Origin of the sequence: Streptomonospora wellingtoniae (assembly GCF_031845375.1) — a bacterium.
In the GTDB taxonomy this organism is placed as follows: Bacteria; Actinomycetota; Actinomycetes; order Streptosporangiales; family Streptosporangiaceae; genus Streptomonospora; species Streptomonospora wellingtoniae.
Genome location: NZ_JAVREK010000029.1, coordinates 1 through 56614, shown reverse-complemented (window position 1 = coordinate 56614; position 56614 = coordinate 1). Strand labels below are relative to the sequence as shown.

At 70.9% G+C, this 56614-nt stretch carries 55 protein-coding genes and 2 rRNA genes; 26 read left to right on the top strand and 31 right to left on the bottom strand.

Annotated elements, in window-relative coordinates; all coding sequences use genetic code 11:
* The first annotated feature begins 460 nt into the window (after window positions 1–460).
* Complete coding sequence (locus RM446_RS22030; RefSeq protein WP_311547306.1) at window positions 461–2647, top strand: (Fe-S)-binding protein; 2187 nt, start codon at window positions 461–463, stop codon at window positions 2645–2647.
* 139 nt (window positions 2648–2786) lie between these two features.
* Here RM446_RS22030 and RM446_RS22025 read toward each other — a convergent pair whose 3' ends face one another.
* The gene (locus RM446_RS22025; RefSeq protein WP_311547305.1) at window positions 2787–2990 is read right to left on the bottom strand and encodes a hypothetical protein; all 204 of its coding nucleotides are present in this window, start codon (window positions 2988–2990) and stop codon (window positions 2787–2789) included.
* A gap of 416 nt (window positions 2991–3406) precedes the next feature.
* Between RM446_RS22025 and RM446_RS22020 the strand changes: the two genes are divergently transcribed.
* Window positions 3407–3826, top strand: coding sequence for a hypothetical protein (locus RM446_RS22020; RefSeq protein WP_311547303.1), 420 nt, complete (start codon window positions 3407–3409; stop codon window positions 3824–3826).
* 145 nt (window positions 3827–3971) lie between these two features.
* Here RM446_RS22020 and RM446_RS22015 read toward each other — a convergent pair whose 3' ends face one another.
* Both RM446_RS22015 and RM446_RS22010 read right to left on the bottom strand, forming a co-directional pair.
* Window positions 3972–5132 carry an aromatic acid exporter family protein gene (locus tag RM446_RS22015; RefSeq protein WP_311547302.1) on the bottom strand — a complete coding sequence of 387 codons (1161 nt, stop codon included), beginning with the start codon at window positions 5130–5132 and terminating at the stop codon, window positions 3972–3974.
* 215 nt (window positions 5133–5347) lie between these two features.
* Window positions 5348–5902, bottom strand: coding sequence for a gamma carbonic anhydrase family protein (locus RM446_RS22010; protein WP_311547301.1), 555 nt, complete (start codon window positions 5900–5902; stop codon window positions 5348–5350).
* A gap of 365 nt (window positions 5903–6267) precedes the next feature.
* Here RM446_RS22010 and RM446_RS22005 point away from each other — a divergent pair, with 365 nt between their 5' ends.
* Window positions 6268–7653, top strand: a complete 1386-nt coding sequence (locus RM446_RS22005) for a prolipoprotein diacylglyceryl transferase (RefSeq protein WP_311547300.1) — start codon at window positions 6268–6270, stop codon at window positions 7651–7653.
* Window positions 7654–7856: 203 nt separating this feature from the next.
* Window positions 7857–8306, top strand: a complete 450-nt coding sequence (locus RM446_RS22000) for a GNAT family N-acetyltransferase (protein WP_311547299.1) — start codon at window positions 7857–7859, stop codon at window positions 8304–8306.
* Window positions 8307–8523: 217 nt separating this feature from the next.
* On the opposite strand, the gene RM446_RS21995 is transcribed toward RM446_RS22000, so the two are convergent.
* A complete protein-coding gene (locus RM446_RS21995) occupies window positions 8524–10116 on the bottom strand; it encodes an MDR family MFS transporter (protein ID WP_398695679.1) in 1593 nt (530 codons plus the stop codon).
* Window positions 10117–10377: 261 nt separating this feature from the next.
* Between RM446_RS21995 and RM446_RS21990 the strand changes: the two genes are divergently transcribed.
* From RM446_RS21990 to RM446_RS21975, 4 genes are all read left to right on the top strand, one after another.
* The gene (locus tag RM446_RS21990; protein ID WP_311547298.1) at window positions 10378–10998 is read left to right on the top strand and encodes a TetR/AcrR family transcriptional regulator; all 621 of its coding nucleotides are present in this window, start codon (window positions 10378–10380) and stop codon (window positions 10996–10998) included.
* Between the two features lie 292 nt (window positions 10999–11290).
* Window positions 11291–11806, top strand: a complete 516-nt coding sequence (locus RM446_RS21985; RefSeq protein WP_311547297.1) for a C40 family peptidase — start codon at window positions 11291–11293, stop codon at window positions 11804–11806.
* A gap of 365 nt (window positions 11807–12171) precedes the next feature.
* Window positions 12172–12933, top strand: coding sequence for a ClpP family protease (locus RM446_RS21980; protein WP_398695677.1), 762 nt, complete (start codon window positions 12172–12174; stop codon window positions 12931–12933).
* On the top strand, window positions 12930–13547 hold the full coding sequence (locus tag RM446_RS21975; protein ID WP_311547296.1) for an ATP-dependent Clp protease proteolytic subunit: 618 nt from the start codon (window positions 12930–12932) through the stop codon (window positions 13545–13547). The genes RM446_RS21980 and RM446_RS21975 overlap by 4 nt, the downstream gene beginning before the upstream one ends.
* 77 nt (window positions 13548–13624) lie before the next feature.
* Here RM446_RS21975 and RM446_RS21970 read toward each other — a convergent pair whose 3' ends face one another.
* The 3 genes from RM446_RS21970 to RM446_RS21960 all read right to left on the bottom strand — a co-directional run bounded on the left by RM446_RS21970 (window position 13625) and on the right by RM446_RS21960 (window position 15040).
* On the bottom strand, window positions 13625–13960 hold the full coding sequence (locus RM446_RS21970; protein ID WP_311547295.1) for a helix-turn-helix domain-containing protein: 336 nt from the start codon (window positions 13958–13960) through the stop codon (window positions 13625–13627).
* 124 nt (window positions 13961–14084) lie between these two features.
* Window positions 14085–14456 (bottom strand): hypothetical protein, encoded by a 372-nt coding sequence (locus RM446_RS21965; protein WP_311547315.1) that lies wholly within the window; start codon window positions 14454–14456, stop codon window positions 14085–14087.
* A gap of 98 nt (window positions 14457–14554) precedes the next feature.
* Window positions 14555–15040: a hypothetical protein gene (locus tag RM446_RS21960; protein ID WP_311547294.1), complete on the bottom strand. Its 486-nt coding sequence runs from the start codon at window positions 15038–15040 to the stop codon at window positions 14555–14557.
* A 950-nt stretch (window positions 15041–15990) separates the two neighbouring features.
* Between RM446_RS21960 and RM446_RS21955 the strand changes: the two genes are divergently transcribed.
* Window positions 15991–16878: an SURF1 family protein gene (locus tag RM446_RS21955; RefSeq protein WP_311547293.1), complete on the top strand. Its 888-nt coding sequence runs from the start codon at window positions 15991–15993 to the stop codon at window positions 16876–16878.
* Here RM446_RS21955 and RM446_RS21950 read toward each other — a convergent pair.
* Both RM446_RS21950 and RM446_RS21945 read right to left on the bottom strand, forming a co-directional pair.
* Window positions 16854–17279, bottom strand: coding sequence for a DUF3817 domain-containing protein (locus tag RM446_RS21950; protein ID WP_311547292.1), 426 nt, complete (start codon window positions 17277–17279; stop codon window positions 16854–16856). The genes RM446_RS21955 and RM446_RS21950 overlap by 25 nt on opposite strands.
* Window positions 17280–17509: 230 nt before the next feature.
* Window positions 17510–19114 (bottom strand): glycosyltransferase, encoded by a 1605-nt coding sequence (locus RM446_RS21945; protein ID WP_311547291.1) that lies wholly within the window; start codon window positions 19112–19114, stop codon window positions 17510–17512.
* Window positions 19115–19488: 374 nt separating this feature from the next.
* Here RM446_RS21945 and RM446_RS21940 point away from each other — a divergent pair, with 374 nt between their 5' ends.
* From RM446_RS21940 to RM446_RS21930, 3 genes are all read left to right on the top strand, one after another.
* Window positions 19489–20208 (top strand): WbqC family protein, encoded by a 720-nt coding sequence (locus tag RM446_RS21940; protein ID WP_311547290.1) that lies wholly within the window; start codon window positions 19489–19491, stop codon window positions 20206–20208.
* Window positions 20209–20402: 194 nt separating this feature from the next.
* Window positions 20403–21116, top strand: coding sequence for a PIG-L deacetylase family protein (locus RM446_RS21935; protein WP_311547314.1), 714 nt, complete (start codon window positions 20403–20405; stop codon window positions 21114–21116).
* Window positions 21117–21190: 74 nt separating this feature from the next.
* On the top strand, window positions 21191–22183 hold the full coding sequence (locus RM446_RS21930) for an NAD-dependent epimerase/dehydratase family protein (RefSeq protein WP_311547289.1): 993 nt from the start codon (window positions 21191–21193) through the stop codon (window positions 22181–22183).
* A gap of 88 nt (window positions 22184–22271) precedes the next feature.
* Here the strand turns inward: RM446_RS21930 and RM446_RS21925 are convergent, their stop codons facing one another.
* Together RM446_RS21925 and RM446_RS21920 are read right to left on the bottom strand one after the other, a co-directional pair.
* Window positions 22272–22685, bottom strand: a complete 414-nt coding sequence (locus tag RM446_RS21925) for a DUF202 domain-containing protein (protein ID WP_311547288.1) — start codon at window positions 22683–22685, stop codon at window positions 22272–22274.
* Window positions 22682–23080, bottom strand: coding sequence for a YidH family protein (locus tag RM446_RS21920; protein WP_311547287.1), 399 nt, complete (start codon window positions 23078–23080; stop codon window positions 22682–22684). The genes RM446_RS21925 and RM446_RS21920 overlap by 4 nt, the downstream gene beginning before the upstream one ends.
* A gap of 357 nt (window positions 23081–23437) precedes the next feature.
* On the opposite strand from RM446_RS21920, the gene trxA reads away from it, so the two are divergent.
* Window positions 23438–23821 carry a thioredoxin gene (gene trxA / locus RM446_RS21915; RefSeq protein ID WP_311547286.1) on the top strand — a complete coding sequence of 128 codons (384 nt, stop codon included), beginning with the start codon at window positions 23438–23440 and terminating at the stop codon, window positions 23819–23821.
* A gap of 58 nt (window positions 23822–23879) precedes the next feature.
* On the opposite strand, the gene RM446_RS21910 is transcribed toward trxA, so the two are convergent.
* The 6 genes from RM446_RS21910 to RM446_RS21885 all read right to left on the bottom strand — a co-directional run bounded on the left by RM446_RS21910 (window position 23880) and on the right by RM446_RS21885 (window position 30012).
* Complete coding sequence (locus tag RM446_RS21910; RefSeq protein WP_311547285.1) at window positions 23880–24617, bottom strand: spermine/spermidine synthase domain-containing protein; 738 nt, start codon at window positions 24615–24617, stop codon at window positions 23880–23882.
* 161 nt (window positions 24618–24778) lie between these two features.
* Window positions 24779–25138: a toxin-antitoxin system YwqK family antitoxin gene (locus RM446_RS21905; RefSeq protein WP_311547284.1), complete on the bottom strand. Its 360-nt coding sequence runs from the start codon at window positions 25136–25138 to the stop codon at window positions 24779–24781.
* Window positions 25125–27371, bottom strand: a complete 2247-nt coding sequence (locus RM446_RS21900; RefSeq protein ID WP_311547283.1) for a YwqJ-related putative deaminase — start codon at window positions 27369–27371, stop codon at window positions 25125–25127. Before RM446_RS21900 ends, RM446_RS21905 begins: the two co-directional genes overlap by 14 nt.
* A gap of 393 nt (window positions 27372–27764) precedes the next feature.
* The gene (hisG, locus tag RM446_RS21895) at window positions 27765–28619 is read right to left on the bottom strand and encodes an ATP phosphoribosyltransferase (RefSeq protein ID WP_311547282.1); all 855 of its coding nucleotides are present in this window, start codon (window positions 28617–28619) and stop codon (window positions 27765–27767) included.
* Window positions 28620–28703: 84 nt separating this feature from the next.
* On the bottom strand, window positions 28704–28967 hold the full coding sequence (locus RM446_RS21890) for a phosphoribosyl-ATP diphosphatase (RefSeq protein ID WP_449657181.1): 264 nt from the start codon (window positions 28965–28967) through the stop codon (window positions 28704–28706).
* 154 nt (window positions 28968–29121) lie between these two features.
* The gene (locus RM446_RS21885; RefSeq protein WP_311547280.1) at window positions 29122–30012 is read right to left on the bottom strand and encodes an SDR family NAD(P)-dependent oxidoreductase; all 891 of its coding nucleotides are present in this window, start codon (window positions 30010–30012) and stop codon (window positions 29122–29124) included.
* A 301-nt stretch (window positions 30013–30313) separates the two neighbouring features.
* Here RM446_RS21885 and RM446_RS21880 point away from each other — a divergent pair, with 301 nt between their 5' ends.
* On the top strand, window positions 30314–31009 hold the full coding sequence (locus RM446_RS21880) for a class I SAM-dependent methyltransferase (protein WP_311547279.1): 696 nt from the start codon (window positions 30314–30316) through the stop codon (window positions 31007–31009).
* A 43-nt stretch (window positions 31010–31052) separates the two neighbouring features.
* Here the strand turns inward: RM446_RS21880 and RM446_RS21875 are convergent, their stop codons facing one another.
* On the bottom strand, window positions 31053–32021 hold the full coding sequence (locus RM446_RS21875) for a LysR family transcriptional regulator (RefSeq protein WP_311547278.1): 969 nt from the start codon (window positions 32019–32021) through the stop codon (window positions 31053–31055).
* Window positions 32022–32105: 84 nt separating this feature from the next.
* Between RM446_RS21875 and RM446_RS21870 the strand changes: the two genes are divergently transcribed.
* Entirely contained in the window at window positions 32106–33251 is a 1146-nt protein-coding gene (locus tag RM446_RS21870) for an aminotransferase class V-fold PLP-dependent enzyme (protein ID WP_311547277.1), read from the top strand.
* A gap of 210 nt (window positions 33252–33461) precedes the next feature.
* The gene (locus RM446_RS21865; RefSeq protein WP_311547276.1) at window positions 33462–33944 is read left to right on the top strand and encodes a Clp protease N-terminal domain-containing protein; all 483 of its coding nucleotides are present in this window, start codon (window positions 33462–33464) and stop codon (window positions 33942–33944) included.
* Window positions 33945–34035: 91 nt separating this feature from the next.
* Here the strand turns inward: RM446_RS21865 and RM446_RS21860 are convergent, their stop codons facing one another.
* From RM446_RS21860 to RM446_RS21840, 5 genes are all read right to left on the bottom strand, one after another.
* Window positions 34036–34842, bottom strand: a complete 807-nt coding sequence (locus RM446_RS21860; protein WP_311547275.1) for a class I SAM-dependent methyltransferase — start codon at window positions 34840–34842, stop codon at window positions 34036–34038.
* Between the two features lie 110 nt (window positions 34843–34952).
* On the bottom strand, window positions 34953–35918 hold the full coding sequence (locus tag RM446_RS21855) for an SURF1 family cytochrome oxidase biogenesis protein (protein ID WP_311547274.1): 966 nt from the start codon (window positions 35916–35918) through the stop codon (window positions 34953–34955).
* A 287-nt stretch (window positions 35919–36205) separates the two neighbouring features.
* Complete coding sequence (locus RM446_RS21850) at window positions 36206–37324, bottom strand: chaplin family protein (RefSeq protein WP_311547273.1); 1119 nt, start codon at window positions 37322–37324, stop codon at window positions 36206–36208.
* A 741-nt stretch (window positions 37325–38065) separates the two neighbouring features.
* Window positions 38066–39514 (bottom strand): catalase, encoded by a 1449-nt coding sequence (locus RM446_RS21845; RefSeq protein ID WP_311547272.1) that lies wholly within the window; start codon window positions 39512–39514, stop codon window positions 38066–38068.
* A 106-nt stretch (window positions 39515–39620) separates the two neighbouring features.
* The gene (locus RM446_RS21840; protein ID WP_311547271.1) at window positions 39621–40082 is read right to left on the bottom strand and encodes a Fur family transcriptional regulator; all 462 of its coding nucleotides are present in this window, start codon (window positions 40080–40082) and stop codon (window positions 39621–39623) included.
* A gap of 304 nt (window positions 40083–40386) precedes the next feature.
* Between RM446_RS21840 and RM446_RS21835 the strand changes: the two genes are divergently transcribed.
* Entirely contained in the window at window positions 40387–41553 is a 1167-nt protein-coding gene (locus RM446_RS21835; protein WP_311547270.1) for a CapA family protein, read from the top strand.
* A 67-nt stretch (window positions 41554–41620) separates the two neighbouring features.
* Here the strand turns inward: RM446_RS21835 and add are convergent, their stop codons facing one another.
* Window positions 41621–42658, bottom strand: coding sequence for an adenosine deaminase (gene add / locus RM446_RS21830; protein ID WP_311547269.1), 1038 nt, complete (start codon window positions 42656–42658; stop codon window positions 41621–41623).
* 350 nt (window positions 42659–43008) lie between these two features.
* On the opposite strand from add, the gene RM446_RS21825 reads away from it, so the two are divergent.
* Window positions 43009–43575, top strand: coding sequence for a TetR family transcriptional regulator (locus RM446_RS21825; protein ID WP_311547313.1), 567 nt, complete (start codon window positions 43009–43011; stop codon window positions 43573–43575).
* Window positions 43576–43665: 90 nt separating this feature from the next.
* Window positions 43666–44547: a prolyl oligopeptidase family serine peptidase gene (locus RM446_RS21820; protein WP_311547268.1), complete on the top strand. Its 882-nt coding sequence runs from the start codon at window positions 43666–43668 to the stop codon at window positions 44545–44547.
* A gap of 83 nt (window positions 44548–44630) precedes the next feature.
* On the opposite strand, the gene RM446_RS21815 is transcribed toward RM446_RS21820, so the two are convergent.
* A complete protein-coding gene (locus tag RM446_RS21815) occupies window positions 44631–45995 on the bottom strand; it encodes an FAD-dependent oxidoreductase (RefSeq protein WP_311547267.1) in 1365 nt (454 codons plus the stop codon).
* Between the two features lie 136 nt (window positions 45996–46131).
* Between RM446_RS21815 and RM446_RS21810 the strand changes: the two genes are divergently transcribed.
* Complete coding sequence (locus tag RM446_RS21810; protein ID WP_311547266.1) at window positions 46132–46758, top strand: HD domain-containing protein; 627 nt, start codon at window positions 46132–46134, stop codon at window positions 46756–46758.
* A 66-nt stretch (window positions 46759–46824) separates the two neighbouring features.
* On the opposite strand, the gene RM446_RS21805 is transcribed toward RM446_RS21810, so the two are convergent.
* Complete coding sequence (locus RM446_RS21805) at window positions 46825–47583, bottom strand: sulfite exporter TauE/SafE family protein (protein WP_311547265.1); 759 nt, start codon at window positions 47581–47583, stop codon at window positions 46825–46827.
* A gap of 550 nt (window positions 47584–48133) precedes the next feature.
* Here RM446_RS21805 and RM446_RS21800 point away from each other — a divergent pair.
* Window positions 48134–48487, top strand: a complete 354-nt coding sequence (locus RM446_RS21800) for a WhiB family transcriptional regulator (protein WP_311547264.1) — start codon at window positions 48134–48136, stop codon at window positions 48485–48487.
* A 263-nt stretch (window positions 48488–48750) separates the two neighbouring features.
* Here the strand turns inward: RM446_RS21800 and RM446_RS21795 are convergent, their stop codons facing one another.
* Entirely contained in the window at window positions 48751–49740 is a 990-nt protein-coding gene (locus tag RM446_RS21795) for an SPFH domain-containing protein (RefSeq protein WP_311547263.1), read from the bottom strand.
* A gap of 289 nt (window positions 49741–50029) precedes the next feature.
* Window positions 50030–50815, bottom strand: coding sequence for an ABC transporter ATP-binding protein (locus RM446_RS21790; RefSeq protein WP_311547262.1), 786 nt, complete (start codon window positions 50813–50815; stop codon window positions 50030–50032).
* A 192-nt stretch (window positions 50816–51007) separates the two neighbouring features.
* On the opposite strand from RM446_RS21790, the gene RM446_RS21785 reads away from it, so the two are divergent.
* The 4 genes from RM446_RS21785 to serB all read left to right on the top strand — a co-directional run bounded on the left by RM446_RS21785 (window position 51008) and on the right by serB (window position 54582).
* On the top strand, window positions 51008–51778 hold the full coding sequence (locus RM446_RS21785; protein WP_311547261.1) for a hypothetical protein: 771 nt from the start codon (window positions 51008–51010) through the stop codon (window positions 51776–51778).
* Between the two features lie 127 nt (window positions 51779–51905).
* Entirely contained in the window at window positions 51906–52532 is a 627-nt protein-coding gene (locus RM446_RS21780) for a DUF1707 SHOCT-like domain-containing protein (protein WP_311547260.1), read from the top strand.
* A 72-nt stretch (window positions 52533–52604) separates the two neighbouring features.
* A complete protein-coding gene (locus tag RM446_RS21775) occupies window positions 52605–53234 on the top strand; it encodes a DUF1707 SHOCT-like domain-containing protein (protein WP_311547259.1) in 630 nt (209 codons plus the stop codon).
* Between the two features lie 112 nt (window positions 53235–53346).
* The gene (serB, locus tag RM446_RS21770) at window positions 53347–54582 is read left to right on the top strand and encodes a phosphoserine phosphatase SerB (RefSeq protein WP_311547258.1); all 1236 of its coding nucleotides are present in this window, start codon (window positions 53347–53349) and stop codon (window positions 54580–54582) included.
* A 189-nt stretch (window positions 54583–54771) separates the two neighbouring features.
* On the opposite strand, the gene RM446_RS21765 is transcribed toward serB, so the two are convergent.
* Window positions 54772–55635 carry a methyltransferase domain-containing protein gene (locus RM446_RS21765; protein ID WP_311547257.1) on the bottom strand — a complete coding sequence of 288 codons (864 nt, stop codon included), beginning with the start codon at window positions 55633–55635 and terminating at the stop codon, window positions 54772–54774.
* An 87-nt stretch (window positions 55636–55722) separates the two neighbouring features.
* Here RM446_RS21765 and RM446_RS21760 point away from each other — a divergent pair, with 87 nt between their 5' ends.
* A complete protein-coding gene (locus tag RM446_RS21760) occupies window positions 55723–56175 on the top strand; it encodes a MerR family transcriptional regulator (RefSeq protein ID WP_311547256.1) in 453 nt (150 codons plus the stop codon).
* A gap of 97 nt (window positions 56176–56272) precedes the next feature.
* Here RM446_RS21760 and rrf read toward each other — a convergent pair.
* A 5S ribosomal RNA gene (gene rrf / locus RM446_RS21755) occupies window positions 56273–56390 on the bottom strand.
* 130 nt (window positions 56391–56520) lie between these two features.
* Window positions 56521–56614 (bottom strand): 23S ribosomal RNA (locus RM446_RS21750); the annotation flags it as partial.

Below are 56614 nucleotides of genomic sequence, written 5' to 3'. Positions count from 1 at the left end.
CTTGAGTCGCTGGGACTCAATCTTTGGTTCCGCCCCTATAACGGCTGGAAGCACGGCGTTTGTTCCCGCCGCGGGAGCCGGTCGAGGGAAGTCCGGGCGGATCTCAGGGGCGCGTCAGGGGCGGGCCGGGGCCGGCCGGGCTGCCGCCGCCGACTGCGCACAGCACCTCCGCGAGCGCGACCGGGCGCGGGGGCGGGCACGGCGCATCGGCGAGCCCGGTCAGCCCGGTCGCACGCGCGGGCGATGATGGAAGCGGGGCCGCACCGCCGACCGGCGCGGCGGTGCAGGTGAACCCGCCGATTCGCGGTGGCGCGCGGACCTCTACCGTTGGAGCCCGCGGCCGTCGAAGCGCCTGAACCGGGGGCGATGGACCCGTCCGGCATTACTGACTAGTAACATTTGGTGGACCGCCGATGTGTGGCGCATCGGAGCAGGACAGCAGGATGGGAGGCCGCGGGCGATGCTCTACATCGTTCTGGGGATCATCACGACCCTCGTCGCCGTGGTCGGGGTCGCCATGTTCGCGTTCGGCATCCGCCGGATGGTGCAGACCGTGCGTCTGGGCCGCCCGGTGGAGAGCGGGCGCACGGGGCCGTTCGGCCGGCGACTGACGACCACGCTGCTCGAGGTGCTCGGACACAACCGGATGCTCAAGCGGCCCTGGGTGGGTGTGGCCCACTGGTTCGTCATGGTGTCCTTCCCGCTGCTGGTGTTCACCGTCGCCGAGGCGCACGGCGAGGTGTGGGACCCGCACTTCCACCTGCCGCTGATCCACGACTGGACCGTCTACGGCCTGGCCATCGAGCTCATCGCGGCGCTGGCACTGGTCGCCATCGCGGGTCTGGCCGTCTACCGCCAGATCAGGGGCCCGCGCCGGCGCGGCCGCGACTCCCGGTTCGCCAACTCCGTGCACTGGACGGCCTACTACGTCGAGGCCTACATCGTCGCGCTGCTGGCCGCCATCTTCGTGATCCGCGGGATCAAGGTCGCCCTGGACGATTTCCCGTTCCCGGTCTGGGCGACACCGGTCTCGCACGCGCTGGGCGCGATCCTGCCCGCCAGTGAGCCGACCCTCGCGCTGGTCGCCGCGTTCAAGCTGGTCATCTCCTGGATGTTCTTCATGGTCCTGGCCGCGGTGCTGACCATGGGCATCGGCTGGCACCGGTTCACCGCGCCGTTCAACATCTACTTCAAGCGCGACGCCGGGGGCGCTCCGGCGCTGGGCGCCGCCAAGCCGATGATGGACAAGACCGGCAAGCAGCCGCTGGACTTCGAGGAAGCCGACCCCGACGAGGACCCCTTCGGCGCCGGCAAGATCGAGGACTTCACCTGGAAGGGCTTGCTCGACTTCTCCACCTGCACCGAGTGCGGCCGCTGCCAATCGCAGTGCCCCGCCTGGAACACCGGAAAGCCGCTCTCGCCCAAGAAGCTGGTCATGGACCTGCGCGAGCACGCCTACGCCAAGGCTCCCTACCTCATGCAGGGCATCACCGCGGAGACGCTGGAGGAGAAGGCCAAGGAGGATGCCGCACACGCGGACACCGACGTGCTCACGCTTCTCCAGCGGCCGCTGGTGGGCACCGAGGAGGAGGGCGGCGTCATCCACCCCGACGTGCTCTGGTCCTGCACCAACTGCGGTGCCTGCGTCGAGCAGTGCCCGGTGGACATCGAGCACATCGACCACATCATGGACATGCGCCGCTACCAGGTGATGATCGAGTCCAGCTTCCCCTCCGAGGCCAACACGCTGCTGAAGAACCTGGAGAACAAGGGCAACCCCTGGGGCATGGCCGAGGACCGGCGCATGGACTGGATCGGCGAGCTCGACTTCGAGGTCCCGGTGGTGGAGGACACGCTGCCGGAGGGCACCGAGTACCTGTTCTGGGTCGGCTGCGCCGGCGCCCTGGAGGACCGCGCGAAGAAGACCACCAAGGCCATCGCCGAGCTGCTGCACACGGCAGGCGTGAAGTTCGCGGTCCTGGGCGGCATGGAGGCCTGCACCGGCGACCCGGCGCGGCGGCTGGGCATGGAGTACGTCTTCCAGATGCTCGCCCAGCAGAACGTCGAGACCCTGAACGAGGCGGGGGTCACCAGGATCGTGGCCAGCTGCCCGCACTGCTTCAACACGCTGGGCAACGAGTACCCGCAGCTCGGCGGCGAGTACGACGTGGTCCACCACAGCCAGCTGCTGGCCAAGCTGGTCGAGGACGGACGGCTCACCCCGGTCCAGCCGATCGAGGAGAACATCACCTACCACGATCCGTGCTTCCTCGGCCGGCACAACAAGGTCTACACGCCGCCGCGCGACATCATGGCGCAGGTCCCCGGCATCACCACCAAGGAGATGCACCGGCACAAGGAGCGCGGCTTCTGCTGCGGCGCGGGCGGCGCGCGCATGTGGATGGAGGAGCGCATCGGCAAGCGCATCAACACCGAGCGCGTGGACGAGGCATTGACCACCGACCCCGACACCGTCTCGACCGCCTGCCCCTTCTGCCAGGTGATGCTGGGCGACGCCATCAACGAGAAGAAGTCGGCGGGCGAGGCCAAGGAGTCGCTGGAGGTCGTCGACGTGTCCCAGCTGCTGCTGCGCTCCGTCAAGAGCGACGCCGCCCCCGCGGGCGAGGAGGAGAAGGAGACGGCCTGACCGTCCGACCGGCCGTCCCCGCCGCACATGCGGTCCGGCCGGCGCGGCCGGACCGCGCTCCGGGCAGGCCGCCGCCCGGGGCGCGGCCCCGCTGCGCCGGCCGGACCGCCGACGCGGCGGGCGGGGCGCAGCTTTCGGATCAGCCTGCGCAGTGCGGTTCGGCGGCGGGGCCGGGCAGGCAGCGCCTGGCCTGCTCGGGCACCGGCGCGCGCACGCCCAGCACGATGTCGATCTCCTCGAAGGTCAGCCGCCGGTCCGCACCGGCGACCGCGATGAGCAGCTCGGAGTAGAGTTCGATCTCCGCCATCGCCACGTGGTCGTGAAGGTGTACGTCGGCATACATCCGCGCCCACCTCCATCGAGAGCACCGCAGGGGCGCGCCCCGCGCGGGACAAGGGAACGCGGGAGGCGACCGTCCGGCCACGTGTATCCCCGGGTCGGACCGCCGACCAACGTGGGATCCCGCCGGAGACATCCCGCTGGACGAAGGTTACGTCCCGGTAGCTCACCGCCGCATGACCCAGACGGGCCATTCTCAGAACCACGTTCGAGTAGTCATCCGGCGGTATACACGCACGGTCCCGGGGCGCCGAGAGGACTAGGACCGGTACTTCGGCACCCCGTGCCCGGCGGACCGCGGTGCGGTGCAGGCGGGACGGGCGCCGCGGTCCGGCGGCTCCCCGCCCGCCGCGCGCTCGGACGAGCGCGCCGCAGGGTGTCCAGCTGGTCAGGCCGATCACCGCGTGCGAACATCGGCACGTGCACTACCACGGCTACTTCTGGCGCGGGTCCGACGACGACCGCTCGCGCCGGGCACGCGACGCCCACATCGACGGTCCCCGGTTCGCGACCGCCGACGTACCCCCCGCCAAGATGTGCTGGTGGCTGCGTAAGCCGGCCGACATGGTCGCGGGCACCTGGGACGACCCCGCAGGCGCCGCGAAGTGGATGCTCGCGCAGTACGAGCGGGTGAGCCGCGAGATCGAGGACGCCGCCGCCCACTGGACGCCCGGCGACCGCCGCTACGCCGCGGCCCTGCGCGACATCGCCGACGGCCGCGACGTCACCTGGCAGTACCAGGTGGGCGGCGACGAACGCGCCTTCGTCTCGGTCGTCGCCTGCTCACCCAACGAATGGGACCGCGAGGCTCCCTGCCCGCTCGACGGCGCGAGCGGCTAGGCGTGATGCTCGGGGAGGTCGGTAGCACGGCCGCAACCGGCACAGCACCGTCGATCTTGTAGCCATCGCAAACGGAAATCGCTTTCCTTCACGATGGCTACAAGATCGACGAGGGTTCGGCGGCCCGACAGCTGACCGCACCGCCTCACCGCGACCGTTCCTGCTCCACGGAGCGCTTGAGGAGGTCGCATGCGTGCTCGAACTCCTCCTGGAGGCGGGAGGCCTCGACGAGCAGGGTGGCGTAAGGGCTCGAACCGCCGGTGACGCTGACCGTGACGCCCTCGTCGCCCTCGTCGCCCTCGGACAGCCGGCTCGCGTACTCCCTGGACTGCCCGGCCCGGGATGTCAGCTCCTCGACCTGTTCGGCGATGTGCTTCTCGTCGAGCTCGCTCAGCTTCGCGGTGATCTCGGCGAGCGCGGCGAGGAAGTCCGCGTAGCGTTCGAGGAATCCGGGGCTCTCCGGCCGCCCCTCTTGCGAGGATGCGGCCTGGTCAAGAGTGCGGGTGACGGAGGCCAGCTGGTAGGAGATCCGGTCCAGTGCCTGCACGGCGCCCACGTAGCCGGAGAACGTGGGGATTCGGCGCCGCAGCAGGAAGCGCCGCGGGTTGTAGTAGACGCTCTCCTCGGCGGTGCGCACCGCGCTGTGCGCCTGGGCCACGGTGGAGTCCAGCCGGCTCGCACGCTGGCGCCACTGTCCCGTCCGCTCCTGGATCAGCTCTCCTTCACGCAGCGGAGGGTGCATGTCCGAAAGCAGGTCGCACACAGCGTGGGCCAGCGAGCGGACGCCGTGCTCGGCGCTGCGGAAGCGCATCGGCGGTACGACGACCAGGTTGACCAGCACGCCGATGGCGCAACCGATGAGGACCAGCAGGAGGATCGAGCCGAGCTGGGTGGCGCGCTCGACGGTGCTCGTCGCCATGACGTACATGGCGAAGGCGAAGAACGCGGCGGTGACCACCTGAGAGCCCTGCGAGCCCAGCCGGGGCCAGCGCCCGATCACCAGCGCGACCATCGTGACGACCGCGAACGTCACCAGGCCCGGCCCGGCCAGGAACCCGATCAGCCCCTGCACGGCCACCCCCGCCCCGACCGCTCCGAGGTAGCGCACCGACTGGGCGATCGACTGGTAGATCGTCACCTGGATCATCAGCACCGCCGAGAACGGCGCGAACGCGGGTGCCGCGGCCTGCAGCACGTTGTAGGAGACGACCCAGGCGATTGTGGCGGCCAGAGTGCTCTTGCCGATCAACAGCAGGGTGTTGCGCTCGTGGCCTTCACGGCGGGCACGGCGGATCCACTGCCCCATGCGGGCCCAGCGCCCCAGCGGCGCGGGACGTCTCCCGGATCTCTCCGACGGCCGCATCACGCTTCGCCCCCTTCGCTCCTTCCTCCGCCGTTAACCCGAATGCGGACACGCATGTGCGTTCGGCGGAAGCAATCCCGCGGGACGCGGGCGCGGGGTCGCCGCGGGAGCCGAAGGAGGGGCCGCGCGGACGAGCGCGGCCTCAGGTCATCGGATGTTCAATCCCGCCCCCGGCCGCGAGGGACGCTGAGCCAGGTGACCTCGCGGTGGCGGTCGGCGTAGCGGGCGTATTTCTCAGGCGTCTCGGCGAAGCCCGCGCGGTCCTCGTCGGTGAGCTCGCGCACGACCTTGCCCGGCAGCCCGGCCCACAGCGTGCCCGCCGGAACCTCCTTGCCCGGCGGCACCAGCGCTCCCGCCGCCACCAGGGCGCCCTCGCCCACGCGGGCGCCGCCCAGCACGATCGCGCCGATGCCGATCAGCGCACCCTCGCCGATCTCCGCGCCGTGCACCATGGCCTTGTGCCCGAGGCTGACGCGATCGGCCAGCACCGCGGGCTCACCGGGGTCGGAGTGCAGCCCGCACTGGTCCTGGATGTTGCACATCCGGCCGATGACGATGTCTTCGGTGTCGGCGCGCAGGACCGAGCCGTACCAGACGCTGCTCCGAGCGTCGAGACGGACGCGCCCGACGACGACGGCGCCGGGCGCGATCCAGGCGTCGGGATGGATCTGGGGCTCACCGAACGGGGCGTCTCCGACGTACGGAGCGGACACGTGCACCTCCCTGGCTGCGGGCCGACCGGCGAGGCACGCCGGAAAAGGCGGACACCGGCCCCGCGCCGCCGTGAACGGGCATACCTTAGTAGTGCGGTGAGCACGGCGGCCCCAGCGGCACGCCCCAAACGCGCACGATCCGCCCACGCTATTGAGCAGGAGGTGCACTCGGCACTACCGTAGTCGCCTCCCCTCGTGTTCACTACGTCACACTTCGCACGCGATACGGGTCTCTGTTGCGGTTTCCCATCACACCGCCAAGCTTGAGGAATGAATGTCATTGACGTGTTTTCCGGGTGTTATGGGAATGATAGGCAGGGAGTCCGGCCACCATCCCATTGGCAGCCAACCTGGTTGATTAGGACATGAACGAGCACAGCGCAGAGATCTTGCCGAACTTCCTACGCGAGGAAGCCTTCCCGACCGAGAAGCGGGGCTACAGCAAGCGCCAGGTCGACGACTACGTGGTGCGCACTCACAACCAGACCCGCGATCTGCAGGAGCGGCTGGCGCGCGCCCACGACGAGCTGGAGCAGCTCCGCCGCGAGCTGGCCGAGGCCAAGGAACAGGCCGCGGTCAAGCCCGAGCACGAACAGATCAGCGAACGCATGTCCACGATCCTTCGCATAGCAGAGGAAGAGGCGAAGGAGAAGCGCGGCAAGGTCGACAGCGAGGTCGACGCCATCCGCGGCAAGGCCGAGGAAGAGTCGGCCAAGAGGGTCAAGGACGCCGAGGAGCACGCCGAGCGCGTACTCTCCAGCGCGCGCTCCGAGGCCCAGGAGATGGTCGCGGCGGCCAAGCAGGAGACCGAGCAGCTCAGGGCACAGGTCGAAGACGAGACCCAGCGTCGCGTCACCGATGCCGAGGCCCGGGCGCAGAAGATCAACGATACGGCCGACCGCCGCCTGGCCACACTTACGGCCACGCACAACGAGGCGGTGCGCAGGCTCGGCGACATGCACGGCACGCTGGCGGAACTCCTCGACGCCGAGAAGAAGTCGGGGCCGCTGGAGGCAGGGCTGTCGCAAGCCGAGGTCGCGGCCGAGCAGGAGGCGTCCGAACCTGCGAAGCAGTCGCAGCAGGGGCAGCCGAACCGGCAGGGCCAACCGGCTCAGCCGACGCAGAAGGGGCAGCAGGACCGGCAAGGGCAGCAGCCTTCGCAGGGCCAGCAGGGTCGGCAGCCGCAGCAGGCCCAGGCCGGGCAGCAGGGCCAGGGTCAGCAGAAGCAGAGCCACCAGCCCGCCGACCAGCAGGCGAAGACCGCCTCGCCGCAGCAGCCTCCGGCGGAGGCCCGCGGCGACTCCGGGGCCCAGGCTCCGGTTTCCGGTCCGCAGGCCGCCCATTCCGGGTCCGCGCAGTCGGGGCCGGACGACGCCACCGTGAACACCGGCCCCGCCGCGCAGCAGCTGGACGTGGCCGACGAATCAACCGTCCGTCTCAACCCGGAGCCGCCGGCCGGAAAGCAGGGCGAGGCAGCAGCCTCGCAGCCGGTCCGCCAGGCCCCGCGGCCGCAGGGGGCGCCCTACGCGGGTCCCGCACCTCAGCAGCAGCAGCCGCCGCAGGTGCAGCAGCAGCCGCAACAGCAGCCACCGCAGCAGCATCCGAACCAGAGCGGCCAGCCCCAGCAGGCGCAGCCTGTGCAGCCGGCCCACGACCCGGGTATCACGGCCATGCATCAGCGCTCCGACGCGCCGCCGGCCCAGCCCGACGACGCCGAGGGCACTGAGGGAGTGCGCATCATCAAGCCGTGACCCGGTGCGGTCCGCGCACCCGGCGGAGTGTCCATCGCGTGCGCACCCAGCCCGCGCGGACCGCGACGTCGGCCGGACCGGACTGGACTCGCTCATGTCGTTACCGGAGCGGGGCGCCCAGAGCGCCCCGCTCCGTGCTGTTTGTCCAGGCCTGAGGGGCGACGTCGGTCTTCGACCCGGTGTCGGCTACGATGCCGGAAGCCATGATTATCCGCTCGGCCATCCGGTCTGACCTCGGTGCGATTCTGCGGCTCCTACGCGAACTCGGCGACGCGACCCCCGCGCAGACCAGCACCGTCCGCATGTCCTCCGCCGCCGTGCGCGCATGGACCCGGATGGAGAACGACCCCGACCGCCAGGTCCTGGTCGCCGAGCGCCGCGGCCAGATCATCGGGACCGTGGACCTGCTGGTGGTCGCCAACCTCACGCACGACGCGCAGTCGTGGGCGGTGGCCGACAACCTGGTGGTGGACGCGGCGTGCCGACGCGCCGGTGTAGGGCGGGCACTGATGGAGGAGGCGGTCGACCGGGCCTCCCGAGCCGGCTGCTACAAGGTCGAACTGCTCTCGCACGAGAGCCGCGCCGGGGCACACGCGTTCTACTCCGCGATCGGCTTCGAGAACTCGGCCGAGGGCTTCCGGCGCTACCTCTGATCCCCTGCTGATAGCGGCTGGTGCCGTCGTCCCATCGTGGTCCCGGCCCGCTGCCTGGGGTCGGCTGCCCGTGTCCTCGACTCGCCCGGCAGGCGGCCGCGCCCCCGCGCACGGCGCATCGCCGCCGCACGCGGGCCGTGTCCGCACAACGGAAGCAGACCGCAGCGGACGGTGCTTCCCCGCTCCGCTGCGGTCCGTCCCGCGGTTTGCGGCAGGCTCAGCGTCCCGAGCGCAGCGGGATCTGCTTGAAGAAGAGCACGACCACGAAGGCCACCACCGCGATCGGCATCCCCAGAGTGAACACGGTGTGCATCGCGTTGCTGAACGCGCTGATCACCGCGTCCTGCACCGCGGGCGGGAGCGCGTGGATCGCCTCGGGCGACCCGCTCACCCCGCTCGACAGGTCCGATGAGCCGGAGGACCCGCCGGTACGCTCGGCGAACTCCGCGATCTCGCCGTGCAGCCGGTTGGTCATCACCGCGCCGAAGGTTGCCACACCCATGGCGCCGCCGAGGTTGCGGAAGAAGGAGACCGCCGAGGTGGCCGAGGCCAGGTCGGCCCGCCTGACCGCGTTCTGCGTCGCCAGGATGAGGATCTGCATGCACATCCCCAGGCCCAGGCCGATCTGGCAGACGCCGAAACCGACCAGGACCAGGCTGGACTCGGTGTCCAGGAACGTCAGGGTGAAGAACCCGGTGCCGATCAGCACGGTGCCGGTTACGGGGAAGACTTTCCACTTGCCGGTGCGGCTGACAAGGAAGCCCGAGGTGACCGAGGCCGTCAGCAGGCCGAGCACCATCGGCAGCGTCATCAGGCCCGAGGCCGTGGGGCTGAGCCCCTGCACGATCTGCAGGTACTGCGGCAGGTAGATCATCACGCCGAACATGCTCATGCCCACCGCGGCCGAGGCGAGGGAGCCGAGCACGAACGTGCCGTTTCGGAACAGGTGCGGCGGCAGGATGGGGTCCTGCGCGCGCCGCTCCACCAGCACGGCCCCGAGGAACAGCACCGCCGCGACGGCGATCAGCACGTAGGAGGGAGTCGACAGCCAGTCGAACTCCTGCCCGCCCAGGCTCAGCAGCAGCATGACCGCGCTGGCGGCGCCGACGATGCAGGTGGCGCCCCGCCAGTCGATGCGGTTCTCCGAGCGGGGCCGCGCAGGCAGCTTGAGCAGGCGCTGGATGACGATGAACGCCACCACCGCCAGCGGCACGGTGATGAAGAAGCACCAGCGCCAGCCCAGCGGGCTGTCGACCAGGAATCCGCCGAGCAGCGGTCCGCCGACCGTGGCCACGCCGAACACCGACCCCAGGAAGCCGGAGTAGCGGCCGCGCTCGCGCGGGGCCACCACGTCGCCGAGGATGATCTGGGGCAGCGCAGCGAGTCCGCCCGTACCGATGCCCTGGAAGAAGCGCGCGGCGATCAGCCACGTCATGTCGTCGGCGAACCCGGCCGCGACCGATGAAGTGATGAAGATCACGAGCGCGATCTGGAACAGCAGCTTGCGGCCCCAGACGTCGGAGAGCTTTCCCCACACGGGTGTGGAGGCGGTCATCGTGAGCAGGGTGGCGCTGGCCACCCAGGACAGCCGGTCCTGGCCGCCGAGCTCGCCGACGATGGTGGGCAGCGCCGTGCCCACGATCGAGGTGGTGAGCATCGACGTGAGCATGGCCAGCATCAGGCCGATGAGAATCTCGATGATCTGGCGCCGCGAGTAGTTCGCCGGCGCCTCCTCGGCGGCCTCCCCCGCGGTGTGCTCCCCCGGCACGTCCGCGGTCCGCCGGTCCACTGCGCCTAAGCGTTGCTCCACGTTCGGGATCTCCTGTCCGTCGCCCCGTTTGTTGCTGTTGCAGCGGCCCCGGCGCAGGCGCGTAGGAACCGAGGCGCGCGGGATTCGACCGGGACCGGACACGACGGACCGCCCTCCAGGTTCGGGGCGGTCCGGTGGCAATCTCCTCTCCAGGTATAAGTAAACAGTGTTGACTTGTCAAGCGGAGGCGTTATAGTGCGGTGAACCGCGCACGAGCAGCCGCGCTGAGCAGGGACTCCGCGGCCACAGCAGGGGAGCCCGATGAACCGCACAGACGCCGACGGCTCCTGCCCAGGGCGTGTGCGCGACCGCGAGGCCACGCGCCAGCGCATCCTCGCCAGCGCCCGTGAACTGTTCACCCAGGAGGGCTATGCGCAGGTGTCCTCGCGGCGCATCGCCGCCGAGGCCGGGGTCAACGTCGCCCTGATCAACCGATACTTCGGGGCCAAGCGCGGCCTGCTCGCCGAGGTGGTGGCCGAGGACGCCTCGTTCCCCGGGGTTTTCGAGGGCGACCGCGACACCCTGCCCCGGCGCGTCGCCGAACACGTCGTCCACCGCACCCTGGGCGAGGGAACGCCGCTGCAGCGGGCGCTGATGCACTCCATCGGCGACCCGGACCTGCGGTCGGTGTTCGAGGAGCGGCTGCAGAGCGCCATCATCGGGCCGCTGTCCGACTACATCGGCGGAGCCGACGCCCGCACGCGCGCGACGCTTGTGGCCGGCCTCCTGATCGGCATCGGCAACGTCCGCCGGATGGGCGGCGCGGACTCCCTGATCGAACACGACCCGCAGGCGCTGACCCGGCGCCTCACGGGCATCATCGAGCGCTGCCTGGACGAAGGAGCAGCGGGCGGGGGAGCGGCCGAGCGGCTGGACGAGTGAGGGCAGCCGGAGCCGCGTGGCGCGTCGCCGGTGCGGCGCGGGGCGGCCGGGAGGGGACGGGAGACGCACCGGAAAATCGGAACTGTCCCGATATCCATCACCAAAGTTCACGTATCCCTCGGAATCACCGACGGAACCTCCACGCCGAGACTCCTCTCCGCTTACACGGCAGGCGAATTCGCCGCGACACGCCAATGCACCGATAAGAGCAGTTCCGGATGAACCCTGTGTTTCCCTGTGGAACTGTGTCCCGGGTCACGATGATTCGGGGAAGCGAGAATACGGGGGAACTATGAACGCGACAGCAGGATGCGACTCGGTGAAGCGTGGAAGCAGACCGGGCACCATGGCCCGGGTGGCGCTGACGTTATCGTCCCTGGCGGTGCTCGCCGCATTCGGTCTCGGTTCCACCGCTGTTGCGGTGGCCGAGGAAAGGGTGCACCAAGCGTCGAGTATCGCCAGGACAGCGGTCGAACACGCAAAGAACCAAAAAGGAAAGCCTTATCGGTACGGTGCCGAAGGCCCGCGGGCCTTCGACTGCTCCGGGCTCGTGCAGTACGCCTACAAGAAGGCCGGAAAGAGCATCAGCCGCACCACCTACACCCAGTTCGACCAAGGGCGATCGGTTTCGCGGTCGAAGCTCCAGCGCGGAGATCTCGTCTTCTTCTATCCCGGCCCCGAGCACGTCGCAATGTACATCGGAAAGGGCCGCATGATCCACGCGCCGGGTTCCGGTAAAAAGGTCCAGATCACCAAGATGACCGGCTACTACAACCGGCACTTCGTGGGAGCGCGCCGAGTCGCCTGAGACTCCGCCCGGCACCGCGCGGTCGGGCGTCGAGACCGGCTGACCCGCCGCCACTCGGCGGCCGCCACCCGCATGAATGATCCCGAGGAGTCAGTGGAGACTCGTTCCGGCGGCGCCGCGCTGCGCCGAGCGCACCCGTGCGCGCAGCGCGGCGCCGTCTCGCCACAGGTGCCCCAACGCCCCGGCCCTCCCCCGCATCCCACCCCGTCCTCCCCGCACCGACCTCAGCGGGCTCTGCTTGCGGCAGATCGCCCGAGGGCAGAAAAGGTCGATTCCCCGGCGCCACCGAGCGCAGGCTGGTGACGTCCGGACGATGTGGTGGCCACCCGTCGGGCTCCGGCCTTGGAACCGATCGAGGAGGAGAAGTGCTCTCGACTCAACCATCGGCGCTGCCGCGGCTCGCCGCCGACGGCGCTGCCGCGACGTTCGACGACCAGATCGCCAGCCGGCTGCTGCACGGCCGGATGGTGGTGCTCGGCACCCAGGTGGACGAAGCCGTCGCCAACCGCATCTGCACGGAACTGCTGCTGCTCGCGGAAGACGACCCCAAGCGGGACATCACGCTGATCATCAACAGCCCCGGCGGCTCGGTGCACGCCGGTATGGCGGTCTACGACACCATGCGGTTCATCCCCAACGACGTGGCCACCCTCGTCATGGGATTCGCCGGAAGCATGAGCCAGTTCCTGCTGTGCACGGGTACCCCAGGCAAGCGCTACAGCCTGCCCAACGCCCGCATCATGATGCACCAGCCCTCCGGCGGAGTGGGCGGCACGGCCGCCGACATCGCCATCCAGGCGGAGAACCTGGCCCACACCAAGAAGTCCCTGCAGGAGCTGATCGCACGGCACACCGGCCAGCCGGTGGAGCGCATCGTCGAGGACCAGCGCCGCGACGCCTGGTTCACCGCCGAGCAGGCCCGCGAGTACGGGTTCGTCGACCGCGTCGTCGACAGCGTGGCCGAACTGGGCGGCGACACCGCGCGCCGCTTCGGGTTCGGCGCCGACCACGCGCCGGGGATCACCCATGCCGCGGCGTCGGCGCGAGCTGAGCAGCAGCAGAAGCACGGGGGCGCAGCGCGCGACGGCGGGGCCGACCGGCCGGACTCCGAGGAGGGGCGGAAATGAGCCAGTACACGGTTCCGGTGGTGGTCGAGCGCACGCCCTCGGGCGAGCGGTCCTACGACGTCTTCAGCCGGCTGCTCTCGGAGCGGATCATCTTCCTGGGAACGGCGATCGACGACGGCGTGGCCAATGTGACGATGGCCCAGCTTCTCCACCTCGACCATGAGAACGAGGAGCGCGACATCAGCCTCTACATCAACTCCCCCGGCGGCTCCACCTCCGCGGTGACGGCCATCTACGACACGATGCGGTTCGTGCGCGCCGACGTGGCGACGGTGTGCATGGGCCAGGCGGCCTCGGGCGCGGCGGTGCTGCTCGCGGCGGGCACGCCCGGCAAGCGGATGGCGCTGGGCCACTCGCGGGTGCTGCTGCACCAGCCCTCCAGCGAGGGCCAGGGGGAGGCCGCCGACCTGGAGATCCAGGCCGCCGAGGTGCTGCGGGTGCGCAGCGAGATCGAAGAGATCCTTTCGGCGCACACCGGCCACAGTGTGGAGCGGCTGCGGGCTGACACCGAGCGAGACAAGATCTTCACCGCGTGGGATGCCAGGGACTACGGGCTGGTCGACGACGTGATCTCGGACCGGCCGGCGAGGAGGGCAGCCGTGGACGCGGCCTGACTCCGGTGGTGCGCCGTCCGCGGCCGGCGGGCGGCGCACCCGGCCGGGCGCGGACCGCCCCCGTCCGGAACGGACGTTCAGGCGGCGAGCAGTACCGCCTGGACGCCGCCGTCCGTTCGAGGGGACCCGACCAGCTTGCGGCCCATCGGCGCGGGGGCGGGCACGAGCTCGGTGTGCAGCCCGCCGACCAGGTCGACCAGCTGCAACCCGAGCGCGCGGTAGACGGCGGCCAGCACCTCGGAGGAAGGCTCCTTGCGGCCGCGCTCGATCTCCGAGAGGTACTGCAAGGACACTTGCGCGTCCTCGGCGACGTCCTGCAGCGTGCGGCCCTGCTTCAATCGGGCGCGGCGCAGCACGCCCCCGATGAGGTCGCGCATCAGCGGCTCGTCGCCCTCTGCCGGCCGTTCGCCCATGGTTCCCTCCCCGCAGCGCACTCCTGACACACAGACCCTACTCCGCCCGGACGGCAGCGGCCATGGCCTCGGAAGCGCCCGCCTGCGCGTTCTGCGACGGGCAGAACCGGCGCCGGGTACGGGATCACACGTCCAGCTCCTCGTCGATCGACTTGAGCCGGTGGCGGGCCAGGGCGAGGTTGCCCCGAGTACGGTCCATCGCAAGGTAGAGGAACAGACCCTGCCCCTTTCTGCTGGTGAGAGGGCGAATGATGTGGTATTGCGCGGAAAGCGTGATCAGGATGTCCTCGATCGACTCGTTGAGCCCGAGCTGCTCGGTGGTCCGAATTTTCGCGCGGACGACCTCGGTGTTTCCCGCGGCGGCCACATTGAGGTCGAAGGACTTGGTCGAGGAGAGCGTGCCCAGCGCCATCCCGCTGCTGTAGTCGACGACTGCGGCGCCGATCGCGCCTTCGATCTCCATCATTTCCTTGAGCCCGGAATCTATATTCGCCATATCCTTCTCTTTCCTATGGTTGAGCCGGAGCAGCGCGGGCCGCTCGGCGATCCAGCGGCGCAGCCGTCCGCCATGGCCGCGCGGCCGCGCTCCACCGGTCAAGCGACCACCTCAGCCGTCCGGTCGCTGCCTGTGGACAACTCCCGCAGGGCGTTGAGGACGCGGAGGAGCACAGGGCGCTCGACGGTGGTGGATGCGGCAGGCGCGGGGGTGCCCCGTCGCCTGCGGACGTCGGGAAGCTGCGGGCGGGCGTCCTCGGCGACGCGTCGCAGCCGGTGCAGGACCAGGCCGAGACTTCCCCGCTCGCGATCCATCCGGACCTGAAGGCACAGGCCGGGGTGGGCGAGCACGGTGTAGATCAGATGGTCTCCGCGCTCGGTGACGACCACTTCCTCGACCGTCCGCCCCTGCTCGAAAGGCCCCTCTGCCACGGCGCGCACGACCGCCGCCGTCTGCGCCGCCAGCGCCCTGTCGTCCGCGCCGTGCCAGGCGACGGTGCGCTCCTCGTGCCAGTGGACGAGGCAGACGCTGCGCACTCCGTCGAGGCGGAGAACCTCCAGCATCTGCCGATCCAGGTCGATCACGGCGCTCCTTCGCACACGCGGGCAGGCGGAGGCGAAGACACGGCGATTCCGTTCCTCGCACCATCGATGAGCATAAAGGGGGACGCGTGATTCGCGTGGCTTTTCTGGTGATTCGCGGTGCCCAATCCGGCCACCCGTGATCTTTTCGACCGAATACGCCGATCTACCGGATGCGCAGTAAGAATACGGGAAACCGGCGAATCGAATTGATCACGCCGATCGCCCGGATTCGGTGTCCGTGCGCGGTTGGGGACCTTGTTCGGCGATACCGGGCCCGAAGGCCCCGGTTCCGCCTGAGCGGTGCGGGGGAATCGCGCGCCCGCGTGCATCCGGAGAGGAGTTCGGGCCCGGCGAGCAGAGGGGCGTTCGACGCCGGCCCGGGGAAGGAGGGGGCCCCACAAGGCACCCGTGTGGCCGCGGGTGGACGCAGGCGCGCGCCATCGTGGAAAAGGGGGGCCGTGTCCGGCCCGAGCGGCTACGACTGCTCGGCGCGTCGCCGGCGACGGGACCGAAGGAGGCCGGGCGGTCGATCGGCGGCTCGGCGCCTCAGGCCGTCAGCGCCTCAGGTGCGTCAGGTGCGTCAGGGCTTTGGGGACCCGCCCCGGTCGAACCCGTACAAGGCAAGACGCGAGGGCCGCCTCCGTGTCCCCCCTCAAAATCACGGATGCGGCCCTCGCTTTGGGAACGGTCGCCGACTCCTCCCCCCTGGAGTCGCGACCTTTAAAGCTCTATGTTGTGGCGGGAGAGCGGCGCCGATCGGCTTCGCCTCTCGCTCTGTTCCACAGACTACCGATGATGACCTGCCACAACAACCCTCTGTCACGGCGAACTACTTAAAGTAATTTCCATCTCCGCTCAACCCGCGAACCAAGGCACGGCGCCCAAGGTCAAGTCGGCGCTGTTTTCGGGGGTGGAGCATGGCCGCGGCAAGGCGGACATAGCCTGGGGTCGTGCGTTCCGTCTTGGTCAAGCCCCGCTGGCTCGGCATCCATCTGCTGGTCCTGCTCGCCGTGACCGTGTGCCTCGGCGCGGGGTACTGGCAGTTCGAGCGCGCCCAGCAACCCTCGCGCGAGGTTGTGGACAGCCCCATCGAGCGGCTGTCCCAGGCCCGGCCGCTGGAGAGCGTGCTGCAGCCGGGCGCCTACATGTCCGAGGAGGAGGGCAACCAAGCGGTACGGGTCACCGGCGTGTACGCGCCCGAGCGGCAGCGACTGGCGCCGGCGCTCTCCCCCGAGGGCGAGAAGGGGTACTACGTCGTCGTTCCGCTGGTCACCGGCGAGGACACCGCTGTCGCCGTCAGCCGCGGGTGGCTACCCGAAAGCGCGGCCGACTCGGCGGACCGGCCGGCCGACGTGCCCGAGGGCGAGGTCTCGGTGACGGGCTGGCTGCAGCCGCCCGACAAGGCAGAGGACGGATACATCCCTGTCGACACGCCCGAGGGCCACGTCGCCCGGATCGCGCCCTCGCTGCTGGTCAACGAATGGCCCTACCGCCTCTACGAGGGCTACATCATCCTCGGCGAGCAGCGGCCCGGCGACACGTCCGCCGGTGCCGGGCCGCGGCTGCGGGAGATCCCGCCGCCGGAACCGCCCGAGGGCATCGTGTGGAACTGGCGCAACGTGAGCTACGCCGCGCAATGGGTGGTGTTCGGCGGCGCGGTGGTCGTCTTCTGGGTGTCGCTCATGCGCCGTGAGCTTCGGGAAGGCGGCTCGGCCGGCGATCAGGACGGGCAGGGCGGCCGCGGCCCCGGGAGCCAGGACGTGCGACCGGACGCCGGAGGCGGCGGTGCGCCCTCCGCCGACGCGGGCGGCGATCAGGTGTCGGTGGCGCGAACCTGACCGGCCCGGCGCTCGTCCGCCGACGCGGTCCGGCCGGACTCCGCCTTCTCCGCCGCCGCCAGCCGGTGCTCGATAATGAGCCCGGCGAACGGGATCGTCCCGGCCAGGGCCACCCCCACCGTCCGCGGCGCGCTCCAGCGCCGGTCCAGGGCAAGCCACAGCACGACGAGCACGTAGGCCATGTAGACGTAGCCGTGCGGGATGGCCACGAGCGGCATCAGCACCGACTCGTCGCCGAACAGGCTCTCGGCCCCCGCAGGCGCGCCGACCAGCGGGAAGCGCGCGGTCTCGCCGATGAGGTACTTGGCCGGCATCGCGGCGAACGTGAGGAGCAGAAGCAGGACACCCGTCACATAGGCGAGGACGCGGTACAGGACGAACGGCAGACGCTTCTTCTCCACGGGGCACCTCGTGCTGTCGGCGGCGGACGGCGCTCCGGAGTGCGCCGCGCGAGCGGCCGCGGGCGCCCGCGGCCGCGCTGGGCAATTCTGTGGTTCCGGCCCCCGCGGCAACTGGCGCGACGAGGGTCTGGTCCGAGCCTAATCGCCGCCGCGGGCATACCGGAGGCGGGTCGTCCCACACCGTTGGCGCCGCCGCTCGGGAACGGACACGCAGGTCGCGGCCCCCTTGCCTACAGGCGCCCCGACCCGCGGGTGGGACTCTGCCAGCGGCCGTCGGAACGGGTGGTCCAGGCCTGGGGAACGGTGCGCAGGGTGAGGTAGGCGTCGAGGAGCCGCATCGGCAGGAAGAACACCCCGTAGACCAGGTAGCTGGGCCTGCGTCGGACCGTCGCCAGAATGCAGGTCAGGATGTAGTCGGGCACGAACAGCCCGATCAGGATCGTGGTGAGCGGCAGCACAGAGGTGACGGCGGTGTAGCCCGTCGCGTAGGCGCCCACGTCCAGCACCGCGCCACCGGTTGCCAGCGGGACGAGCGTGAAGAGTCCCAGCGCGGCGGTGGCCAGCAGCAGCACCGAGACGACCACGACCTCCAGGATGTAGAAGAACAGCGCGAACCAGAACAGGCTCGGCCACACGCCGTGCCGGCGCACGGTCTGCCAGAACCCCAGCGTCCAGCGCCGCACCTGCTTGACGTAGTCGCCCAGGGTGAACGGATCCTGGCAGTAGGCCTTGGTGTCGGGGTTCATCGAGATGCGCCCGAGGCGCTTGTGGTGCACCTCGAAGGTCATGTTGAAGTCCTCGATCACCAGGCCCTTGGGGTTGATGTCGATGCTCTTCAACGCGCTGGTGCGGTACACGCTGGCGAAGCCGGGGACGATGAACGAGGTGCTGGTGTGCCGCCAGGTCTGGCCGAAGCGCAGCAGGTACTGCAGGAGCCAGTAGAGGCGGTCGCGGTAGGCCGAGATGGTCCGGCCGGCGACGGTGCGCTCCTTGGGCTTCCACTCGGCGACCACGAAGCCCGCCACGGCGGCGACGGAGGGATCGCCGAGCTGGCGTCGGGCGCCCTCGACGTAGCCGCTGTCGAGCTCGGTGTCGGCGTCGAGGATGACGACTCCGGCATAGTTCTCGGCCAGCTCGAACTCCTCGACGACCGCCTCGATGGCGCCGGCCTTGCCGCGGTTGGTCAGCAGCTCGAGGACGTTGACGCCGGTCTCGGCGGCGATGTCGGCGGTGGCGTCGTGCGAGCTGTCCGAGACCACGTAGATGTCCCAGCGGTTGAACAGCCGCAGCGCCGAGGTGATGGCGCCGTCGATCACCGGCTCCTCGTTGTGTGCCGGGATGACCACTGCCAGGTCGAGCCGCTCGGAGGCATCGGCGTCACCGGCGGCCGGGACCGCCGGCGCCGCGCCCGCGGGAACCGGCTGGGCGCCGGCCGCCGCCGTGTCGCCGGGCACCGGAACATGCGCCGTGCCTGCGCCTCCGCCGACCGTTTCGGCGCGCGAGCGCACCAGCACCCGGTCGCCGTGCTCCTCCGCGGCATCGACAGCGGCGGCGGCCTCGGCACCGCCCCGGCCGGCGGCGAGCGCCCGGCGCCGGGCCGCGGCGCCGCGGCGTTCGCGCACCGACCGCACCGAGTCGTCGCCCAGTCGTACCGTACCCACCAGGCTCCACACGAAGAGGTTGAGTCCGAACGCCATGCCGAGCAGGAGCGGTAGCGGGGTGGTCGCGGCCGCGGAGTCGAGCGCGAACCTGAGCCATTGCACAAAGAGCGTCACTGCAAGCGTCAGGGCGATCGCCCCCGCGAGCCAACTTCCGATGAAACGTGCCGTACGCACGGGTTGTCCTCCTGGCGAGGTTCGAGAGGTTCGACCGATGTCGGCGACAAGAACCGGTGATAAGTTGACGCTCCCCCGACGGAGGAAGTTCACCTGGTCGCGCGTCCTATCTAGGCCACACGAATCCTATGTATGTACTTGCAGTCGCGGGTGCCCGTTGATGCAATACCTTAGGTAGCCGAAGCCCGGGCGGCCGACAGCAGCACGCCCCATGTCCGTAGATTCCTCGTAATTCTGCACGCTCGGATCAGTCGATATCAATCCTCAACCGCATGCCCAGGACCGGACCGCATCCGCGAGCAGGGCCCACGCCGCGGAATCCGTGCTGGTCACCAGCACTCCACGTGCCCACGCAGCCTCGGAGAGGAACCGCAGTGCGCGTCGCCATGCACCAGCCGCATTATCTGCCGTGGTTGGGACTCATCGACAAGGCGGACCGAAGCGACCTCTTTGTCGTACTTGATCATGTTCAATATGAGCGCCGCGGCTGGCAGAACCGCAACTACGTCGCCGCGAAGGGCGGACCCGTCCTGCTGACCGTCCCGGTAATACAACGCAACCGCGACGAACGAATCCTGGACAAAAAGGTCGACAACTCCCATCCTTGGCGTGAAAAACACCGCAGGACCCTGGAGGAACACTGCTACCGCGGTGCTCCGTTCTGGGGGGAGTTCCGCGAGCGCTTTCTCGGCGTCTACGACCGGGAAGGGGACAGTCTGGCCGATCTCGCCTTGGCCACGATGCGCGCCGCCCTCGACGGGTTCGGCGTCGCGACGCCGGTGGTGCGTGCGAGCGAGCTCGGCGAGTTCCCCGGCCAGAAGAGCGAGCTGCTCGCCCAGCTCGCGGCCAAGGTCGGCGCCACCGCGATGCTCTCGGGCGACGGCGCGCGCGACTACATCGACACCGATGTCTTCCGCCGCTACGGCATCGCGGTGGAGTGGCAGCGATTCCGGCACCCCCGGTACCCGCAGCACAACCGGGCCGAGGAGGAGTTCCTTCCTCGGATGGCCGCGCTGGACCTGCTCGCCAACGTCGGCTCGACCGCGGCGCTGCGGGCTCTGCGCAGCACCCGCGCCCGGGACTCGGGCGGCTGACCGCCCCGGACGCGGCCGGCTCCAGCCGCGCCGACCGGGCACCGGGCCCTCGGCTCCCGCCCCGGCGGAGCATCCCAGCACAGCCGAACCAGGCCGCCGGTCTGCGCCTCGCGACACTTCCCGCTGCCGTCTGCAGACGCGCCGGCCCCGCGCTATCCGCGCCCATCATCCGGATCCCCCGCGAAGGACGCCGCATCATGTTCGACTGGTCCCAGCAGCGCCTACTGGTCATCGCTCCGCACCCCGACGACGAAGTCCTGGGCTGCGGCGGGCTTCTCCACAAGGCCAAGTCCGCCGGCGCCGAGGTGTACGTGCAGTTCCTGACCGTCGGCGACACGGCCGACGTCTCCGACAGGGGGTACTCCACCGCGAGCGAGCGGGTGGGCGAGATCAAGGAGGTGGCCGACCATTACCGCTGGGACGACTGGCACATCGCATTCCCCGGCGACGACTACCACCTCCGGCTCGACTCACTCCCGCGCTTCGAGGTGGCCAACATCGTCGAGCGGCAGAGCCCGATCTCCGTCAGCGAGGTGCGCCCCACGGCGGTGCTCGCGCCGCACCGGCTGAGCTACAACCAGGACCACCAGGTCGCGGCCGAGGCGGTGCACACCGCGCTGCGTCCGTCCGACGCGCGGCGGCGCCACCACCCCGGCCTCGTGCTGTCCTACGAGGAGGCCGCCGACCAGTGGCGCCAGGAGCCCGCGCCCGCACCCAACATGCTGGTCGAGCTCGACGAGGCCGCGTTCGCATCGAAGGTCGCCGCAATGCGCCTGTACGGCAGCCAGTTCCACGATCACCCGCACACACGGTCCGAGCTCACTCTGCAGAGTCTGGCCGTGCTGCGCGGGATGCAGGGCGGGGTCGCGTTCGCAGAGGGCTATCACGCGACGCGCCTGCTGGCCTGAGTAGGTCCTTGGGCCGGCCCCCGCCACCCGGAATACCGCGTATCCCAGAGCACTCTGAACGAGGGGGAGGCACCTTGAAAGCCGTTGTGACCGGCGGAGCCGGATTCATCGGGTCGCACCTGTGCGACCACCTGATCGCCGAGGGGCACCAGGTCGTTGCCCTGGACGACTTGTCGACAGGATGCGAGTCCAACCTGAAACAACTCAGCGGGCACCCGGACTTCGAGCTGGTGAAGGGCTCGGTGCTGGACGAAGTGCTCGTGGACGATGTCGTCGCCGCCGGCGACACCGTCTTCCACCTGGCCGCGGCGGTGGGCGTGCACACCATTGTGGACAGGCCGCTGGAGTCGCTGCGCACCAACCTGCACGGCACCGAGAACGTCGTCGAGGCCGCTGTACGGCGGCGGGCGCGCTACCTCGTCGCCTCCACGAGCGAGGTCTACGGCAAGAACGACGCCGACGGACTCAGCGAGGACGCGGACAGGATTCTCGGCTCGCCCCTGAAGAGCCGATGGTCCTACGCCGCCGCCAAGGGGCTCGACGAGCTCGTCGCCTACGTGCACGGCGGCGCCTCGGGCCTGCCGTGCGTCATCACGAGGTTCTTCAACATCGTCGGACCGCGCCAGACGGGCCGCTACGGCATGGTCGTACCGCGGTTCGTCGACCAGGCGCTGACCGGCGAGCCGGTCACCGTCTACGGCGAGGGGACGCAGCGCCGGTGCTTCGGCTCGGTCTTCGACGTGGTTCCGGCCATGGTGAGCCTGCTGGAGACCCCCGCCGCCCACAACCGCGCCGTCAACCTCGGCGGCAAGGAGGAGGTCTCCATCTCCGATCTCGCCCAGCGCGTGATCGACCTCACCGGCTCCGACAGCACGGTGCGCCACGTGCCCTACGAGGAGGCCTACGGCGAGGGCTACGAAGACATGCGGCGACGCATGCCCGACACTTCGCTGGCGGCGGACCTGATCGACTACGAGCCCCGGTGGAGGCTGGACGACATCGTCGGCTCCGTCCTCGAGGACAAGCGGGCGGACTCGCCGGCCGCGCACGCCGCTCTGGCGTCGTGATCCCGGGGGCCTAGTCCCGATCCTGCTGCCCCAAGGGCCGGATTCCCGCTGTCCGGCCCCCAAGCGCAGGCGTCAGCGGGCACGCACGTCACACCATCAGCGCGCTCACGGCGACCGCGATCGCCAGTAGGCAGGACGCGGCGCTGACCAGGACCAGCGCCCACGGCCGGGCCACCGGTGCGGGCGGCCGACCGGTCCGGTCGTCGTGCAGCCCGTGCTCCGTGGCGCGCCAGCGCCGCCGCAGGTGCACGATGAGCACGCCGAGCGCGGCCAACACGCCCAGAACGGGGAACAGTCGATACAGCGGGTCGCCGCCCTGCTGCGCCCCACCCGGTTCCAACGGGTCGCGCAGGTAGAGCACCGCCACGACGATGACCACGATCACGGTCCGCTGCCAGGCGAGCAGCGTGCGCTCGGCCTGCAGACCGGCGGATCGCGCCTCGCGCTGGGGCCGCGGAGGGCGTGGCCCGGTTCCGGAGCCGCCATCTTCGGACGCGCTCACGACCAGTAGTTCCCGAACAACACGACCGCGCACACAATGGCGACCCCGACGGCGGTCAGTACGGGCAGCGCGCTCATGGGCAGCGGCTGGTCGCGGCGCATTGCCTTCTGCACATGCAGCCAGCGCAGCGGCGCGTAGACGGTGATCACGACCGCCAGGCCGGTGAGCGCGAACCCGACGGCCAGCTTCACCCCGGAGTGCCAGTCCAGCGGAACCAGGTGCAGCACCGCCACCGCGCCGGCGATCAGCGCGAGGGCCGTGCGGATCCAGGCAAGGAAGGTGCGCTCGTTGGCCAGCGTGAAGCGGTAGTCCGGTTCAGCTCCCCGCGAACCGCCCGAACGCTGCCCGCCCGAACCCGCCTCCCCCTCGCCGGAGGGGTCTCTACCCGCGGCCATTGCCGCCCTTCCGTCGGCGACCGCCCTCCGGGCGGCCGGTGCCGTAGCGATCTTCCTGTCGCTATGACCCTAGTGACCTCGACATATTCCTCCCAAACCGGTATTGAACCGGTGTTTTGTAGGGATCCGCGAGAGTGAACGGGCCGACCTTCGCGGGTAGCGGGCGACACGCGGCGCCGGGCCCGGCCGTCGAGATGACGGCCGGCGAGGGGAGGGCATAGCGTCGCCCCCGGGCCTTGGGGCTCGACACCGCGGGGTGTGCCCTGATCTGTGGCCACGCCGAGGCTTGTGGAACAAATCAGCGGGCACGACCGCTCTACGAGGCAGCACGCAACCGACCCGTCAGCAGGAGACTTCGTGGCCACGACAGAACTCACCAAGGACAATTTCAACGAGACCCTGACGGAGAACGAGTTCGTTCTCATCGACTTCTGGGCGTCCTGGTGCGGACCGTGCAAGCAGTTCGCCCCGGTCTACGAAGAGGCCTCGGAGAAGCACGACGACCTGCTCTTCGCCAAGGTCGACACCGAGGACCAGCAGGAGCTGGCCGCCAGCTTCGACATCCAGTCCATCCCCACGCTGATGGTGGTCCGCGACAAGACGGTCATCTACGCGCAGCCGGGCGCGCTGCCGAAGGAGAGCCTGGAAGACCTCATCCGCCAGGCCCGCGAGCTCGACATGGACGAGGTCCGCAAGGAGATCGAGAAGCAGCAGGCCGACGACGAGGCACCTGCCGAGTGAACGCACGCCGTGCCAGGGGGCGTACCCGTACGGGTGCGCCCCTTTCGTCGGCGGGGCGTCAGGACGCGGGCGCGGGGCCCCGCGCGAGATAGACCACGTCGGGCTCCCCCGCCCGGGCGGCGACCTCGATGGTCTCGACCGCGCCGAACTCGCGCTCCAGCAGTCGGGCGAAGTCCGGCGCGCGCATGGCGCTCCAGAAGGCGACGGCGCCGCCCGGCCGCAGCAGCCTCCGCAGCCGTGCGAGCGCGGCGGCCTCGTACAGCCGGCCGTTGCCCTCGACCACCGTCCAGTCCGGTCCGTTGTCGGTGTCGAGGCAGACGACGTCGGCCCAGGGCCCGGCGGTTTCGGCCTCCTCGGCTGCAGAGGCGAGCCACGCGCCGAAGTCGCCGCAGACCACCTCGCAGCGAGGATCGGCGAGTACACGGCCCGCGGCGGCGCCCAGCGGACCGCTATGCCATTCGACGACCGCGGGTTCCAGCTCGACCACCCGCACACGCTCCACTCTCGGGTCGTCCAGCGCCTCGCGGGCCGAGAAGCCCACGCCCAGACCGGCGATCAGCACCCGGGGGCCCGAAGCGCCGCGGCCGCCGCCGGGCAGCGCCGCCAGGCAGGCCCGCACCATCTCCCGCTCGGACTCGCCGTCGCGGGTGTCCATCAGGAACACCCCGTTGCTGATGATCTCGAAGTGCTCCCCGGCGCGACGCAGCACCAGCTCCCCGCCGGTGGCCCCGACGGTTCGCTCGACGACCGCGGGCTCCGGTTCGGCACCCGCGGGCCATGCGGTTGCGCGGTCCACCGGTCCTCCTCGGACTCGACTGCTCCCGGGGGCGCAATGCTCCGCCCCGGCCGCCGAGTCGGATCCTACCCACCGGCCTCGAGCCGCCATGCGCCCGCCGCTACCGGGAGCGAGCACGGGTCCGTCCCGGTGCGACGACCCGTCACCACCGCGACGGACCGTCACATGGGGTTGGAGTACTGCCGGTCCTCGACCAGGTTTCCCTCGGCGTCCCAGGTGCGGTTGGACAGCGCACGGCCGCGGTCGTCGAACCGGCGCTCCTGGGCGAGACGGCCGTTCTCATGCCAGTGCCGCCACGTCCCGACCGCGCCCTTGCCGATGTCGACCTGCCCTTCGACTTTCCGGGCGCCGCTCGAATACCACTCGAGCCACGGCCCGTGCTCGTGCCCCCTCTTGTACGTGATCAGCCCGATCACGTTTCCGTCCGAATCGAGCTCGACAACCTCGCCGGTGTAAACATCGTCATTGAGGAAAGCGATTCCGTCATCGTACTCGATATCCGTGTCCTCAACCCGTTCCATAATCCCCCTCGACCGTTGTTTCGGCGCTGTTCGGATGACCTGGCGGATAGAGCAGCCGGTCGGTATTGCTGCCGGCGCCATCGATTAGCCTGGTGCAGTTGGCGCAGCACGGAGCCGGGGTCGGGCCGGACTTGTAGAGCGTGAACATCGGATCGACCTGGAAGTCCGAGAGCACATCCGCGCCCGCGTCCCTCCCACGCAGGTTCAGCAGTTCATTCAAAGCCTTGACCTCGGCGTGCCGGAGGGGGTTGTCATTGTGCGGGAACTCGCTTTCCCCGATCTCCTCGCCGGTACGCCGATCGTACATCTTGTAGGGCCCGTTATCGCGCATCGATTCGAGCCTCTCCGCGAGGAGGGGGTGGACATCGTCAGGTGAAATGACGTCGTCACGGCGCCCGTTCACGGCTTCGATCACGGTACCGGTGCGCCGGTCGATCACGACTGCGTTGACCGCGCCGCCGAGGCCGCCGAGCGAGTTCTTCGACGCCCCCTTGTCGGCCACGAGGTCACGTATTCCTTCCGCCCGCTGCTTCACAAGGTCGCGCAGATAGGAGTTGACGGGCCTACCGTCGACGGTGTCGATCAGGCCGTCGTCACCGCGTTCGACCCTGGACTCGTCGAGCCGATCGAGAACCTGGCTGCCCTTGGGGTCCGGCGGCAGGGGAGGCGCGTCCTCTCCGTCCGTCCCCGGGCCGTCCTCCTCCCCGCGGCCCCCGTCCTCGGGGGTGCCGTCGCCGTCCGGCGTGCTGTCGCCGTCCGGCGTGCTGTCGCCGTCCTGCGTGCCGTCCCCGTCCGGCGTGCTGTCGACGTCCGGCGTGCTGTCCCCGTCACCGTCCGGGACACCGTCCCCGTCCGGCGTGCTGTCCCCGTCCCCCTCCGGGACACCGTCGCCGCCCCCCTTCGGGACACCGTCGCCATTCGGGACGCCGTCGCCGTCCGGCGTGCCGTCACCGTTCCCGTTGCCTCCGCCGCTCGGGGTGTTGCCGCCGGTGTCGATCGGGTCGCCGCCACCGACGGGGGTCGGCTGGGTGTCGAAGCCCTCGGCCTCGTCCAGCGAGTCCTGGATACCGTCGAGCTGCTGCTGGTCGATGTCGAGGTCGTCCAGCCGGTTCTGCAGGCCCTGCGTGGTCTGCCCGGGGCTGTCGCTCAGCCGGCTCGCGTCCTGGAGGTCGACGTCGGCGTCGGGACGGTTGGCGTCCACATCCACATCACCGTTGCCCCCGACCTTGCGCGCCCCCTTGGCCAGCGCCTTGACCACACCGGCGCCGCCCACGAACATGCTGCCCACGTTGCAGATCGTCTGCGTGATCACATATCCCGGCCGATCGCCCCATTCACGCCAGGGCACGATCGCGTGCGCGAACTCCGTCCAGCCGTTGCCGAGGTTGCTGCCCCACTCGCCCCAAGAACTGACACCCCACCCGTTCTCCCCGTACAGGCCGACCAGACTGCCCAGGCCGGCCAGGGTGTCGCCCCAGTTGTTCTTGAGATTGCTGCCCCACTCGCTCCACGAACCGACGCCCCAGCCGTCCTCGCCGTACAACCCGACCAGACTGCCCAGGTCCTCGGCGAAACCGACACCGAAGTCCTTCACACCGTTCCAGGCATCCTCATACCAGGGCGCGTCGTACTCCTGCGGCGTCGCCCACGGCGTCTCCACGCCTTCGGGGATCTCGGTGTAGCCGTGGGCCTGCTCGTCCGAGCCGACCGATCCTTCTTCGCCCGGCGCCGTGGCCACGAACGTGGTGCCGCCGAACAGCGACGTGATCTTGTTGGCGCAGTCACGCTCGGCGGTCATGTACTCGTTGAGGGCGGCGAGCACGTCGTCGTTCATGCCGTTGTGCTCGTTGACCTTGTCCTCGTCCTCGCGCCAGTCGTCGTCCCCCTCGACGTCGGACACGAACGACTCGGCGTCGGCCTTCAGCCCCTGCAGCCTGCCCTTGATCCGCTCGGCTTCGTCGGCGAAGGTCTCCAGCGCGTCGGCCGCGGTGGCGACCGCCCCGTCCACCTCGTCGCCCTTAGTGGCGACCGGGTCGATGGCCGAGAGGAGGACGTTGTCCTCAGGGGCGATGTAGATGCCCTCCAGGCCCTTCCACGAGGACTTGATGTCCTGGCCGAACTGGGAGATGTCGCCGCCGTCGGTTCTGAGCGCCGAAGCCGCTGTGCGCAGGTCCTCGGGCTTGACCTGCGGAATCGGGATCGCGCTCGGATCGATCAGGCCTTCGGTCGCCACGGCACCACCTGGGGTCGGTCATCGGATCCGCCCGCGGCCTCGGGGAGGCGGACCGATGAAGTCGTGATCTGCCGGCTCGCGCTACCGGCCGCGCGGACACGGTCTCCGCGGGGGCGGAGCGGAACCGGGATCGGCGGCCGGACAGACGATCCGCGTTCCATGATGGACGCGATCCCGCTGCTGGACGAACGCCTCGGCCCGTCCGGAACCGGACGCGGAGCGAAAGCGCAGGTGGCGGGCGCGTGACCGGAAGCGGAGGGAACCGTGAGCGGAGCGCGTCCGTCCAAATCAGCGGATGCGGGCACTCCCGCCCCTCCCCTCACGCGGACGGCGCGGCGCAAGATGCGATGTGATGCCGGCCGCGGTCGGCGGCGTCCGTCTTCGACCCGGTGCTCACAGGCGACAGGCGTAGATGTCGGTGACCAGGATCGCGCGTGCCCCGAGCTCCCAGAGATCGTCCATGATCCGCTGAGCGTCCGAGCGGGGGACCATGGCGCGCACGGCCACCCAGCCCTCGCGGTGCAGCGGCGAGACGGTGGGCCCCTCCATGCCGGGGGTCAGGGCCACCGCGTCGTCGAGCTGCTCGGCGTGGACGTCGTAGTCCATCATCACGTAGTCGCGCGCCACCAGCACACCGCGGAGCCGGCGCAGCAGCTGCTCGATCTTGGGGTCCTGCGCGGCGCCGCGCGGGCGGATGACCACGCCTTCGGAGGTGAGGATCGGTTCGCCGAACAGCTCCAGCCCGGCGTTGCGCAGCGTCGTCCCGGTCGAGACCACGTCGGCCACCGCGTCGGCCACGCCGAGCTGGATCGAGCTCTCGACCGCGCCGTCGAGGTGGATGACGCGCGCCTCGATCCCCTTCCCTTCGAGGTACTGCTCCAGCAGCCCTTCGAAGGAGGTGGCGATCCGCTTGCCCTTGAGGTCCTCGACCGTCATCGAGGCACCTCCGCGCGCAGCGAAGCGGAAGGTGGAGCCGCCGAAGCCGAGGGCGAGCGCCTCCTCCACCGGTGCCCCGGAGTCGAGCAGCATGTCGCGGCCGGTGATGCCGGCCTGCAGGATGCCTTCGCCGACGTAGACGGCGATGTCCTTGGGGCGCAGGAAGAAGAACTCGGCCTCGTTCTCCGGGTCGACCATGACGAGGTCGCGGGAGTCCTTGCGCTGGCGGTATCCGGCCTCGCGGAGCATGGCGCTGGCGGGTTCGGCGAGCTGTCCCTTATTGGGCACGGCGATTCGGAGCTGGTCAGCCATGGTGCGGGTGTCCTCGTTGAGCGTCGGCGGTCGAGCAGGGGCACGGAGTCGGCCGGTCGGGGGCTGGCGGAGTTCCGGACCGGCCTACAGATGCCGGTAGACGTCGTCGAGGCGCAGTCCGCGCGCCAGCATCAGCACCTGGAGGTGGTAGAGCAGCTGCGAGATCTCCTCGGCGGCGGCGGCGTCCGACTCGTACTCGGCGGCCATCCACACCTCGGCGGCCTCTTCGACGACCTTCTTGCCGATGCCGTGCACGCCGGCGTCCAGCGCCGCGACCGTGCCCGAGCCTTCGGGACGCGTGCGCGCCTTCTCGGACAGCTCGGCGAACAGCTCATCGAAGGTCTTCATGATCACTTTCCTCAGGCGGCATGCCCTCCTAGCCTAGGCGCACACCGCCCCCGCTCGTGACTCCGCACGCAGCGGCAGCGGGTGAACGCGGGCCGCGGTGCGTGCGGCAGAGGCGGACGCGGCGCGCGCGGAGCCGCGGCGCCCGGCCGCCGCCTCACTGCACTTCGCGCTGCACGTCCTGGTAGGCGCTGCGGCGCGCGAGCGTCCTGAACAGGCTGCGCGGGATGAGCCGCAGCAACCCGTCGGCGGTCTTGTACTGCTGACCGGGCACGACCGACGTCCGGCCCGCCGCCCAAGCCCGCAGGGACTGGGAGACGATGCGCTCCTTGGCCACGAACACGATTTCGGGCAGGCCCTTCTCCTGGACCCCGCGCGTCATGTCGGTGCGCACGAAGCCGGGAAGCACGACGCTGACGTGCACCCCGTGCGCCGCGACCTCCAAGGCGACGCTCTCGCTCCACAGCCGGACGAAGGACTTGGTCGCTCCGTAGACGGCGCCGCCGGGGTTGGCTGCCAGCTCACCGGCCATCGAGGAGACGTTGACGACTCCCATCCGCGGAAGGTCGCCTGCCCCGAGCCCCGCCCGGCGACGGCGGGCGATCTGGACGGGGAGCACCGCGCGGGCGAGCCGGACGACGGCGCGGATGTTCAGGTCGAGCATGGCGTCGACCTCGCCGGGGTCCTGGCGGACGAACTCGCCGCCCCCGCCGGTGCCGGCGTTGTTGACGAGCAGGTCGATCGGAGCAGCATCGCCGGTGCCGTCGGCGCGCAGCCGCTCCTCCAGGCGGGCGACGTCGCCGGAGTCGCACAGGTCCGCTGGCAGGGCGGCGGCGGACACTCCGCACTGCTCGGCGAGGTCGTCGGCCAGCTCCTCGATGAGCCGGGCTCGGCGCGCGACCAGGACGAGGTCGTAGCCGCGGCGGGCCAGTTGGCGGGCGTACTCCTCGCCGATGCCGGAAGAGGCGCCCGTCACGAGCGCGGTGCGGCGCCGGCGGCTGCCGGGAGTGGCCCGCGCGGACTCGGGGGAAGGCTCGGTTTCGCTCACGTCTGCTCGCTCTCCACCGGGCGGAACGGCCCGGGACTCGGTCGGCTTCGGGGGGCGGCTGCCCCGGGCGTGCCCCTACCCGCGGCCGCGGCTCTCTGACGGCTCCGATCCGATCACATCCGAACGCCCACGCGTCCGGCCGCCGCCTGCGGATCGCGTCGCCTCCGCACCGATCAACCGCGGAGAACGTCCACAGGGGCCGGGCCCCGCGCCCCGCCCGGTCCGCTGTACAGCGCTTCGGCCACCGCACACGCCCACCGGCAAACCTGCGGCTTGCGGCGATAAGCACTACCGTTCAGGCATGGCAGCGCCACAGAAACCACTGCAGTCCACCGGAATCGATTCGCGTCTCCGCGACGCCGGACTCTTCGTCCGCCAAGCGGTCCGCACCTTTCGCGCGACGGGGGCGGTGGCTCCCAGCAGCCGCGCTCTCGGACACGCGCTGGCACGGTTCATCGACGAACGCGAAGACCCCACCGCCCCCCTGGACATCCTGGAGGCGGGCGCCGGCACGGGGGCCGTCTCGCGGGTGATCGCCCAGCACATGCGCGCGGGCGACACCATCGACCTGGTCGAGTCCAACCCGGAGTTCGCCGGCCGCTTGGCCGAGCAGCTCACGTCCGACCCCGATCTCAGCGGGATCGCCGACGGCGCCACGGTGCACCAGAAGCTGGTCACCGACATGGGGCCCGACGTCAGCTACGACGTCATCGTCTCCGGGCTCCCCTTTGCGAACTTCACGGCCGAAGAGGTCCGCGAGATCATGGAGTACTACTTCTCCGTGCTGCGTCCCGGCGGTCGCCTGTCCCTGTTCGGCTACCTTTACACCAAGCAGGTCAAGGCGGTCATCGCCCCCCGCGAGGACTTCTTGCGGCAGGCGCGGTCCGGCTGGGTGGTCGAGGAGTGGGTCAACCGCTACGGGGTCGGCACCGAGCGCGTTCTGGCCAACCTGCCCCCGGCCTGGATCCAGCACCTGCGCAAGCCCGCGGAGGACTGACCCCCTTCCGCACGCCCCCGCAGCCGGCGGCCCGGTTCCGCGGTCATCCGCTTCCGGAGCCGCCGGCCGCGCGGGAAGGCGCGCCGCCGCCGGCCGCGGGCGCCCGAACGCCCGCCGGATCCACCCTGCCCGCGGCGGTCGCCAGCTCGTCCAGCATCGCTGCGACGGCCGGGGGCTGGGGCCCCGCCGACACCGCGGCGTAGATTCGGCGCGAGCCGAGTTCGGGCAGCGCGATCCGGGCCACGCCCGGCTCGCTGTGGCAGGCGAACGCCAGATTCGGCAGCGCCGACACGGCCAGACCGCGGGCCACCAGCCGCTGCACGGCCACGTACTGGTCGGTCGCGAAGTCGACGCGGGGCTGGAAGCCCGCGACCCTGCATCGGAACTCCACGTGGTCGCGGCACCGCCGGCATCCCGACGCCCACGCCTCACCGGAGAGGTCGGCCAGGCTCGGCGGCTCACCGCCCGCCGCCGGGTGCCCGTCAGGGACCGCGAGCACGACGGGGTCGCGCGCGAGCGGGACGAACCGCAGCCGCATGTCGGCGTCGCCGGAGGTCTCGGCGTAGTCGAAGGCGACCGCGATGTCGGTCTCACCTGCGCGCAGCGCCGCGAGCGCCTCGGCGGGCTCGGCCTCGGAGAGCGCGCCGCGCACGTCGCCGGCCCGGTTGCGCAGGGCCGCCAGCGCATCGGGCACGAACGAGGATGCGGCGGTCGGGAACGCGGCCAGGCGGACCCGCCCGGCGCGCAGACCTGCGATGGCGGCGACCTTCTCGTCGGCTTCGGCCAGCGCAGCGAGCGCGCTCTCGGCGTGGTCCGCCAGGATGCGCCCCGCCTCGGTGAGCCGCACCCCTCGTGCGTGCCGCGCGACCAGCGGGGTCCCGGCTTCGGCCTCCAACCGCGAAACGTGGTGCGAGATCGCGGGCTGGCTGTAGGACAAGGACGCGGCGGCCGCACTCATCGAGCCGAGCCGGGCGACCTCGCGCAGGACGCGCAACCGGTGGAGTTCGGGCACGCGGGCAAGGTATCAACTTCTTCTGCAGGTAATGCGGAAAACTTCGGATTGTCCTTAAGCTCCATGCGGATCAGGATCGGTGGCATGGACACACACGACGCCGCCGAACGGGGCGGCTCCGCAGAGGACTTCCTGCCCGCCGGCATCGCCGGGCATTTCGGCGCGGCGGGCACCGGGACCGCCTTCCTCAACACCGGCACCTACGGCCTGCCGCCGCTCGCCGCGCACGAGGCCGTCCTGCGGGCCGAGCGCGACCGCGCCGCGGGGCGGCTGGACCTCTCCGCTCTGGACGAGGCGGTGGGCGCCTCGCGCTCCGCCTTCGCCGGACTGATGGGGCTGACGCCCGAGCGCGTCGCGGTGGGGGCGCAGGCCTCGCAGTTCGTCGGCCTGGCCGCCGCCTCCCTGCCCGACGGCGCCGAGGTGGTCGCCGTGGAGGGGGACTTCTCATCGCTGCTGTTCCCGCTGCTGGCCCAGCAGGAGCGCGGAGTGCGCGTGCGCCTGGTCGCGCTGACCGACCTGGCCTCCGCCGTTCGCCCGACGACCGACCTGGTCGCGGTTTCGGCGGTGCAGTCGGCCGACGGCGCCGTCGCACCGCTGGAGGACGTCCTCGCCGCCGCGGCGGCCAACGGCGCGCGGACCCTGGTCGACGCCACCCAGGCCGCCGGCTGGCTGCCGCTGCCGGCCGATCGGATCGACCTGCTGGTCTCCTGCGGCTACAAGTGGCTGCTCGCGCCGCGCGGCACGTGCTTCCTGGCGGGCACCCCGGAGGCCCTGGCCGACCTGCCTCCGCTGGCGGCGGGCTGGTACGCCGGGGCAAAGGTCTGGGACTCGGTCTACGGCGGTCCGCTGCGCCTGGCCGCCGACGCGCGACGGCTGGACGTCTCGCCTGTGTGGACGTCGTGGGTGGGGCAGGCGCCGGCGCTGGAGTTCATCGCCGATGTCGGCGTCGAAGCCGTCCATCGCCACAACCTCGCACTCGCGGCGCGCTTCAAGACCCGGCTCGGCCTGGAGCGCGGTGGCTCGGCGGACTCGGCGATCGTGTCCCTGGCGCTGCCGCCCGGCAGCGCCGACCGGCTCGCCCGTGCCGGCGTGATCGCCTCCGAACGGGCTGGACGCGTGCGGTTCTGCTTCCACCTGTCCACCACGCCCGCCGACGTGGACAAGGCGGTGGAGGTGGTGGAGGAGGAGGTGAAGGCTTCGGGAGATGCCGCGGCGGGGGAAGCGGTCTAGGAGTTGGAGCCAGTGCCGGCGGCTTGGCGTTGAGCCGGTGCCGGGAATCAGGCGGTACCGGAGCTCGCCCGTACGTCAACTTTAATTGACAATGCGCGGAGGTCAACGTATGTTGACAATCGGGCGGGCGACACGGCCCGTCGAGCCACCGTGTCGGAGAGGCGGGCGGAAGAGATGTTCGAGCGGTTCACCCGAGACGCACGGGAGGTCGTGCGACACAGCCATGAAGAGGTCCGGGCGACCGGCCACGAACGCATCGGCACAGAGCATCTCCTGCTGGCGGTGCTCGCCGAACCCACCGGAGCCGGACACCGCGCCCTGCACCAGCACGGCGCCGACGCCGCGTCTCTGCGCGACGCCGTCCGACTCCTCGCGGCGCCGAAGCCGGCCGATACGGCGGCGGCGCCCGGAGAAGCCCGCCGGCTCGGGCACGGTCTGCTGCAGCGGCTGCACGACAGCGTGGGCGGCGGGCGCACTCGGCTCTCCCCGCGGGCGAAGAAGGCCCTGGAGCAGTCGCTGCGCGCCGCCTTGGAGAACAACGACAAGTCCATCAACAGCGGCCACGTCCTCCTCGGCATCCTCCGCGTTCCCGACGCGACCGCCCACCGCATCCTCGCCGGCGCCGCCATCGACCCCCAGGCCCTGCGCACCACCGCAACCGCCTTCGCCGGCGGAGGCGGCTCCACCGCCTGAGCGGGGCGGGCGGACGACCGGGCGTGCGTGGATCGGCCCGGGTGCCCGGATGAACGGGCCCGTATGCCGACTTCAGGCGGGGCGGGGTCTGCTACAGGCCGCCCGCGGCCCGCCGTTCCGGTTTCGCGGCCGCGAAGATCGCGGTTCCGGGGAAGAGGCGGCCGCGCAGAGGGCTCCAGCCGCCCCAGGTCTGCTGGTTGGACCCGGGCCACTCCGGTTCCACCAGGTCGCGCAGGACCAGGTCGGCAGACGCGATGGCGCGGACCCAGTCGCCTGTGGTGTGGTGGTGCTCGACGTAGAGCGCCCGTCCGGCGGCGTCCTCTTCGACGTAGGCGCGGCGGTCGAAGTAGGACTGCTCGGCGGTCAGGCCGCGTTCGCCCGGCTCGTCGGGAAAGCACCAGCGCATGGGGTGGCTCACCGAGAACACCAGCCGCCCGCCCGGCCTCAGCACGCGAGCGGCCTCGGTGAGCGCCGCGCCGGCGTCGGGCACGAACGGCAGGCCGCCGAAGGCGGAGCACACAAGGTCGAAGGCGCCCGCTGCGAACGGCAGACTCTGGACGTCGGTCTGGGCGGTCGCCACCTCCACGCCGGTCTGCTCGTCAATCCGGCGCGCGTGCTGGAGCTGGCGGTGCGAGACGTCGACGCCCACGACGTGCTCGACCCCGTGGGTGCGCAGCCACCGCGAGCACTGGCCGGCACCGCAGCCCAGCTCCAGCACCCGGGCGCCGCGCAGCTCATCCACCGGTCCCAGCAAGCCCGCGTCGGCCTCGACGAGCCCTTCGGGCCCCCACACGAAGCCGGTGTCGCGCAGGAACCCGCCGTGCTCGGCCTGGTACTCGTCGGCCGCGTGCTCCCACCACACGCGGCTTGCCCGCGCGACGTGTAACGCGGTGGACACCGGGCGCTCCCCCGTCTTCGCTCATACTCCGATCCTGCCACTGCCGCCGTGCGGGATTCGGGCCCGGGCCGCAGCCGGGCGCCCCCTGAATCGTGCCCGGTTGCGCGGAGCTACGACCGGGCGTCGGCGTTCGGGGACCGCCGTTCGGCGCGGGTCTCGTCCGGCGCCTTCGTCCCGGCCCCGGGCGGGGCCTCAGCCGCGGTCGCCGCCTCGCGGAGGCCGGTTTCCGGCGCCCGGCCCGGGGCGCCGCCGTCCGGTCCCCTGCCGTCGGCGCCGTCCCCGCCCGGACTGTCGGCCCCCGAGCCCGATCCGGAGTCCTCCGTTCCCCCGCCGCCGCTGCGGGCCTCGGCCACCTCCCGGCGCATGAGGAAGACCCATCCGCCCACCGCGATCAGGGTGAACACCCACCACTGAACGGCATAGGAGAGGTTCATCCCCGTGTTCATCTCGGGTGAAGGCACGGCCTCGGGGTGTTCGGCGCCTTCGGGGCGCTGCTCGGTCAGCTCGGCGTAGCCGCCGTAGACGGGATAAGGCAGGTCGCCGGCGATCCGGTCCACGTCGATGAGCATGACCTGGCCCTCGGGCAGGCCGCCCCGCACGCGGATGCCGGTGCTCTCCTCCGTCTCGCTGAACCGCAGCCGCCCGGTGACCGTCACCTGCCCTTCGGGGGGCGCGGGCACGTCCGGCCGGGCCGTGGCCGTGGGCGGCTGCTCGATCCAGCCGCGGTTGACCAGCAGGGCCGTACCTCCGTCGGTGACCAGCGGTGTCAGCACGTGCAGGCCCACCCCGCCGGATCCGTCGCGGTTGCGCACGAGCAGCTCGTGCTCGGCGTCGTAGTGCCCGGTAGCGGTGACCCGGCGCCACTGCTCGGCGGCCGAGACGTCCTCCCCCGGCGAGGTGAGCCGGTCCGCCGGGACGGCCGCCGAAGCCATGTTCTCCTCCTGCAGAGCGACTGCGGCGGACTTGTCCTCCCACCGGTGGAGCTGCCAGAACCCGAGCCAGATGAAGCTGGGCACGATCAGCGCCACCAGCGCGTGGAACGCCAGCATGCGCGGCGACAGCAGGATGCGGAGCACGTTTTCGAGGCTATAGGAGCCGTGGCACCTGCGGTCAGCGGGTCACCGTCACCCACCTGCGCGTATCCGCCCCGCGAAACCGCCGCCGGGCGAACGAGAGACGGCCGCCCGAGCCCGAGCGCGCCGTACCGCACGCCCGGACCTCTTCTCCCCCGAAACACGAAGGCGCTGCGCGGAGGGTTCGCGCCCCCCGCGCAGCGCCTGGGCTGCTCGCTGCGCCCCGGCTCACTGCGGGGCGGCGTCCGTACGCGGCCGCTCGGGGCGGATGCGCCCGCGACCGCTCGCCGCTACTCCTCGGCGCCCGCGGCGTCGTCGTCGGCGACGGCCGCGGCGGCCTTGCGGCGGCGGCTGAACGCCATCGCGGCGCCACCGCCGCCGATGGCTGCCACGGCGGCGGCGACGAGGCCGCCCAGGGCCGGGCCGGTCAGCGGCAGTCCGCCGGAAGCGCCGGTGTCGCTGCCTTCGGGAGCGTTCTTGTCATCAGGCGTGCTGTCCTCGCCGGGCTGCTCGGGCGAGGGCGCCTCGTCGCCGTCGTCACCGGGCTTGTCGCCGCCGTCCTCACCGTCGTCACCCGGCTCGTCGCCGCCGTCCTCACCATCGTCACCCGGCTCGTCGCCGCCGTCCTCACCGTCGTCACCCGGCTCGTCGCCGCCCTCGTCGTGGCTGATCTTCTCCAGGCACTCGCCCTCGGCCACTCCCAACACCCCGACGGCGTTGCCGCAGATGTCCACCGCGGCGTCAACGGGGACGTTGACCTGGTTGCCGGAGGCCACACCGCTCGACCCGTCGGTCTGCGGGGACCCCCCGCCCTCGCTGCCCTCGTCGTCGGAGGACTTCTCGACGGCCTTCACCACAGTGGTGCACTCGGCCTCCGAGGCGCCCAGCACGTCGATCGAGTTGCCGCACACGTCCAGTGCGACGTCCACAGGAATGTTGATCTGGTTGCCGGAGGCCACACCGCTCGACCCGTCGGTCTGCGGGGACCCCCCGCCCTCGGATTCGTCTGCCAGCTTGTTGACCACGGTGGTGCAGTCGGCCTTGGAGATACCGCCGATGGCCGCGGAGTTGCCGCAGATGTCGACAGCCGCGTCGACCGGCATATTGATCTGGTTACCCGCGGCCGCACCGTTCGACCCGTCGGTCTGGGGCGACGACTGCCCTTCGTCGCTGGCCGCGTACAGGATCTCCGAGACACGCGTGCAGTCGGCCTGTGAGATGCCAAGGACGGACAGCGCGTTGCCGCACAGCTCGGCCTCGACGTCAGCAGGGACGTTGATCTGGTTACCGGAGGCGACCCCGCCCGAGCCGTCGGTCTCAGGTCCGGCGAAGGCGGTCGCCGGGGCCGCGCCGACCAGGCCGACGGCCAGCAGCGTGGCGGACACGGAGGTGGAGAGATGCTTGCGCATGTTCAGGCATGACCTTTCGCAGACGCGAATACGGATGGTGTTCTTTCGGGGCAAAGGCCTCACCGAAGGCGGGGTAGTGATCCACCGCCCCGAAGGGGACAGCAGGTTGCCGCCGCCATCGAAAAAAGAGCGGACAGCACGGGAATACGCATGCCCGCGCGCCGACGGCAGCCGGACGGCGCCGTCCCGAGAAGTGCCGGGGCCGGTTTCGCCGCGCCGCCGATAGACAACACTAACAGCTTTCCTCCGCCCGCTTGTGGTTTTTCCCAAGAGAAGTGCCGCACCCTGAATCAGGTCGCATACACACCCCGACGACATCACGAAACACCAGGTCAGAGACCAAAATATCTAAGGACGATCAGTCCGCGATCAGTGGAAGATGAACAGGATCCCGAGTTTCCCTGGCAACGACTCGCCCAAAAACCCCCGATTCCCGACAACTTGGATATCGACTCCAAACCGCCACCTGGACGGACAATCGGCTCCAGCGAGCGGATTCCATTAACGAAATCGGGAATTCCGTTCATTTCGTTTGGACGATCCAAAGAAGGATCAACAGGCATTGAACCTTCGCCAGCATGTTCACGGGCGGCGAGCATCCGCCCCTAACAGCAGAAAGCCCCGGGACGGCCCGGCGGCACCCTGCGGGTACCGCGCGGACCGCCCCGGGGCGGAGGGCCGCGGCGCCCGGTTCCCACCGGGACCCCGCGACCTTGCGCTACGGCCAGAGCCGGACGGAGCTCAGGCCTGCACGCCCAGGCCCTTGGCCACGCCGACGCCGAGGTCGGGGTGGACGTTGGTCCAGTACTCGACCACGCGCTTCTTCATGTCGTCGGTGACCTCGGGTGCCGAGGCGTGGCCGACGATGTTGCCCACCATGCTGGTGCGCTCGGTGTCGGTGAGGACCTTCTCCCAGAGCGTGCGCGCCTGGCCGAAGTCGTCGTCCTCCTTGTGCAGCTCGTAGGCCGAGCGCACCATTTCGCCGGAGACGTGGTAGCCCTCGCCCTCGTAGAGCTCGTTGGCCGAGACCGCCCCGCCCGCGGTGTTGGGCGCGTACACCGGGTCGGCGTTGTTGCTGTAGGTCATCGGCCCGTCGAGGTTGTAGCTGCGGGTCGCGACCTTGGGCTGGTTGACCGGCAGCTGCAGGTAGTTGGGGCCGATGCGGTAGCGGTGGGTGTCGGGGTAGGAGAACAGCCGTCCCTGGAGCATCTTGTCCGGGCTGCCGCCGATGCCGGGCACCAGGTTGGACGGCTCGAACGCAGCCTGCTCGATCTCGGCGAAGTAGTTCGAGGGGTTGCGGTTCAGCGTGAACTTCCCGATGGTGATCTCGGGGTAGTCGCCGTGCGGCCACACCTTGGTCAGGTCGAACGGGTTGAACCGGTAGTTCACCGCATCGTCGAAGGGCATGATCTGCACCTTGACGGTCCAGGACGGGAAGTCGCCCTTCTTGATGGACTCCCACAGGTCGCGGCGGTGCGCGTCCGGGTCGGCGGCCTCCAGGGCCTTCGCCTTGTCGGCGTCCAGGTTCTCGGCGCCCTGGTCGGTCTTGAAGTGGTACTTCACCCAGAACTTCTCGCCTTCGGCGTTGTACCAGAGGAACGTGTGGCTGCCGTAGCCGTTCATGTGGCGCCAGGTCTTGGGCGTGCCGCGATCGGTCATCAGGAACGACACCTGGTGGGCCGACTCGGGGTTGAGCGTCCAGAAGTCCCACTGCATGTTGTTGTCGCGCAGCTGGTTGTCGGCGCGGCGCTTCTGCGAGTGGATGAAGTCGGAGAACTTCGAGGGGTCGCGGATGAAGAAGATCGGCGTGTTGTTGCCGACGATGTCGTAGTTGCCGTGCTCGGTGTAGAACTTCAGCGCGAAGCCGCGCGGGTCACGGGCGCTGTCGGCGCTACCCAGCTCGCCGGCCACGGTCGAGAAGCGCAGCAGCAGCGGCGTCTTCCTGCCCTTCTGGAACAGGTCGGCCGAGGTGTACCGGCTGACGTCCTCGGTGATCTCCATCTCACCGAAAGCGCCGCCGCCCTTGGCGTGCACGACGCGCTCGGGCACGCGCTCGCGGTTGAAGTGGGCCATCTTCTGGATCAGGAAGTGGTCCTGGAGCAGCAGCGGCCCGTTGGGGCCTACCGACTGCGACAATCCATCGCTGGGAGCCGGGTGACCGGCATCGTCCGTGCTGTAGGGAACGCTCAACTGCTCGCACCTTTCGAAAAATGCTGGAAATGCGTGAAGAGGCCTCGGCTACGGCCGGGCCGAGCCCGCCGCGCCCTCTGCGACGCAGGGTCCCGGCTCGGGCGGGTCAGCCGCCGGACTCGGTCTGCGCGGGCTCACCGCCCCCGGATCCCGCCGCCTGTGCCTGGCATTGCGGACAGACGCCCCAGAACACCACCTCGGCTTCGTCGACCGCGTAGCCGTGCGTCTCAGACGGCTCCACGCAGGGAGCCTCGCCCACCACGCAGTCGATGTCGGCGACCTCACCGCACGAGCGGCAGACCAGGTGGTGATGGTTGTCCCCGACCCGCGACTCGAAGCGCGCGGGCGAGCCCGCGGGCTCGATCCGCCGGAGCAGGCCGGCCTTGGTCAGCGCATGCAGCGCGTCGTAGACCGCCTGGGTGGAGACATGGCCGAGCGAGCCCCGCACTCCGCGCGCAATGCGCTCGGCGTCGAGGTGGTTGCCGGACCGAACGTGATCCAGGATGGCCACCCGTGCCGCGGTGACCCTGAGTCCGGCCGAACGGAGATCGTCGGCGACGTTGTCCATGCGGCGACCCTAAGCCACAAACTGGAATGATTCAAGAAACTGACGCGCTCCAGGCAACCGGCAGGCCCATCGGTGACCTGGAGTTCCCCGACACGCCGACCACAGCACTTCACACCGGAGAAGGATGAGGGAACTCTGCGTAACAACCGATTCCCGCAGACGGATGCAGCGGCGTGACCCCCGCCCCGTATCCTCGCCATGGCTCCGTTCTCCGGACATCGGGAATCAGCCCTGCGGTCGCGCCCGCTCCGTGACGGCACCCCCGCCCCGCAACACGCTGCCGCCCCCACACTTGGAGCGCCGAATGCCCTACGACTCCTCGACCCCTACCCCGGCGGTCCTCGCCTCCGTACGCGCAGGCGCCGCCATGGCCGTGCTCGCACTGCTGGCCGCCTGCTCGTCGGGCTCGACCGAACCCGACGACTCCGGGAAGCCGGCCGGCGACGGCGCGCCGTCCTCGCCGGAGGCCTCGCCCTCCCCCGAGAAGAGCGCGCCGATCACCGTAGCCATCGGCGGCGACGTGCACTTCGAGGGAGAGCTGCGCCAGCGCCTGGACTCCGACCCCGCCGCCGCCCTCGGCGGCATCTCCGAGACCCTTTCGGCGGCCGACCTGGCCGTGGTGAACCTGGAGACCGCCGTCACCGACGGCGGCACGCCCGCGCCCGGCAAGCAGTTCGTCTTCCGAGCACCGCAGACCACCTTCACCGCACTGGAGTCGGCCGGAGTCGACGTCGCCTCCGTCGCCAACAACCACGGCATGGACTACGGCACGACCGGGCTCCAGGACACCCTCGCCGGCGCGGAGGAAGCCGGGTTCCCCGTCGTCGGCGCCGGCCAGAGCGAGGAGGAGGCCTACGCGCCGCACGTCTTCGACACCGAAGGCGGCAAGGTCGCGGTCGTCGGCGCCGCCGACGTCCTCGACGACCACCTCATCTCCGCCTGGACCGCCGGCCCCGGCAAGCCCGGGCTCGCCTCGGCCAAGAACGAGATGCGCAGCCGCCTGGTCGAGGCGGTCTCGGCGGCCGCCGAGGAGGCCGACACCGTCATCACCTACCTGCACTGGGGACTGGAGGGCGACCACTGCCCCAAGGCGCACGCCCCCGGACTGGCCCAGGAGCTCGCCGACGCCGGCGCCGACGCCGTGGTCGGCGGGCACGCCCACGTGCTCTCCCCCGGCGGCTACCTCGGCGACACCTACGTCCACTACGGCCTTGGCAACTTCGCCTTCTACAACTACAGCGGCCCCACCGCCGAGACCGGCGTGCTCGAACTCACCTTCCAGGACGGAGAGGTGATCGGCGACGAGTGGAAGCCCGGGCAGATCCAGGGCGGCGTCCCGGTGCTGTACGAAGGCGCTGCCGCCGAGGACGCGCGCGCCACCTGGGAGTCGTTCCGCTCCCAGTGCGGCGTGGGACTCGCCCCGGCCCCCGAAGGCCAGGAGGGCGAAGAGGAGCAGGCCGAGGCCGGATAGCCCCGCACCGCCGCTCGGTGCCCGCCGCGGACGCGCGGCGCGGCCCGGCGCCGCCGCGGCGCTGCGCCTACAGGGTGTGGGTGTGGCCGGCCAGCACCGTGTCGATCTCCGCGATCAGCACCCGCTTGGCCGGCTCCTCCAGGAACGAGGCCGCCACGCCGTTGCGCGCCAGCGCCGCGAGACCCTCGGCGCCCAGTCCCAGCTGGGCGGCGGTGCGGTACTCGTTGGTCAGGTCGGTCCCGAACATCGGGGGGTCGTCGCTGTTCAGGGTGACCACCAACCCGGCCTCCAGCATGCGCGGCAGCGGGTGCTCCCAGATCTCGGCTACGGCGCCGGTGCGCAGGTTGGAGGTGGGGGACACGTCCAGCGGAACGGCCTCCTCGCGGAGCCGCTCGACGAGCGCGTAGTCGCGCATGCAGGTGATCCCGTGGCCGATCCGCTCGGCACGCAGCAGGTCCAGGGCCTCGCCCACCCGCTCGGGACCGCCGATCTCCCCGGCGTGGGGCAGGCTGTGGAGTCCGGCCGCCCGGGCTCTGGCGAACAGCTCGGCCATCGGTCCCAGCGGGACCTCGACGCCGCCCACGCCGAACCCGACGACGCTCTCGGGCCCCTCTGCCAGGACGGCGTCCAGCGTCTGCTCGCCCTTGTCCACCCCGTAGTCGCCGGGGAAGTCCGGGATCCAGCGGAGCCTGATGCCGTGCCGGCGCTCGGCCTCGGTACGCGCCGCCTCGATCCCGGCGAAGACGGTGCGCGCGGACACGCCGCGCATCAGGTGGGCATAGAGGCTGACGTGCACCTCGGCGTAGCGGACGTTCTGCGCGGCGAGCCGGGCGGCGGCGTCGGCCGCCAGCAGCGCGAAGTCCTCCTCGTCGACCAGGGTCTGCACCGAAGCCAGATAGACCTCGATGAAGTGCGGGAAGTCCCGGAAGAGGTACCAGTCGCGGACCTCCTCCAGCGAGCCGGGGACATCGGCGACGCCGTGCTTGCGGGCGAGCTCCAGCAGCGTGGCCGGCTGCATGGACCCTTCAAGATGCACGTGCAGTTCGACTTTGGGGAGTTCTTGGATGAACGCCTCGAAGTCGGAGGCGAGTGTCGGGAGATCCATTCCGGAGACGCTACTCAGCCGCGGGCCCGTCTCCAAGTCGCGGGGGTGGCCTCTGACGACGATCCGTCACATTCGACCGCGCCCGCACGGCTGGCCGTATCCGGCCATACGGACGATCAAGGCCCCGATGTCGGCGTTCCATGGGAACCGCGCCCCCACAGGGCCGAGTCAGAAGGTGCGTGATGACCACTTCCACTCGCGGCGCCTCCTGCCCGCACACGCCATCGCCGAACGGCCGCGCCGACGACGGCGCCGAGGCGCCCGCAGCGGCCCAGGGCGGATCCCTCGACTCTGTGGCCACCTCGCTGTCCCGCGCCCCGCTGCGCAGACTCCCGGCCCAGCAGCGCAGCATGGTCCGCGTGCAGCGCATGCTCGACGCCTGCGCCGAACTGCTCGACGAGGGCGGCTACAGCGAACTGTCGACGACCCGCATCGCCGAGCGCGCGGGGGTGGCGATCGGCTCGGTGTACCAGTTCTTCCCGGACAAGCGGGCCATCACCCAGGCGCTGGGGCTGCGCTACCTCGACCTCTTCACCGCGCGGGTACGCGAACGCCTCGCTACAGGCGACCACGGTCACTGGACCCGAGCGGCGGATGCGATCATCGACGAGTACCTGGAGATGCACCGCACCGTTCCCGGGTTCCGCAGTCTGCACTTCGGCGACGTGGTCGACACCCGCCTGCTGGACTCCGCGACCGAGAACAACCGCGTCATCGCCACCCGCATCCGCCAACTGCTCACCTCGGTGGGCGGCGCCGGCGAGAGCGAGGGCCTGGACCGGGCGGTGACCGTGGCCGTGGAGGCGGCTGATGCGGTCCTCAAGCTGGCGTTCCGCAGTGACGCCGAAGGCGACCCGCGCCTCATCGAGGAGGCCAAGATCCTGCTGCGGAACTACCTCGGCCATCACTTCGGCTGAACTAGGCTGCGACATGCATGCTCAGCACGAATGAGGTCGGTCCAGATCGCCACGACGGCTTTCGGCATCCGAATACGGGAGGAGCCTTCAGTGCGAGCCGACAGCACCCCCACACAGCCGACCACCGGCACAGCGGCCGGAATCCCCTTCGTCGCGGTACCGCCCGCGGTCGCCGCCGACCACGCGCCCATGGTCGTCGCGCTGCATGCGTTCGAGCCGCCGCGCAGTGAGGCCGCCTTGGCGGGCACCCTGCCGTTGGCCTCACTGCCCGCCTGGCGCTTCTACCTCGGACTTCCGATGTTCGGCGCGCGCCTGCCCGAGGGCGGGGTCGCCGAGGTCAACCGGCGCGGACAGGCCGACTACCTGATCGAGCTGTACGGGCCCGTCGTCGAGCAGGCGGCCGCCGAGATCCCCCGCGCGGTCAGCGAGCTCCGGGAGCGCTTCCCCGTCGCCGACTCCTCCGTCGGGGTGATGGGCGTGGGGGCCGGCGGCGCCGCGGCGCTGCTGGCGCTGGCGGAGAGCCGGCTGCCGATCGCCGCCGCCGGAGCCGTCAACCCGATCATCGACCCCCGGGCCGTGCTCTCCGCACGCGAACGGCGGCTGGGCATCCCCTACACCTGGAACGACACCTCCCGCGAGGTCGCCGCCTGGCTGGACTTCTCGGCCCGCGCCGGCGACCTCGCCGCCCGCCGGCCCCAGCCGCCCCTGCTGATCGTCAGCGGCCAGCAGGACGACGTCATCGAGCCCGAGCGCACCCGCGCCCTCCACGACGCGCTGGCCGCCCACTACCCCGCCCAGGCTCTGCGGCACATCGAGGTCCCCGACCTGGCGCACACCATGGGCCCCGAGCCGGGCTTGCAGCCGGGGCCGCCGGCACCGGGCAACGTGCTGGCCGACCGCGCCCTGGTCGAGTGGTTCCACACCCATCTCCCGCTCGCCTCGCCGACCGAGGCGACCGTCCGGCTGAGCTGAGCCGGACGGCGCGCCGGCACGCGGGGCGCGGTTGCCGCCGGCTCGCGCGACCGGCGGAGAGCCCTCCCACGGTCTCGGCCTGCTCACATGGTCTCGGCCAGCTTGCGGGCGGTGATCAGAACGGGGTCCCAGACCGGTGAGAACGGCGGCGCATAACCGAGGTCCATCGCCGCCACGTCGTCCACGGGCATGCCGTTCCACAGTGCGGCGGCCAGCACGTCGATGCGCTTGCCGGCGTTCTCCCACCCCACGATCTGCGCGCCCAGCAGCCGCCGCGATCGGCGTTCGGCCAGCAGCTTCAACGTCATCGTCGCCGCTCCGGGGTAGTAGCCGGCCCGCGTCGTGGACTCCAGCGTCGCGGTCTCGAACTCGAACCCCGCACGCTCGGCCTCGGCCTCGTTCAGCCCGGTCCTTGCCACCTCCAGCCCGCACACCTTGCTGATCGCCGTCCCCAGCACGCCGCCGAAGCGCGCGTAGCCGCCGCCGATGTTGGTCCCGGCCACGCGCCCCTGCTTGTTGGCGTGGGTGCCCAAGGCGATGGACACGGACTCCTGAGAGACCCGGTGCAGGCTCTGCACGCAGTCGCCCGCAGCCCACACCCCCTCGGCGGAGGTGCGCATCCGGGGGTCCACGGAGACGCCGCCGGTGGGGCCGATCGCGATTCCGGCCGCGCGCGCCAGGTCGCTGCCGGGCCGCACACCGAGTCCGAGCACGACGATGCCGGCCCGGTAGCTCGCGCGATCGGTGACGACCGCACTGGCCCGCCCGTCAGCGGCGGTCTCGATCCCGGTGACCGGCTCCTCCAGGTGCACGTCCACGCCCATCGTCACCAGTGCGTCGCGCACCAGGCGCCCCATACCGGGGTCGAGGGTGGTCATGGGTTCCGGCGCCGCCTCGACGAGGTGCACCCGCATACCGCGCTGCACGAACGCCTCGGCCATCTCCAGGCCGATGTAGCCCCCGCCGACCACCACCGCGGTGCCCGGCCGCTCGGTGTCGAGGAAGTCGCGCACGGCGATCCCGTCGGAGAGCGTCTGCACGCCGAACACGCCGGGCGCATCCATCCCCGGCAGGTCGGGCCGCACCGGAACGGCTCCGGTTGCCACCATCAACCGGTCGAACGGCTCCTCGCGCGCCTTCGCGCCGGCAGTGCGGGCGGTGACCGTTCGACGGTCGAGGTCGATCTCCTCGACCTCGGTCGACGTGCGCACGTCGATGCCGTGGTCGCGGCGGAAAGTCGCGGGGTCGCGCGAGATCAACTCCTCGGGACTCGGTACCGTCTTGCCGACCAGATAAGGGATTCCGCATGCCGAGTACGATGTGTGGGGTCCGCGCTCCAGGGCGAGGATCTCCAGATCCTCCGCGCCTCGCAGCCGCCGCGCCTGCGAGGCGGCGCTCATCCCCGCCGCGTCGCCGCCGATGACGATGAGCCGTGGCCGTGCGTTCACTCGCCGCTCCATGCAGTCTCGATTTTCGGATGCTCCGGCGTCAGTCGACCGCCGTTGCATGGGATCATCCCCATGGCGGCCGGGAGAACTCCCTGGTTTCAACGTGACGATCCATTGTTGCGAGGAGGGCGACTACGTGACGGAACCGGCACCGGTGTTTGCCAGCGGCGTCGATCACGAACGGCTCACGTCCCAGCTCCGGTTCATCCTGGAAACCGACAAGCTGAAGCGCATCCTTCGGCGCAACATGCTGGTCGACGGCTCGCGCCGCGAGAACGACGCCGAGCACTCCTGGCACCTCGCGCTGGCCGCCCGCGTGTTCGCCGAGTACGCGCCGGACGGCACCGACATCGACCGGGTGGTCGAGATGCTGGTGCTGCATGACATCGTCGAGATCGACGCCGGTGACACGTTCATCTACGACACCCACCAGGCGGGCTCCCAGCCAGAGCGGGAGCGCGCCGCGGCCGACCGCATCTTCGCGCTGCTGCCCGACGACCAGGCGCAGCGCACGCGCGCGCTGTGGGAGGAGTTCGAGGAGCACGCGACCCCCGAGGCGCGCTTCGCCAAGGCGATCGACCGGCTGGCGCCGATGCTGGCCAACTGGCACACCGAAGGCGGCACGTGGGTCCGGCACGGCGTGACCCGCTCGCAGGTCGCGGAGAGGGTGAAGGTCATCGCCGAGGGCTCGGAGGCGCTGGGCTCCTATGCGATGGCGCTGGTCGAGGACGCGGAGCGCCGCGGGTACCTGGCGTCCGGCTGAAAGGGCGCAGAAAGGCGGTGCGCCGCGCGCCCGCGCCCCCCGGCGCCGGTTTCGCCCGCCGGCCTGTCAGAACTGCTCGAGGACGAGCTGGGCGGCCGCTGTCAGACCGACGGCCACGACCAGCCCCCGCAGCGCGAAGGGCTTGAGCTTGCGGCCCAGGCGCGCGCCGGTGTAGCCGCCGATGATCGACCCGGCCGCGATCAGCGCCGCCGCCGGCCACGACGGCGAGCCGAACGTGATGTAGAAGACCGCCGCCGTCGCGTTGACCGTGGCGGCGAGCGCATTCTTCAGCGCGTTGACGCGCTGCATGTCGTCGTCCAGTGCGGTGCCCAGGATGCTGATCAGCACGATCCCCTGCGCGGCGGCGAAATAGCCGCCGTAGGTGCCGGCGGCGTAGACGCCCAGCGGCAGCAGCGGGCCGCGCCTCGATCGGGTGTCCCTGCGCTTGCGCAGCCAGGCGGCGATGCGCGGCTGGACGACGATGAGCACGCAGGCGAGGCCGATGAGAACCGGAACCACGCGCTCGAAGACCTCGGAGGGCAGGTTCAGCAGCAGCACTCCGCCGGTGACGGCCCCCAGGCAGGACATCGCGGCCAGCCGCACCACGCGGCGGCCCTGGCCGCGCAGCTCGCGCCGGTAGCCGAACGTGCCGGTGAGCGCGCCCGGCGCAAGGCCGATGCTGTTGGAGATCGACGCGGTCACCGGCGGATAGCCGAAGGCGAGCAGCACGGGGAAGGTGAAGAGGGTCCCGGACCCTACGACCGCGTTGACCCCGCCGGCGCCGATACCCGCCAGCAGAATGGCAAGCGCCTCCCACGGACTCAATGGACACCTTTCACGACGGGTGCGCGAGCAGCGGCGGGAGCGCACTGTCGGCGGACCGGCTCCACACGCCGCGTGGACCGCCGGATGAGGCCGCTGACCTGGCCGAACTCGACGTCCACTGCATACAGTCTACGCGGCGCACCCCGTCGAGGCGTCGGTCCGGAACGCGCCCTCCGTCACATCGAGCCCATGCCCCCGATCGCCCCGTATACCGCCCCCACACCTCCGACCTCGCTGCATCCCGCGCAGTATCGGATCGGCGACTGAACGTGTTGCAAGTTTTCGTCCACTTGGCTATGGCCCACTCGGGCTATATCAGAAATGGGTCCAATGGGGCCTGTCGGTCGTCTCCGCCGGTCCGTAGTTTCAACCACAGCGGTGAGGTAGGACATAGCGAGCCGAAACCCCGGCCCGCCGCGACGAGCCGACCCCCTGTTCGGACCCGCGAGCGGGACTCGTTCCCGGCCGTGTCCGCCCTCACCGAATCCCGCGCCGGCGACCGCGCCCGCCGGCGCATCCGACACACATGTGATCTTGGGAGTGGGGCAACATGTGGACTGCAGAGATGACGACCCGCGCACTGTGCCGCGAGGTCGACCCCGACGCGCTGTTCGTCCAGGGCGCCGCGCAGAACCGCGCCAAGCTGATCTGCCGCGGCTGCCCGGTGCGCACCGAGTGCCTGGCCGAGGCTCTGGACGGCCGCATCGAGTTCGGGGTCTGGGGAGGGATGACCGAACGCGAGCGCCGGGCCCTGCTGCGGCGGCGTCCTGATGTCACCTCGTGGTGGGATCTGCTGACGGCCGCACGGGCACGCTACGAGCGGGAGAACTCGGAGACGGCAGGGGAAGGCTGGCTCCAGGACTCCGCGTTCGCCGCCAAGGCCCCGGCCGGGGCCGAGCGGTGAGCCCGACCGCGCGCGGAGGGGGTAGGCGGGCGGCTCGGCCGCGGGGCTGATCCGGCCCGCCGCACCCCCGCTGCCGCCCGCGCCTTCGCGGCGCATCCGCGAAGGCGCCGACTCGCAGGCTGCGACCGGCGGCGGAAGTCCCCGGCGCTTCCCCCGGAAGCCGAGGGGAGGCGGCGGGGACCTCCAGGCCCCCGGGAGCGGGTCCTCCAGGGCGGCCGCCCCCGACCCGCTCATAGTGCAGCCGAGCGGTGCCCGCGGGCGCCTCAGCTCTGCAGGCGCCGCTCGGACACGGTCCCGTTGGGGTCCGGGGCGGCGGCAGCGGCCTCGGACGGGGAACCGGCCCCGGCCTCGCGGACCCGCTCGAACACACCGCCGATGCCTTCCAGCGCCCTGCCCATCTCGCTGGGCACGATCCACACCTTGTTGGCGTCGCCGCGCGCGATCTCCGGGAGTTTCTGCAGGTACTGGTAAGCCAGGACCTCCTGGCTGACGTCGCCGGCCTTCAGTGCCCTGGCGACCATGGTGATCGCATCCGCCTCGCCGCGGGCGCGCACGGTCATCGCCTCGGCCTCGGCCTTCGCCCGGACCTTCTCGGCGTCGGCGGCGCCCTGGGCGCTCAGCACCGCGGCGGACTGCTCACCTTCGGCGCGCAGGATCGCCGACTGCTTCTGGCCTTCGGCGCTGAGGACCTCCGCACGCTTGTCGCGGTCGGCGCGCATCTGCTTCTCCATGGCCTCCTGGACGGACTCCGGGGGCTCGATGGCCTTCAGCTCGACCCGGCTGACCTCGATGCCCCACTCGGCCGTGGCCTCGTCCAGGACCGCGCGCAGCTCGCGGTTGATCTGGTCGCGCGAGGTCAGGGTCTGCTCCAGGTCCATCCCGCCGACGACGTTGCGCAGCGTCGCCGAGGCCAGCTGCTCGACCGCCTGGATGAAGCTGGCGACTCGGTATGTGGCGTTGTAGGGGTCGGTGACCCGGACGTAGACCGCGGTGTCGACGTTGACCGACAGGTTGTCCTGGGTGATGGCGGCCTGCGGCGGGAAGCTGACCACCTGGACGCGCAGGTCGATGCGCTCGCGGACGTGGTCGACGAACGGGACCACGATGTTGAATCCGGAGCTGAGGGTGCGGTGGTAGCCGCCGAACCGCTCCACGACGTCGGCCATGGCCTGCGGGACGATACGGACGCTTCGCCAGCCGATCACGGCCAGGATGGCGACGAAGATCAGCAGGATGATGACGATGGTTCCCATCGGGGCGGCTCCGGCTCTCCTGTCAGGGGGGACACAGGCGGTCAGTGCGCGGCCGCCGCGGCGCCCGGCCGGCGGCGGCCCGTGCGCGGGCGGCACGGCCACCGGCACACGCGGCGATCATAAGGCGGATGTACCCGCCCGTCCCCAGAAGAGCCCGGTGACCTTGCACCAAACCGTCACCACCTGGCCGCATGCGGACAGCGCCCTCCTTTGCGGCCATCCGGATCCGCCGATCGGGCCTGTCCAGGTCGGTCGGCGAGGGCGGTCGGCCCCGTCTCGCCGTCGGGGTTCAGACCGCGCGGGCGCGCCACCGCTCGCCGTCGTGCTCCACCTTCAGCGGCAGCCCGAACGTCTCGCTCAGGTTCTCTCCCGTCATGGCTTCCTCCACCGGGCCGGAAGCCGTGACCCTCCCGTCGCGCATCATCAGCACGTGGGTGAACCCCGCCGGGATCTCCTCGACATGGTGCGACACGATCACCAGCGCCGGGGAGTCGATGTCGCCGGCCAGCGCGGCGAGCCGGGCCAGCAGGTCCTCGCGACCGCCCAGGTCCAAACCCGCAGCGGGCTCGTCGAGCAGCAGCAGCTCGGGGTCGGCCATCAGCGCGCGTGCGATCAGCACCCGCTTGCGCTCGCCCTCGGACAGGGTGCCGTAGCGCCGGTCGGCCAGGCGGCCCGCACCCCAGCGCGCCAGCAGCGCCCGCCCGCGGGCGTAGTCGACGGTGCCGTACTCCTCGCCGAAGCGGCCCACGTAGCCGTAGGCGGCGCTGACGACCAGGTCGAGGGACGTCATGGAGTCGGGGACGCGGTTGGCCACCGCGGAACCGGCGAAGCCCACGAGGCTGCGCAGCTCGGTCGCGTCGGCTTCGGCCAGCGGCTCGCCGAGGACCTCGGCCGTGCCGGCGCCCGGCGCCAGCTGCGCGGCCGCCACGCTCAGCAGCGAGGTCTTGCCCGCACCGTTGGGACCGAGGACCGCCCAGCGTTCGTCCTCCTCGACGGTCCACTCCACGTCGCGAAGCAGTTCCGCATCGCCGCGGCGCACCGTCACGCCGCTCATGCGCAGCACCTGGCCGTTCATCGCACTCTCTCCGTCGTCATACAGGGGATCGGGGATTCGAGCCGCCCGCCCGCCGCTGTACGGCCGCGCGGGGCCGGGACCGCGGCCCTGCGGCACATCCGGGAGCCCGGCGGCGGCGGCCCCCACCGATGCGAACCTACTGGACGCCGCTCACGCTGCGCCCACCGATCCAGGGCATCTAGGCTGAACCCGATGCTGCGAGAACTCTCATCCGCACAGCTCGTCGCGTGGGGCAACGCCTGGCTCGCGGGCCGGGCCGGGCTCGACGACGCCGTCGGCGCGGTCGAACGGGACACCGGGCCGCACGTCGTCGGCGAGGTGGCCGACGGCCTGCCTTTCGAGCAGGGCGCGGCGCTGCGCTCCGCGCTGGCCCGCCTGCGCCCCCGCGGGCTGAGCGCCTTCCGGCTCTGCCTACCCGTCCCCGGCGACCCGCTCGGCCTGGTCGGAGGCAACGAGCTGAACAAGGCGGCCCTCGACGCACGCGAGGCAGTGCTACTGCGGCTGGCGGAGACGCGCATCGGCCTGGTTCCCAGCGAGGACCGGCGAGGGTCCTCCTACCTGGGCGTGTCCTGGACTCCCTATCCCGCCGCCGCGGCCGACCCCGAGCCTGTACCGCTGGCCGACGCCGAGCACGGGCTGCAGTCGGCCATCCGCGAGTCGGCGGCGCTGTTCGGGCAGGTCGACGACATCTCCTCCTGGGGACCGGAGGTCACCCGCGCGCTGGCCGACCTGCGCGACGCCGACCGCGCGCCCGCCGGCGGCCTGGCACCCGGCTACCCGCAACGCGCGCACCGGCTCGCGGCCCAGGCCGACCGTCTGGCCGTCGTGGTGCGCCTGGCGGGCGACGACGAGGGGCGCGGGCTCAGCGCCGGGCAGATGCAGTCCCGACGCGACGCGCTGCGCATGCTCGACAGCGCGGTGCGCCGCGCCCGGGTCGCCGCTTACGGCGCCGCCGCCGAGTGAAGGGCACCCTCCCAGGCAGGTCGGGCCCCAGTTCCCGCCGACCCCGGGGACACCGCCGGGAACATCAGGGGAAAGCCAGGGACGTCACCGGATTCGCGGCGCGGCGGCCGGCGCCGATACTCGGGCTATGAACGAGACGGTTTCCCCACCAGCAGCGGGCCCGGAGCACCTGCGGGCCTCAGACGCCGACCGCGACCGCGTAGCCGAGCTTCTCGCCTCGGCGCTGAGCGAGGGCCGGCTCAGTCACGACGAGCACAGTGAGCGCATGGACGCCGCATACTCCGCGCGAACCTTGGGCGAGCTCGCCCCGCTCACGTCCGACCTGCCCGGGAAGGCGGCAGCAGGGCATCCGCCCGGTGACCTGGTTCGCTCGCCCGACGAGACCGAGAACATCCGCACGGTCCTCGCCCATGCCGAGCGCAAGGGCCGCTGGCTGGTCGAGCCGCGCACCAACGTCACCGTGCTGCTGGGTAGCGCCGTGCTGGACATGCGCTCCGCTGTGCTCTCCGCGGGAGAGGTCAACGTCCAGGTGGCGCTCGCGCTCGGCAGCCTGGAGGTCATCGTGCCGCCGGGGGTGCGCGTGGTCAACCGGGTCTCGGAGGTCCTGAGCGCCACCAGCGTGCGTACCGACCAGGCGGACGACCCCGGTGCGCCTACGGTGGTGATCACCGGGTCCTCCTGGCTCTCGGCCGTTGAGGCCAGGACCAAGGAGCCCAAGTCCGCCAAGCGCAAACGTCGGCACGGCTGCCGCTGAGCCGGCGGGCGGCCGCACGGCGGCGCCACGCGAAGACGACGAGGGAAGACAGCAGAGGGACGGCCACCCGCCATGGAACCCGAACACATCCGCGCCTCCGACGCCGACCGCGACCGCGTATCCGAGCGGCTGCGCGAGGCGGTCGCCGAAGGGCGTCTGACACAGGCCGAGCATGAAGAGCGGATCGACGCCCTGTACCGGGCCAAGACCGTCGGCGACCTCACCGAGATCACCCGCGACCTCCCCCTGCCCAGCGAGGCCGATCTCGGCGGCGACCGGAACTCCCCGATGTCCGCCGCGACCGAGGAGGCCCGGCGCATGGCGACCGAGAGCACCGGCCGCGAGAACATCGTCGCCGTGTTCGGAGGAGCCGAGCGCAAGGGCCGCTGGCTGGTCGAGCCGCGCACGAACATCTCGGTGCTCTGCGGCGGGGTCGAGCTGGACCTGCGCGAGGCGGTGCTGTCCCAGCGCGAGGTCACCATCCAGTGCGCCGTCATCCTCGGCGGCCTGGAGATCACCGTGCCCCACGGGGTGCGGGTGGTGAACAACACAGCAGGCATTCTCGGTGGCACGAGCATGCACGGCACCGACGCGGTCACTGATCCGAATTATCCCGTTATCCGGCTTACGGGTACCTGCATGCTCGGCGGTATCGAGGTCAAGGCCAAGCGGCCCAAGCGCAAGCGGAAGAAGGACCGGTGACGCCTGATGACCTGCACGCCTACTGGACGGTGAGCGTCAAGTGAACGTTGGGGTGCTGGCCGCGGCCCTGCCCGCACGCCCGAAAAGTCGGGCGAGTACCGTGGTTGGCGCCATGAATGATCACACCACGCTCCTGGTAACGGTGACCGGCCGCGACCGCCCAGGCGTCAGCGCGCGGTTGCTCAGCACCCTGTCCGTGTTCCCTGTGATCCTCGTCGACCTCGAGCAGGTCGTCGTGGGAGGACGTCTCGTCCTCAGCGCACTCGTGACCGTCGACGAGAGCGTCGCCCCCGGCGTGAGCCACGACCGGGTCTTCACGGAGATCCGCAGCGCCGTCGACAAGACCTGCATCGACCTCGACATGGACGTCGAGTTCTCAAACGGGAACGGGCGCGTCACCGCCGCGTCCGCCGAGCAGTTGCACGTCACCGTCCTGGCCGACCCCCTTCGCCCGGGTGCCCTCGGCGCGATCGCCTCGTGCGTCGCCCGGGCCGGAGCCAACATCGAGCGCATCGAGCGCCTGGCCAGCTACCCCGTCACCTCGATCGAGCTGGACATCTCGGGTGCCGACCCCGAGCGGCTGCGCGGCGACCTGTCCATGGAGGCCGCGACCCAGTCGATCGACGTGGCGCTCCAGACCAGCGGTCTGCACCGCCGGGGCAAGCACCTGATCGTGATGGACGTCGACTCCACACTGATCCAGGGCGAAGTGATCGAGCTCCTCGCCGAGCACGCCGGCTGCGCCGAAGAGGTCGCCCGTGTGACAGAGGAGGCCATGCGCGGCGAGCTCGACTTCGAGGACTCGCTGCGCCGCCGCGTCGCCCTGCTCAAGGGGCTGGACGCCTCCGCGGTGGACGAAGTACGCGAGAAGCTGGTGCTCGCACCGGGGGCCCGCACCCTCGTGCGCACACTCAAGCGGCTGGGATACGAGTGCGCGATCGTCAGCGGCGGCTTCGCTCAGGTCACCGACGCGCTGGTGGAGCGGCTGGAGATCGACTACTCGATGGCCAACACGCTGGAGATCGTCGACGGCAAGCTCACCGGGCAACTGGTGGGCCCCATCGTCGACCGGCAGGGCAAGGCGGAGGCGCTGCGCCGCTTCGCGGGCGAGGCGGGCGTGCCGCTGAACCAGACGGTGGCCATCGGCGACGGCGCCAACGACCTCGACATGCTGCAGACGGCCGGGCTGGGCGTGGCCTTCAACGCCAAGCCGGTGGTGCGCGAGCAGGCCGACACCTCGGTCAGCGTCCCCTACCTGGACACCATCGTCTACCTTCTCGGCGTCTCCCGCGAGGAGGTCGAGGCCGCCGACCGCGAAGCGGACACGGAGGAGGCGCCGGCCGACTGAGGCCGCTGCGCCGGTTCGAGCGGCAGTATGCATTGACCGGCTGTCCACAGAACAGCCCGCGCGCCGGTTCGGAGCATCTCCGGGCCGGCGCGGTGTTTTCAGCACAACAGCGGCAAGCGGCATCGGTGCGCCTGCTCCGGGACGCCGCCGGGCACCCTGGACAGCGTGCGGCGCCTGGAGACCGCGGCGTCAGGGTTTGCGTGCCGATGCGAGGATGAACGGCGCTGCCGCCAGGAAGTTGCCGGAGCCCATGCGGCGCTGCTGATCCTCCAGCCACGCCTGTGCGTCGGCCGGGGCGACCGCTCCCGAGTCGACTGCCGCGCGGGCGGCGCCGATGAGCGGAGGAAGGAACGCCCGGCCGGTGAAGAGCGCACACCTGGCCTCGACCTCGACACGGCTGAAGCCCACCTGGCGCAGCAGCCGGGGAAACGCACGCGCGCTGCCAGGGGAGGGGAGCGCGTCGGCCCAGGCACGAGTGATCCGCAACGTGAGATCGCGGCTTTCCGCGTCGACCAGGCAGCCGTCCCACTCCTGCCCGACCAGAACGATGCGGCCGCCCGGCCTGAGCACGCGGTGCGCCTCGGCGAGGGCGGCGGCAGGGTCGGTGAGGGCGTGCAGCACCTTGTCAGCGCGATAGGCGGTGACGGAGGAGTCGTCCAGGGACAGCGCGTTCGCGTCACCCACATGGAAGTCCGCTTCGGGGCACCGGAGCCGAGCAGTCGCGATCATGTCCTCGTCGAGGTCGATCCCGACGACCGAGCCGCCTCTGCCTGCGATGATCGCGGCTATCTCGCCTACCGCTCGGCCCGCTCCGCATCCGGCGTCGACGACGGAGTCTCCCGCGCCGAGCCCGAGCAGTTGGTAGGACCGGCGCCGCAGTGCGACAGCGTCGGGGAGGTCGTCGAAGGCGTCCAGCCTGGTCCTCAGGCCGCTGGAAGGTCCATTGCCGTGGTCGTCCCCGCCACCGGGGCGCCGGTGCGGCGGGGCGGGTGGACCCGTGGTCGGGGTGGCGCCGGTACCGGCGGCGCCGGTAGGGCTGTGATCATCGCTCATTCTCTGCTCCCGCGTGAGGCGCGGGCCCCGGGCGCCCGGTGCGGCGCGAGGCTTGTCAGGGGGACAAGCCTGCGAGTTAATGTCGACATGAAGTCAAGCTCGCCTGCCCAGGAAGGCCCGGCCTCCTTCGAGGCCTCAAGATCCGGTATCGGCGAACTCGCCGCGCGCTTCGGCCTGGCCACCCACGTACTGCGCCACTGGGAAGCCGCTGGGCTGCTTACCCCCGAGCGCCGCGCGAACGGTCGGCGCTGCTATACGGCCGGGGACGCAACGCGCGTGGCGATCATCCTGCGCTGCAAGGAAGCAGGACTCGGACTCGAACAGATCCGCACGCTCCTGAACGCGCCGGGCCCTGTCAAACGGAATGCGGTGATGAAGGCGCGTGTCGCCGAATTGGAGTCTCGTATCGCAAAGGCGGAGGCCGCGAAGTATCTGCTGGAGTGTGCGCTGACCTGCACGGCTGAGGACATCGCGAGCTGCCCGCATTACCAGCGCATAATGGCGGCGAACGTTCCGGAAAAGAGACACGAAGATGGCTGACGAGGCCGTGCGGAAGGAGCGATAGCGACGGGCATGCCCCTGATTCCGGGCATAAAAAATGGGGGGTTCCGCACGAAACGGAACCCCCCAACAAAAAATGCGGCAGCAACCTACTCTCCCACCCCCACCATGAAGGCAGTACCATCGGCGCAAAGAGGCTTAACGACCGGGTTCGAAAAGGGACCGGGTGTGACCCTCCCGCTATCACCACCGCAAACCACACACCCACACACCCACCACAAACACCAGACAGGTGCGCAGGAAAACCAAGAACACCCAACCAACCACCACAACAGCAGCAGCCGGCCAGGCAAAAACAGCATGCGCGAGCACCCAGCATCCACGGCGGACAAGCCCTCGGCCTATTAGTACCGGTCAGCTCCACCCCTCACAAGGCTTCCACACCCGGCCTATCAACCCAGTCATCACCTGGCGGCCT

Excerpts from the sequence above, each read along its gene's own strand:
- RM446_RS22030 (WP_311547306.1), top strand. The coding sequence starts at position 461 with ATGCTCTACATCGTTCTGGGGATCATCACGACCCTCGTCGCCGTGGTC.
- RM446_RS22025 (WP_311547305.1), bottom strand. The coding sequence starts at position 2,990 with ATGTATGCCGACGTACACCTTCACGACCACGTGGCGATGGCGGAGATC.
- RM446_RS22015 (WP_311547302.1), bottom strand. The coding sequence starts at position 5,132 with ATGGGGCAGTGGATCCGCCGTGCCCGCCGTGAAGGCCACGAGCGCAAC.
- RM446_RS22005 (WP_311547300.1), top strand. The coding sequence starts at position 6,268 with ATGAACGAGCACAGCGCAGAGATCTTGCCGAACTTCCTACGCGAGGAA.
- RM446_RS22000 (WP_311547299.1), top strand. The coding sequence starts at position 7,857 with ATGATTATCCGCTCGGCCATCCGGTCTGACCTCGGTGCGATTCTGCGG.
- RM446_RS21990 (WP_311547298.1), top strand. The coding sequence starts at position 10,378 with ATGAACCGCACAGACGCCGACGGCTCCTGCCCAGGGCGTGTGCGCGAC.
- RM446_RS21985 (WP_311547297.1), top strand. The coding sequence starts at position 11,291 with ATGAACGCGACAGCAGGATGCGACTCGGTGAAGCGTGGAAGCAGACCG.
- RM446_RS21975 (WP_311547296.1), top strand. The coding sequence starts at position 12,930 with ATGAGCCAGTACACGGTTCCGGTGGTGGTCGAGCGCACGCCCTCGGGC.
- RM446_RS21970 (WP_311547295.1), bottom strand. The coding sequence starts at position 13,960 with ATGGGCGAACGGCCGGCAGAGGGCGACGAGCCGCTGATGCGCGACCTC.
- RM446_RS21965 (WP_311547315.1), bottom strand. The coding sequence starts at position 14,456 with ATGGCGAATATAGATTCCGGGCTCAAGGAAATGATGGAGATCGAAGGC.
- RM446_RS21920 (WP_311547287.1), bottom strand. The coding sequence starts at position 23,080 with ATGGCCGCGGGTAGAGACCCCTCCGGCGAGGGGGAGGCGGGTTCGGGC.
- RM446_RS21905 (WP_311547284.1), bottom strand. The coding sequence starts at position 25,138 with ATGGAACGGGTTGAGGACACGGATATCGAGTACGATGACGGAATCGCT.
- hisG (WP_311547282.1), bottom strand. The coding sequence starts at position 28,619 with ATGGCTGACCAGCTCCGAATCGCCGTGCCCAATAAGGGACAGCTCGCC.
- RM446_RS21890 (WP_449657181.1), bottom strand. The coding sequence starts at position 28,967 with ATGAAGACCTTCGATGAGCTGTTCGCCGAGCTGTCCGAGAAGGCGCGC.
- RM446_RS21880 (WP_311547279.1), top strand. The coding sequence starts at position 30,314 with ATGGCAGCGCCACAGAAACCACTGCAGTCCACCGGAATCGATTCGCGT.
- RM446_RS21870 (WP_311547277.1), top strand. The coding sequence starts at position 32,106 with ATGGACACACACGACGCCGCCGAACGGGGCGGCTCCGCAGAGGACTTC.
- RM446_RS21850 (WP_311547273.1), bottom strand. The coding sequence starts at position 37,324 with ATGCGCAAGCATCTCTCCACCTCCGTGTCCGCCACGCTGCTGGCCGTC.
- RM446_RS21840 (WP_311547271.1), bottom strand. The coding sequence starts at position 40,082 with ATGGACAACGTCGCCGACGATCTCCGTTCGGCCGGACTCAGGGTCACC.
- RM446_RS21835 (WP_311547270.1), top strand. The coding sequence starts at position 40,387 with ATGCCCTACGACTCCTCGACCCCTACCCCGGCGGTCCTCGCCTCCGTA.
- add (WP_311547269.1), bottom strand. The coding sequence starts at position 42,658 with ATGGATCTCCCGACACTCGCCTCCGACTTCGAGGCGTTCATCCAAGAA.
- RM446_RS21825 (WP_311547313.1), top strand. The coding sequence starts at position 43,009 with ATGGTCCGCGTGCAGCGCATGCTCGACGCCTGCGCCGAACTGCTCGAC.
- RM446_RS21800 (WP_311547264.1), top strand. The coding sequence starts at position 48,134 with ATGTGGACTGCAGAGATGACGACCCGCGCACTGTGCCGCGAGGTCGAC.
- RM446_RS21795 (WP_311547263.1), bottom strand. The coding sequence starts at position 49,740 with ATGGGAACCATCGTCATCATCCTGCTGATCTTCGTCGCCATCCTGGCC.
- RM446_RS21790 (WP_311547262.1), bottom strand. The coding sequence starts at position 50,815 with ATGAACGGCCAGGTGCTGCGCATGAGCGGCGTGACGGTGCGCCGCGGC.
- RM446_RS21785 (WP_311547261.1), top strand. The coding sequence starts at position 51,008 with ATGCTGCGAGAACTCTCATCCGCACAGCTCGTCGCGTGGGGCAACGCC.
- RM446_RS21780 (WP_311547260.1), top strand. The coding sequence starts at position 51,906 with ATGAACGAGACGGTTTCCCCACCAGCAGCGGGCCCGGAGCACCTGCGG.
- RM446_RS21775 (WP_311547259.1), top strand. The coding sequence starts at position 52,605 with ATGGAACCCGAACACATCCGCGCCTCCGACGCCGACCGCGACCGCGTA.
- serB (WP_311547258.1), top strand. The coding sequence starts at position 53,347 with ATGAATGATCACACCACGCTCCTGGTAACGGTGACCGGCCGCGACCGC.
- RM446_RS21765 (WP_311547257.1), bottom strand. The coding sequence starts at position 55,635 with ATGAGCGATGATCACAGCCCTACCGGCGCCGCCGGTACCGGCGCCACC.
- RM446_RS21760 (WP_311547256.1), top strand. The coding sequence starts at position 55,723 with ATGAAGTCAAGCTCGCCTGCCCAGGAAGGCCCGGCCTCCTTCGAGGCC.